General features: G+C 43.9%; 62 protein-coding genes, 1 riboswitch and 2 other annotated features (1 of these 65 cut by a window edge). Of the genes, 13 read left to right on the top strand and 49 right to left on the bottom strand.

The features are described 5' to 3' along the window. From rsmB to CALPO_RS0110025, 12 genes are all read right to left on the bottom strand, one after another. Window positions 1–581, bottom strand: the 5' end (the start) of a protein-coding gene (gene rsmB / locus CALPO_RS0110080; protein WP_026487206.1) for a 16S rRNA (cytosine(967)-C(5))-methyltransferase RsmB. The gene continues 700 nt to the left of window position 1, outside the view; 581 of the gene's 1,281 nt are visible here — the first part of the coding sequence; its start codon is at window positions 579–581; its stop codon lies off the left edge, out of view. Beyond that, window positions 581–1,273 carry a zinc metallopeptidase gene (locus tag CALPO_RS0110075; protein WP_026487205.1) on the bottom strand — a complete coding sequence of 231 codons (693 nt, stop codon included), beginning with the start codon at window positions 1,271–1,273 and terminating at the stop codon, window positions 581–583. The genes rsmB and CALPO_RS0110075 overlap by 1 nt, the downstream gene beginning before the upstream one ends. A 3-nt stretch (window positions 1,274–1,276) precedes the next feature. Continuing rightward, a complete protein-coding gene (locus CALPO_RS0110070) occupies window positions 1,277–2,026 on the bottom strand; it encodes a DUF116 domain-containing protein (RefSeq protein WP_026487204.1) in 750 nt (249 codons plus the stop codon). Continuing rightward, entirely contained in the window at window positions 2,016–2,957 is a 942-nt protein-coding gene (gene fmt, locus CALPO_RS0110065; protein ID WP_026487203.1) for a methionyl-tRNA formyltransferase, read from the bottom strand. The genes CALPO_RS0110070 and fmt overlap by 11 nt, the downstream gene beginning before the upstream one ends. Then, on the bottom strand, window positions 2,954–3,436 hold the full coding sequence (gene def / locus CALPO_RS0110060) for a peptide deformylase (RefSeq protein WP_026487202.1): 483 nt from the start codon (window positions 3,434–3,436) through the stop codon (window positions 2,954–2,956). Before def ends, fmt begins: the two co-directional genes overlap by 4 nt. Before the next feature lie 12 nt (window positions 3,437–3,448). Further along, complete coding sequence (gene priA / locus CALPO_RS0110055; RefSeq protein ID WP_026487201.1) at window positions 3,449–5,668, bottom strand: primosomal protein N'; 2,220 nt, start codon at window positions 5,666–5,668, stop codon at window positions 3,449–3,451. Between the two features lie 29 nt (window positions 5,669–5,697). Further along, window positions 5,698–6,891 (bottom strand): bifunctional phosphopantothenoylcysteine decarboxylase/phosphopantothenate--cysteine ligase CoaBC, encoded by a 1,194-nt coding sequence (gene coaBC, locus CALPO_RS0110050; protein ID WP_026487200.1) that lies wholly within the window; start codon window positions 6,889–6,891, stop codon window positions 5,698–5,700. Between the two features lie 21 nt (window positions 6,892–6,912). Continuing rightward, complete coding sequence (rpoZ, locus tag CALPO_RS0110045; protein WP_026487199.1) at window positions 6,913–7,119, bottom strand: DNA-directed RNA polymerase subunit omega; 207 nt, start codon at window positions 7,117–7,119, stop codon at window positions 6,913–6,915. Then, a complete protein-coding gene (gmk, locus tag CALPO_RS0110040; protein WP_026487198.1) occupies window positions 7,116–7,727 on the bottom strand; it encodes a guanylate kinase in 612 nt (203 codons plus the stop codon). Before gmk ends, rpoZ begins: the two co-directional genes overlap by 4 nt. Before the next feature lie 14 nt (window positions 7,728–7,741). Further along, window positions 7,742–8,041, bottom strand: coding sequence for an extracellular matrix/biofilm regulator RemA (gene remA / locus CALPO_RS0110035; RefSeq protein WP_035172549.1), 300 nt, complete (start codon window positions 8,039–8,041; stop codon window positions 7,742–7,744). 83 nt (window positions 8,042–8,124) lie between these two features. After that, window positions 8,125–8,931, bottom strand: a complete 807-nt coding sequence (gene dapF, locus CALPO_RS0110030) for a diaminopimelate epimerase (RefSeq protein WP_026487196.1) — start codon at window positions 8,929–8,931, stop codon at window positions 8,125–8,127. A 10-nt stretch (window positions 8,932–8,941) separates the two neighbouring features. Further along, window positions 8,942–9,472, bottom strand: a complete 531-nt coding sequence (locus CALPO_RS0110025; RefSeq protein WP_245589939.1) for a Chromate resistance protein ChrB — start codon at window positions 9,470–9,472, stop codon at window positions 8,942–8,944. A 96-nt stretch (window positions 9,473–9,568) separates the two neighbouring features. Between CALPO_RS0110025 and CALPO_RS0110020 the strand changes: the two genes are divergently transcribed. Next, window positions 9,569–11,281, top strand: a complete 1,713-nt coding sequence (locus tag CALPO_RS0110020) for an Rqc2 family fibronectin-binding protein (RefSeq protein ID WP_026487194.1) — start codon at window positions 9,569–9,571, stop codon at window positions 11,279–11,281. Here CALPO_RS0110020 and CALPO_RS13775 read toward each other — a convergent pair. The 9 genes from CALPO_RS13775 to CALPO_RS0109975 form a co-directional block, all read right to left on the bottom strand. Beyond that, window positions 11,278–11,934 carry a TMEM165/GDT1 family protein gene (locus tag CALPO_RS13775; protein ID WP_035172548.1) on the bottom strand — a complete coding sequence of 219 codons (657 nt, stop codon included), beginning with the start codon at window positions 11,932–11,934 and terminating at the stop codon, window positions 11,278–11,280. The genes CALPO_RS0110020 and CALPO_RS13775 overlap by 4 nt on opposite strands. Window positions 11,935–12,108: 174 nt before the next feature. Further along, on the bottom strand, window positions 12,109–12,789 hold the full coding sequence (gene queC / locus CALPO_RS0110010) for a 7-cyano-7-deazaguanine synthase QueC (RefSeq protein WP_026487193.1): 681 nt from the start codon (window positions 12,787–12,789) through the stop codon (window positions 12,109–12,111). A 1-nt stretch (window position 12,790) separates the two neighbouring features. Next, a complete protein-coding gene (locus CALPO_RS0110005) occupies window positions 12,791–13,426 on the bottom strand; it encodes a radical SAM protein (protein ID WP_218915183.1) in 636 nt (211 codons plus the stop codon). Beyond that, window positions 13,413–13,793 (bottom strand): 6-carboxytetrahydropterin synthase QueD, encoded by a 381-nt coding sequence (gene queD, locus CALPO_RS0110000; protein ID WP_026487191.1) that lies wholly within the window; start codon window positions 13,791–13,793, stop codon window positions 13,413–13,415. The genes CALPO_RS0110005 and queD overlap by 14 nt, the downstream gene beginning before the upstream one ends. Before the next feature lie 42 nt (window positions 13,794–13,835). After that, window positions 13,836–14,888, bottom strand: a complete 1,053-nt coding sequence (locus CALPO_RS0109995; protein WP_026487190.1) for a bis-aminopropyl spermidine synthase family protein — start codon at window positions 14,886–14,888, stop codon at window positions 13,836–13,838. Between the two features lie 80 nt (window positions 14,889–14,968). Continuing rightward, window positions 14,969–15,961: a UDP-glucose 4-epimerase GalE gene (gene galE / locus CALPO_RS0109990; RefSeq protein WP_026487189.1), complete on the bottom strand. Its 993-nt coding sequence runs from the start codon at window positions 15,959–15,961 to the stop codon at window positions 14,969–14,971. Window positions 15,962–15,977: 16 nt separating this feature from the next. Beyond that, a complete protein-coding gene (locus CALPO_RS0109985) occupies window positions 15,978–17,141 on the bottom strand; it encodes a galactokinase (protein ID WP_322786104.1) in 1,164 nt (387 codons plus the stop codon). Continuing rightward, window positions 17,138–18,127 carry a galactose-1-phosphate uridylyltransferase gene (gene galT, locus CALPO_RS0109980; RefSeq protein WP_026487187.1) on the bottom strand — a complete coding sequence of 330 codons (990 nt, stop codon included), beginning with the start codon at window positions 18,125–18,127 and terminating at the stop codon, window positions 17,138–17,140. Before galT ends, CALPO_RS0109985 begins: the two co-directional genes overlap by 4 nt. 139 nt (window positions 18,128–18,266) lie before the next feature. After that, entirely contained in the window at window positions 18,267–18,617 is a 351-nt protein-coding gene (locus CALPO_RS0109975; protein ID WP_026487186.1) for a hypothetical protein, read from the bottom strand. Window positions 18,618–18,744: 127 nt separating this feature from the next. On the opposite strand from CALPO_RS0109975, the gene CALPO_RS0109970 reads away from it, so the two are divergent. The 3 genes from CALPO_RS0109970 (at window position 18,745) to CALPO_RS13770 (ending at window position 19,995) form a co-directional block, all read left to right on the top strand. Then, window positions 18,745–18,930: a hypothetical protein gene (locus CALPO_RS0109970; protein WP_026487185.1), complete on the top strand. Its 186-nt coding sequence runs from the start codon at window positions 18,745–18,747 to the stop codon at window positions 18,928–18,930. A 23-nt stretch (window positions 18,931–18,953) separates the two neighbouring features. Beyond that, window positions 18,954–19,208, top strand: a complete 255-nt coding sequence (locus CALPO_RS0109965) for a spore coat protein (protein WP_035172772.1) — start codon at window positions 18,954–18,956, stop codon at window positions 19,206–19,208. Between the two features lie 79 nt (window positions 19,209–19,287). Then, the gene (locus tag CALPO_RS13770; protein WP_051585957.1) at window positions 19,288–19,995 is read left to right on the top strand and encodes an N-acetylmuramoyl-L-alanine amidase family protein; all 708 of its coding nucleotides are present in this window, start codon (window positions 19,288–19,290) and stop codon (window positions 19,993–19,995) included. On the opposite strand, the gene hisIE is transcribed toward CALPO_RS13770, so the two are convergent. The 10 genes from hisIE to CALPO_RS0109910 form a co-directional block, all read right to left on the bottom strand. Next, entirely contained in the window at window positions 19,976–20,602 is a 627-nt protein-coding gene (gene hisIE / locus CALPO_RS0109955) for a bifunctional phosphoribosyl-AMP cyclohydrolase/phosphoribosyl-ATP diphosphatase HisIE (protein WP_084295254.1), read from the bottom strand. The two genes, CALPO_RS13770 and hisIE, sit on opposite strands and share 20 nt — an antisense overlap. 33 nt (window positions 20,603–20,635) lie before the next feature. Continuing rightward, complete coding sequence (gene hisF / locus CALPO_RS0109950) at window positions 20,636–21,394, bottom strand: imidazole glycerol phosphate synthase subunit HisF (protein WP_026487182.1); 759 nt, start codon at window positions 21,392–21,394, stop codon at window positions 20,636–20,638. Beyond that, window positions 21,388–22,098, bottom strand: coding sequence for a 1-(5-phosphoribosyl)-5-[(5-phosphoribosylamino)methylideneamino]imidazole-4-carboxamide isomerase (gene hisA, locus CALPO_RS0109945; protein WP_026487181.1), 711 nt, complete (start codon window positions 22,096–22,098; stop codon window positions 21,388–21,390). Before hisA ends, hisF begins: the two co-directional genes overlap by 7 nt. Further along, window positions 22,095–22,700 (bottom strand): imidazole glycerol phosphate synthase subunit HisH, encoded by a 606-nt coding sequence (gene hisH / locus CALPO_RS0109940; protein WP_026487180.1) that lies wholly within the window; start codon window positions 22,698–22,700, stop codon window positions 22,095–22,097. Before hisH ends, hisA begins: the two co-directional genes overlap by 4 nt. A gap of 12 nt (window positions 22,701–22,712) precedes the next feature. Next, window positions 22,713–23,297 carry an imidazoleglycerol-phosphate dehydratase HisB gene (gene hisB, locus CALPO_RS0109935; RefSeq protein WP_026487179.1) on the bottom strand — a complete coding sequence of 195 codons (585 nt, stop codon included), beginning with the start codon at window positions 23,295–23,297 and terminating at the stop codon, window positions 22,713–22,715. A 12-nt stretch (window positions 23,298–23,309) separates the two neighbouring features. Beyond that, on the bottom strand, window positions 23,310–24,368 hold the full coding sequence (hisC, locus tag CALPO_RS0109930; RefSeq protein ID WP_026487178.1) for a histidinol-phosphate transaminase: 1,059 nt from the start codon (window positions 24,366–24,368) through the stop codon (window positions 23,310–23,312). A gap of 2 nt (window positions 24,369–24,370) precedes the next feature. After that, window positions 24,371–25,660, bottom strand: coding sequence for a histidinol dehydrogenase (hisD, locus tag CALPO_RS0109925; RefSeq protein ID WP_051585956.1), 1,290 nt, complete (start codon window positions 25,658–25,660; stop codon window positions 24,371–24,373). Further along, complete coding sequence (gene hisG / locus CALPO_RS0109920) at window positions 25,657–26,283, bottom strand: ATP phosphoribosyltransferase (protein WP_026487176.1); 627 nt, start codon at window positions 26,281–26,283, stop codon at window positions 25,657–25,659. The genes hisD and hisG overlap by 4 nt, the downstream gene beginning before the upstream one ends. 18 nt (window positions 26,284–26,301) lie before the next feature. Next, window positions 26,302–27,447 (bottom strand): ATP phosphoribosyltransferase regulatory subunit, encoded by a 1,146-nt coding sequence (hisZ, locus tag CALPO_RS13765; RefSeq protein WP_051585955.1) that lies wholly within the window; start codon window positions 27,445–27,447, stop codon window positions 26,302–26,304. Between the two features lie 118 nt (window positions 27,448–27,565). After that, complete coding sequence (locus tag CALPO_RS0109910) at window positions 27,566–28,372, bottom strand: alpha/beta hydrolase (protein ID WP_035172545.1); 807 nt, start codon at window positions 28,370–28,372, stop codon at window positions 27,566–27,568. A 173-nt stretch (window positions 28,373–28,545) separates the two neighbouring features. After that, window positions 28,546–28,676, top strand: a riboswitch (cyclic di-AMP (ydaO/yuaA leader). Between the two features lie 274 nt (window positions 28,677–28,950). Here CALPO_RS0109910 and dapB point away from each other — a divergent pair. Together dapB and sfsA are read left to right on the top strand one after the other, a co-directional pair. After that, window positions 28,951–29,799: a 4-hydroxy-tetrahydrodipicolinate reductase gene (dapB, locus tag CALPO_RS13760; protein WP_035172543.1), complete on the top strand. Its 849-nt coding sequence runs from the start codon at window positions 28,951–28,953 to the stop codon at window positions 29,797–29,799. An 82-nt stretch (window positions 29,800–29,881) separates the two neighbouring features. Next, window positions 29,882–30,571 carry a DNA/RNA nuclease SfsA gene (sfsA, locus tag CALPO_RS0109900; RefSeq protein ID WP_026487174.1) on the top strand — a complete coding sequence of 230 codons (690 nt, stop codon included), beginning with the start codon at window positions 29,882–29,884 and terminating at the stop codon, window positions 30,569–30,571. Window positions 30,572–30,599: 28 nt separating this feature from the next. Here the strand turns inward: sfsA and CALPO_RS0109895 are convergent, their stop codons facing one another. Then, window positions 30,600–31,760, bottom strand: coding sequence for a DUF6612 family protein (locus tag CALPO_RS0109895; RefSeq protein WP_026487173.1), 1,161 nt, complete (start codon window positions 31,758–31,760; stop codon window positions 30,600–30,602). Window positions 31,761–31,915: 155 nt separating this feature from the next. Here CALPO_RS0109895 and CALPO_RS0109890 point away from each other — a divergent pair, with 155 nt between their 5' ends. The 3 genes from CALPO_RS0109890 to ytaF all read left to right on the top strand — a co-directional run bounded on the left by CALPO_RS0109890 (window position 31,916) and on the right by ytaF (window position 34,661). Next, window positions 31,916–33,196: a putative DNA modification/repair radical SAM protein gene (locus CALPO_RS0109890; RefSeq protein WP_026487172.1), complete on the top strand. Its 1,281-nt coding sequence runs from the start codon at window positions 31,916–31,918 to the stop codon at window positions 33,194–33,196. 21 nt (window positions 33,197–33,217) lie between these two features. Then, window positions 33,218–33,955 carry a TIGR03915 family putative DNA repair protein gene (locus CALPO_RS0109885; RefSeq protein ID WP_026487171.1) on the top strand — a complete coding sequence of 246 codons (738 nt, stop codon included), beginning with the start codon at window positions 33,218–33,220 and terminating at the stop codon, window positions 33,953–33,955. A 94-nt stretch (window positions 33,956–34,049) separates the two neighbouring features. After that, window positions 34,050–34,661 carry a sporulation membrane protein YtaF gene (ytaF, locus tag CALPO_RS0109880; RefSeq protein WP_026487170.1) on the top strand — a complete coding sequence of 204 codons (612 nt, stop codon included), beginning with the start codon at window positions 34,050–34,052 and terminating at the stop codon, window positions 34,659–34,661. A gap of 3 nt (window positions 34,662–34,664) precedes the next feature. Here the strand turns inward: ytaF and CALPO_RS0109875 are convergent, their stop codons facing one another. The 5 genes from CALPO_RS0109875 to CALPO_RS14265 all read right to left on the bottom strand — a co-directional run bounded on the left by CALPO_RS0109875 (window position 34,665) and on the right by CALPO_RS14265 (window position 39,480). Further along, on the bottom strand, window positions 34,665–35,558 hold the full coding sequence (locus CALPO_RS0109875) for a DUF4340 domain-containing protein (protein ID WP_026487169.1): 894 nt from the start codon (window positions 35,556–35,558) through the stop codon (window positions 34,665–34,667). Further along, window positions 35,555–36,946, bottom strand: a complete 1,392-nt coding sequence (locus CALPO_RS0109870) for a GldG family protein (protein WP_026487168.1) — start codon at window positions 36,944–36,946, stop codon at window positions 35,555–35,557. The genes CALPO_RS0109875 and CALPO_RS0109870 overlap by 4 nt, the downstream gene beginning before the upstream one ends. 13 nt (window positions 36,947–36,959) lie before the next feature. Further along, window positions 36,960–37,667: an ABC transporter permease gene (locus CALPO_RS0109865; protein ID WP_026487167.1), complete on the bottom strand. Its 708-nt coding sequence runs from the start codon at window positions 37,665–37,667 to the stop codon at window positions 36,960–36,962. Next, a complete protein-coding gene (locus CALPO_RS0109860; protein WP_084295250.1) occupies window positions 37,633–38,613 on the bottom strand; it encodes an ABC transporter ATP-binding protein in 981 nt (326 codons plus the stop codon). Before CALPO_RS0109860 ends, CALPO_RS0109865 begins: the two co-directional genes overlap by 35 nt. 96 nt (window positions 38,614–38,709) lie before the next feature. Then, window positions 38,710–39,480: a sugar phosphate isomerase/epimerase family protein gene (locus CALPO_RS14265; RefSeq protein WP_051585954.1), complete on the bottom strand. Its 771-nt coding sequence runs from the start codon at window positions 39,478–39,480 to the stop codon at window positions 38,710–38,712. 129 nt (window positions 39,481–39,609) lie between these two features. Between CALPO_RS14265 and CALPO_RS0109850 the strand changes: the two genes are divergently transcribed. Both CALPO_RS0109850 and CALPO_RS0109845 read left to right on the top strand, forming a co-directional pair. Beyond that, entirely contained in the window at window positions 39,610–40,290 is a 681-nt protein-coding gene (locus tag CALPO_RS0109850) for an AzlC family ABC transporter permease (RefSeq protein ID WP_026487165.1), read from the top strand. Then, window positions 40,280–40,600 (top strand): AzlD domain-containing protein, encoded by a 321-nt coding sequence (locus CALPO_RS0109845; protein WP_026487164.1) that lies wholly within the window; start codon window positions 40,280–40,282, stop codon window positions 40,598–40,600. Before CALPO_RS0109850 ends, CALPO_RS0109845 begins: the two co-directional genes overlap by 11 nt. Here CALPO_RS0109845 and rnr read toward each other — a convergent pair. From rnr to CALPO_RS0109790, 11 genes are all read right to left on the bottom strand, one after another. Then, on the bottom strand, window positions 40,597–42,708 hold the full coding sequence (rnr, locus tag CALPO_RS13750) for a ribonuclease R (protein WP_035172540.1): 2,112 nt from the start codon (window positions 42,706–42,708) through the stop codon (window positions 40,597–40,599). The two genes, CALPO_RS0109845 and rnr, sit on opposite strands and share 4 nt — an antisense overlap. Window positions 42,709–42,720: 12 nt before the next feature. Continuing rightward, on the bottom strand, window positions 42,721–43,275 hold the full coding sequence (locus CALPO_RS0109835) for an HDIG domain-containing metalloprotein (protein WP_322786103.1): 555 nt from the start codon (window positions 43,273–43,275) through the stop codon (window positions 42,721–42,723). Window positions 43,276–43,349: 74 nt separating this feature from the next. Then, window positions 43,350–43,583 (bottom strand): preprotein translocase subunit SecG, encoded by a 234-nt coding sequence (gene secG, locus CALPO_RS0109830; RefSeq protein ID WP_026487162.1) that lies wholly within the window; start codon window positions 43,581–43,583, stop codon window positions 43,350–43,352. A gap of 142 nt (window positions 43,584–43,725) precedes the next feature. Continuing rightward, window positions 43,726–45,015 (bottom strand): phosphopyruvate hydratase, encoded by a 1,290-nt coding sequence (gene eno, locus CALPO_RS0109825; protein WP_026487161.1) that lies wholly within the window; start codon window positions 45,013–45,015, stop codon window positions 43,726–43,728. A gap of 28 nt (window positions 45,016–45,043) precedes the next feature. Continuing rightward, entirely contained in the window at window positions 45,044–46,588 is a 1,545-nt protein-coding gene (gene gpmI / locus CALPO_RS0109820) for a 2,3-bisphosphoglycerate-independent phosphoglycerate mutase (RefSeq protein WP_026487160.1), read from the bottom strand. Window position 46,589: 1 nt separating this feature from the next. Next, complete coding sequence (gene tpiA, locus CALPO_RS0109815) at window positions 46,590–47,336, bottom strand: triose-phosphate isomerase (RefSeq protein WP_026487159.1); 747 nt, start codon at window positions 47,334–47,336, stop codon at window positions 46,590–46,592. A gap of 11 nt (window positions 47,337–47,347) precedes the next feature. Then, window positions 47,348–48,532, bottom strand: coding sequence for a phosphoglycerate kinase (locus tag CALPO_RS0109810; RefSeq protein WP_026487158.1), 1,185 nt, complete (start codon window positions 48,530–48,532; stop codon window positions 47,348–47,350). A gap of 60 nt (window positions 48,533–48,592) precedes the next feature. Next, window positions 48,593–49,603, bottom strand: coding sequence for a type I glyceraldehyde-3-phosphate dehydrogenase (gene gap / locus CALPO_RS0109805; protein ID WP_026487157.1), 1,011 nt, complete (start codon window positions 49,601–49,603; stop codon window positions 48,593–48,595). A gap of 30 nt (window positions 49,604–49,633) precedes the next feature. Beyond that, complete coding sequence (locus CALPO_RS0109800) at window positions 49,634–50,680, bottom strand: sugar-binding transcriptional regulator (protein WP_026487156.1); 1,047 nt, start codon at window positions 50,678–50,680, stop codon at window positions 49,634–49,636. 116 nt (window positions 50,681–50,796) lie between these two features. Further along, window positions 50,797–51,177 carry a DUF4363 family protein gene (locus CALPO_RS0109795; protein WP_026487155.1) on the bottom strand — a complete coding sequence of 127 codons (381 nt, stop codon included), beginning with the start codon at window positions 51,175–51,177 and terminating at the stop codon, window positions 50,797–50,799. A 4-nt stretch (window positions 51,178–51,181) separates the two neighbouring features. Further along, window positions 51,182–51,859, bottom strand: a complete 678-nt coding sequence (locus CALPO_RS0109790; RefSeq protein WP_026487154.1) for a YetF domain-containing protein — start codon at window positions 51,857–51,859, stop codon at window positions 51,182–51,184. Window positions 51,860–51,995: 136 nt separating this feature from the next. On the opposite strand from CALPO_RS0109790, the gene pckA reads away from it, so the two are divergent. Together pckA and CALPO_RS14260 are read left to right on the top strand one after the other, a co-directional pair. Next, the gene (gene pckA / locus CALPO_RS0109785) at window positions 51,996–53,555 is read left to right on the top strand and encodes a phosphoenolpyruvate carboxykinase (ATP) (RefSeq protein ID WP_026487153.1); all 1,560 of its coding nucleotides are present in this window, start codon (window positions 51,996–51,998) and stop codon (window positions 53,553–53,555) included. A gap of 102 nt (window positions 53,556–53,657) precedes the next feature. Continuing rightward, window positions 53,658–55,616, top strand: a complete 1,959-nt coding sequence (locus CALPO_RS14260) for a serine hydrolase (protein ID WP_051585953.1) — start codon at window positions 53,658–53,660, stop codon at window positions 55,614–55,616. Between the two features lie 125 nt (window positions 55,617–55,741). On the opposite strand, the gene CALPO_RS0109775 is transcribed toward CALPO_RS14260, so the two are convergent. After that, entirely contained in the window at window positions 55,742–57,007 is a 1,266-nt protein-coding gene (locus tag CALPO_RS0109775; protein ID WP_245589938.1) for an MFS transporter, read from the bottom strand. 149 nt (window positions 57,008–57,156) lie between these two features. Next, window positions 57,157–57,419 (bottom strand) — a sequence feature (23S ribosomal RNA rRNA prediction is too short). Between the two features lie 19 nt (window positions 57,420–57,438). Next, window positions 57,439–57,599: a sequence feature (23S ribosomal RNA rRNA prediction is too short), on the bottom strand. Window positions 57,600–57,671: the final 72 nt, after the last annotated feature.

Below are 57,671 nucleotides of genomic sequence, written 5' to 3'. Positions count from 1 at the left end.
ATCGCCGTAAGCTCTTCATCCGAAGTCTTAAGCGTGTTTACCCTTATGCATGTCTCAGCCTTGCGATTGTTGGCATCCAAAAAATCTCGTACAAACTGATAATCATAATCCTTCAAGAATCTTTCAACCATCCACTCAGGGTGAGAGTATTTAAGCGCCAGATATTTCACAGGCTGAAGGCTCTCCTCAGGGAATTCAACTCCGTTTCTCAGATACGACCTTATAATGGCGTTTACAAATTTTGAAAGCCCTATACCGCAGTGCTTTTTAGCCAACTCCACGGCCTGATCACAGGCCGCCGATGGCGGGATTTTATCCAGGTACATAATCTGATACAACCCCATCCTGAGCACATTTAGCGCGCGGATGTCAGGTTTTGATCTCTTACTAGACAAAGATGAAATCACATAATCAAGGGTATTCCTGCGCTCTACTACCCCGTATACCAATTCTGTAGCCAGTGCCCTATCCCTAGGATCCAACGGCGTTTTATTGAGGTACTTTTTAAGGGCTATATCAGCGTAAGATCGATTTTTTTCTATATCCATTAAAACCTTAAAGGCCAACTCCCTGGCATCCATTAATCTTCTCTACCCCTGATAGCTAAAAGCCTTAAAAGCTGCGCTATAGCCATAATCGTAGCAGCAACATACGTCATAGCAGCTGCACCCAACACTGACCTTATTGGACTCAATTCGCTTTGCGCGACAAAGCCTTCGTTGCTCAACATCGCCAGCGCTCTTCTGCTGGCATTAAATTCTACAGGAAGTGTGACGATCTGGAACAAAACCGCGCCTATGAAAAACAGTATGCCTATATTTATCAAAGAAGGCAAACCCAAAATTATACCTGCTATGACAAAAATCCATGTAAGATTAGAACCCAGATTAGCCACAGGTACAAGGGAATTCCTTATAGCAAGAGGGGCATAACCCTCAGCGTGTTGAAGGGCATGACCTGTCTCGTGAGCAGCTACCCCTATAGCTGCAATCGAATTGCTGGCATAAACATCCTCGGATAACCTCAAGACCCTCTCCCTCGGATCATAGTGATCTGTCAAGCTGCCGGGTATCATCTGAACCGCCACATCGTATAGGCCATTTCTGTCCAATAGCCTTCTGGCTACTTCAGCGCCCGTAAAACCATAGCTGTTGGGTACATCAAGATACCTGGCAAAAGTGCTCTGGACTTTGGCCTGAGCGTAAAGGGCAAAAATGAGAGCCGGCAGAACGTATACAACGTAAGTGTAATCAAACCCATAGAAAAAAGGCATATCTCATTCCTCCTCTAAAAAGAATTTAACAGCATCTTCCACCGCCGCGAGGTCAACGGTGGTATCAAAGCACGGCCCATTGGGCCTGATGTTTAACACCCCTAACACGGGCACAGTGTTGACGTCCTGTATGCCGCTGGAAAGATCTCTCTCGCACGCTATAGCTACTATAGCTTTAGGTTTAAACTCTACGACTTTTTTTCTCGCAACAGTTCCCCCTGTAGCTATAGTCAAATTGACACCATACCTTCGGGAGATATCCAGTAAACCTGAAACCGTACACTTTCCGCATCGGGCGCAATTGTTTACATCGACGGTTATCCTCCTCCCACATCCTGACCACTGAAGGCAATGAGGTGCCAGAATGAGCACTTCCTCAGGTTTCACATTAACCCTGTGGGATCTTACAAGGCTGTTGTTTATCTCCGCATAAGACGCCTGAATCTTTTCTGTATTTAGTTTTAACAGCCTGCATACGGGAATAGCCATAGCAAATATCACACTTAAAAGCCTACTGGCAAAACTTGCTAACTGCAAACCAGGACTTTTTACCAGCGCCAGCGCTAGAAGTGACAGAACGATGAAAAAAGATAGCATAATGGCAAACAGCATTGCCACTATAACCTTCATCACTGTCCTGTAGACCTGAAGATCACCTACAAATAAGATGTACAGCAAAACTGCTCCTATCGCTCCAAATGCCAGCGCTATCCCCGCTGCAATGCCAAATAAAACCCTTTTTTTAGCTAACATCGCCCATTGACTTTCCTTCCTCTACGCGATGGCCCCGCAAATACTCCATATAAGACATTCTCCTCGAATTAGGTGCCTGCAATTCCTGTATGCTCACGCATCCTTCTCCACACCGCACGATAAAACCCTTTTTCTCATCAGCCATCATCACCTCTCCAGGCTTTCCCTCTTTAGAACATTGTACTACCTGAGCCCTCCATATTTTGAGCACCTGGCCACCATAGCGGGTGTAGGCTCCAGGCCACGGGTTTGTACCTCTTATCAGGTTTACGATGTCCACTGCTCTCTTGGTCCAGTCGATACGCCCCGTGTCTTTATCTAGCGCAGGTGCATAGGTACTACTGTTGTCATCTTGAGGAACCCTTACGGCCTTGCCTTGCTCTATCAATCGCAGCGTATCGCATAGCACCTTAGCACCTACATCTTTTAATCTATCGTGCAAAGAACCGGCTGTATCGTTCTCGCCTATATCTACAACCTCCTGAAGTATAATATCCCCTGTATCCAATCCCGTATCCATGTACATGGTGGTTATACCCGTATGTTTTTCGCCGTTTATTATAGCCCAATTTATGGGCGCAGCACCCCTGTATTTGGGAAGCAATGATGCATGGACGTTGATACAGCCGTAACGAGGTATATCCAGCACCTCTTTACGCAATATTTTACCATAGGCTACTACCACAATCAAATCTGGCTTTATATCTTTAAGAAGGCTTAAGAATTCCTCATTGCCTTTGAGCTTTTCTGGTTGAACCACTTTTACACCGTACCTTAACGCTTCTTCTTTTACCGGAGGGGGCTTAAGCTTATGTCCTCGGCCCTGGGGCCTATCGGGTTGAGTGACGACAAGGGCTAAGTCGGTATTCTCTGCTACCACTCTCAAGGAGGGTACCGCAAAATCCGGAGTTCCCATAAAAACCGTCTTCATGATCGCTTCACTTCTTTATCCTGCTCATTTTTGTCCACAAACCTTATCACCTTATCTATGAACAACACCCCATCCAGGTGATCCAGCTCATGGCATATAGCCCTCGCCAAAAGATCCTCTCCTGCCACATTTATATTATTGCCGAATCTGTCTTGAGCATTGACCTTTACCTTTTTGGGCCTTTTGACCTCCCCCAGGACATCGGGAATGCTCAAACACCCTTCCACTTCTATTTGCTCTCCTTCCTGTTCTACTATCACAGGGTTTATCAACTCAATAAGGCCATCTCCCGTATCTATAACCACCACTCTCTTTAACACCCCTACCTGAGGAGCCGCAAGGCCCACTCCATTGGCCTGGTACATCGTCTCTGCCATATCGCTTAAAAGCTGCATTAACCTCTCGTCAAATTTTTCCACTTTTTTTGATTTCTTCCTCAAGATCTCATCATTGTATTTCCTGATATTTCTTATAGCCAACCCGTATTCCTCCTATGCCAGTGTTACATAATTTATATCGTAAGAAACCAAGATATCCTTGCTGCCTATCTCTTTTATCCTGTCGTAACTAAGGCTTATAACGCGCCTTAATTTATCGCCATGCCTGCTTTTTAACACAATATTCCACCGGTATCTGTCTTTCAGCTTGTGAAGCAAAGCAGGCACCGGCGCAAATACTTCCACACTGCCATCGTTGCACACATTTATTATATCATATAACAGCTTAGAATTCTCCATCACAATTTCATCGTCAAGGCCTGAAAGGGTAAAGACCGCCAGCTCTGAAAAAGGAGGGTAGCCTGTTTTTTCTCGAAATGCTATCTCCTTTCTATAGAATCCTTCGTAGTCATGGTCTCTTGCGCATAGAATAGCGTAATGATCCGGGTAATAGGTTTGAACAATAACCCTTCCAACGCCATCACCTCTGCCCGCTCTTCCCGCTACCTGGGTGATCAGCTGAAACGTTCGCTCAGAGGCGTTATAATCCGGAAAATTCAATGCTGTATCCGCCGTTATAACGCCCACCAGCGAGACCCCTGGGAAATCCAACCCTTTGGATATCATCTGGGTTCCTATAAGGACATCTGCCTCTCTGTTTTTAAACGCGTTATAAATCCTCTCAAAAGAGCCTTTTCTTCTCGTGGTGTCTACATCCATTCTGAGAACCCTGATTTCAGGAAAAAGCCTTTTGATCTCTTTTTCCACCCTTTCTGTGCCTATGCCAAAATATCTAATGCTTTTCTGCCCACAGGAAGGGCATACAGAAGGCACATCCTCGCTGTAACCGCAGTAATGACAGCGAAGCTTTCCCTCCACGTGGTATGTCATGGATATGTTGCAATGAGGGCATTTCATCACAAAACCGCACATCCTGCAGGACACAAAGGTATAATAACCTCTTCTGTTCAAAAAAAGTATCATCTGCTCACGCTTCGCAAGAGCCCTTTTTATCTCCTGATAAAGCGCTCTGCTAAAAATAGAGCGATTGCCAGCCATCAGTTCCTGCCTCATATCCACGATTTGCACACAAGGCATATTATTACTATTGATCCTTTTTTTCAACTCAAGCAGCTTAAACTGCCCTTGCTGCGCCCTGTAATAACTTAAAACAGAAGGCGTTGCAGATGCCAGTACCAGCACGGCGCCTTCCATCTCACATCTCTTTTCTGCCACCTCACGGGCATCGTATTTGGGCCTCATATCCGACTGCTTATAAGTGTTTTCGTGTTCCTCGTCCACAATCACCAGGCCAAGGTTTTTAAAGGGGGCGAACACACCGCTTCTCACCCCTATAACTATTTTTACCTTTCCATCCCTTATTTTTTTCCACTGGTCGGCGCGCTCGCCCTCCGAAAGCCTGCTGTGTAAGACAGCTACGGCGTCATTAAACCTGCTTTTAAAGCGCTCTATGGTCTGAGGCGTCAGGGATATCTCAGGGACCAGGACTATGGCATCCTTGCCTTTTTCAATATTGTACTCTATCGCCTGCAGGAAAACCTCAGTCTTGCCACTGCCTGTCACCCCGTGCAAAAGATACTTACCGCTGCCGGCATCCAACCCCTTTTTGATCTCATCCAGCGCCATGCGCTGCTCAGCGGTCAGCTTTAACTTCCCGGATAAGCTGCAGCGATACGATGTGTACGGGTTTTTGTCTACGTCTCCATAAAAGATGTCTACAAGCCCCATTTCCTTTAAGCGCTTTAATACGGAATAGTCGGCACCCGTCGCCTTTATAACCTGCGAAGCCGCTAAAGGATGCAGCTTATTTTTTAAAAGTTCACTTAAAACGGCTACCTGCCTGGTATTTCTGCTATTTGAAGATATAAATCGCACCACCTCATCCTCGGACACCCTTAACGTAATCATCATGCGAGCTGTTTCCATGGACTTACTTGAGCCGACAGGCATTATACACTTTAAAGCCTCTACCAAATGGCAAAGATACCTTTCTTTCATCCAATGAGCCAAAACCAGCTGTTTGCCCGTCAACACCGGCTTGGAATCTATGAGCTTTACGACGCTTTTAAGCTTTGATATGTGGATTTCGCTGGTCTCTTTTATACCCACCACAAAACCCTCTATGAGCCTTCTATTAAAATCCACTACCACCCTCATACCTGGTTGCAATTCCATGTCCTCGGGGACAATGTAATCGTAGATTTTATCCACGCTGGATGAATTGATATCAATTATGACCTCAGCGAACCTCAAGTGATTTCCCCCTAATTAAAAATGGCCAGTTACCTGACCATTAAATCTACTGCCAAATCCAGTATCATATGGGATAGCTCTCCTTTATCCATTAAAGGAAAGCTCTTAACATCTCCATCCCTTGTCATCACATTGACTATGTTCGTATCTACCTCAAAACCCGCTCCAGGTTGGGTCACATCGTTGACCACGATCATGTCCAGATTTTTTTCCCTCAGCTTTTTGCCTGCGTTAAGCATCACATCATTGGTTTCCGCAGCGAACCCGATAAGCACCTGTTTGCCTTTCCTAAATCCCAGTTCTTTTAATATATCAGGGTTTTTACCCAGATGTACCACCATATCCTCATCGGACTTTTTTATCTTGACCTCACTGTACTCCATAGGTCTGTAATCAGCTACCGCTGCGGCCATTATTACGGCATCTACATTATCGAAGTGTTTCAACACGCTTCTCATCATTTCCTCAGCGGTATTTATCCTCTCCAACATCACTCCTGACGGCGGGCTTATAGATACAGGTCCTGACACTAACACCACTTCTGCCCCTCTATCCCTTGCAGCTTTCGCCAGCGCATAACCCATTTTGCCAGAGGAATAATTGGATATGTACCTTACAGGGTCAATGGGCTCCCTGGTAGGACCTGCGGTAACCAGTATCCTCTTACCTGCCAGGTCCTTTTTGATGAAGAGGGATCTCACGCAATCCACAATGTCCTTAATATCCGCCAGCCTCCCCTGACCTCTGTCGCCGCAGGCCAATTCCCCTGATTCAGGCTGGACAAAGTGATAACCGTTTTGCTTTAGCACATCTATATTGTGTTGAGTAATGGGATTGGTGTACATGTTGACGTTCATAGCCGGCGCCACGACCACAGGAGCCCTGGTGGCCATGACGGTCGTGGTCAGCATGTCGTCGGCAATACCCGCCGCCATCTTGCCTATGACATTAGCTGTGGCTGGCGCGATCAAAAACACATCAGCCCATTTAGCCAAAGATATATGTTCAATTTCCCAGGCCACAGGCTCTTCAAACATATCTACAGCTACAGGGTTATTTGAAAGGGTCTGAAATGTCAGCGGCGTTATAAAGCGGGTAGCAGATGCCGTCATGATGACCTTGACCAGTGCTCTTTCCTTGACTAGCGCTCTTGTGATCTCTGCAGCTTTATACGCCGCGATACTCCCTGTCACACCGAGGACGACTTTTTTGCCTTTTAACATAACATCATCCCTACAAAAAGATTATTTTATACCTACTTTAGTCCGTTCAAAAGATACCTTGCCCTGATCTATCTCGTTTATAGCTATGACCACAGGATTATCTGAGTCCGTATTCACCAATTTCTTATCTCCCATAACCAGCTGCCTTGCCCTTTTGGCCACCAATACAGCCAAGGTATACTTGTCCTCGGCTTTTTCCAAAAGGTCGTTTATCGGCGGATAAATCACAGTAACCCCTCCCTTATGCTCAGATAGTACTCTTTATTCCTATTCACTTTGCACTTCTCAGCTATTATTATTGCCTGAATTTTTTTTATCGCCTGCTCAACATCGTCGTTTATGACAGCGTAATCGTATTTAGATATATAATTCAGCTCTTCGTACGCCGATTTAAATCTCTTCATTATCTCCTCTTCTGATTCTGTCCCACGCTTGACTATCCTATTTTTCAGCTCTTCCATAGATGGCGGGAGTATAAAAATAAAAACACCTTCAGGGAATTTTTCTTTGACCTTTAACGCGCCTTGTATATCGATTTCCAGTATCACATCATACCCTTCTTTTAAACACCGCTCTACATAATCCCTGGGCGTTCCATAATAATTTCCGTATACCTTTGCCCATTCCAACAGCTCATCATCTTCCACCATTTTGTTAAACTGATCCTCATCTACAAAGAAGTAATTCTTCCCATTTACTTCTCCTTTTCTAGGCTTTCGAGTGGTCACAGATACGCTTAACCTGTAATTATCGCTTTTCTCGCAAAGTTCCCTGCACAGCGTTCCTTTACCTGCCCCTGAAGGACCTGATAACACGATCAACAGCCCATTTTCCATTAAACCCTCTCACCTCATTCTTCCTCATCGGGCTCATCCAGAATATTCTCGTCCAAGCCAAAATCCTTGGAATTCAAGCGATTGGCCACTGTCTCCGGCTGCACCGCTGCCAATATCACGTGGTCGCTATCAGTAATTATTACCGCCCTCGTCCTCCTCCCATAAGTAGCATCTATAAGCATACCCCTATCCCTGGCATCCTGAATTATCCTCTTAATAGGCGCGGACTCAGGACTCACTATGGCCACCAATTTATTGGCAGAAATGATGTTCCCGAAACCAATATTGATAAGCCTGATATTAGAACAATTCATAAACCAACCTCCCGCTCACCCAGCGCATGGCGAATTAATTTATATTCAATTTATATTAATTCTATACAAAAATCGAATAATTATCAAGCTAATTTTACTATACCATCAAAAATTATTTCCGCAGGCCCAGACATGTACACACACCCATCGTCCATCCACTCCACACCCAGATCTCCTCCCGCAAGATGAGCGGTCACGCGCCGCTCAACCTTTCCGCTCCTGCAAGCAGCCACAGCACTGGCGCAGGTACCAGTGCCGCATGCCAAGGTCAATCCCACTCCTCTCTCCCATGTCCTCACCCATAAACTGTCCCTAGACACCACCTTGACGAAATTCACATTGGTGCCCTGGGGAAACAATTTATGGCGCTCAATTAAAGGGCCGTATTCCACTATATCATCCACCAAGATGTCATCTACAAATATAACTACATGAGGTACGCCCATGTTCACATAGGTAATATAAAAAGACCTGTCTTTTACATCCAACTTAAAATCAATTAGCGTATCGTCAAATACAGGATTGCCCATATTGACAGTAACCGATTTCACCATACCGTTCTCCACTTCAAGCATGGGTACAACCACGCCAGCCAGCGTTTCCACCCTGAACTTATCTTTATTCAAAACATTCCTCTCGTATACGTACTTTGAAAAACACCTTATGCCATTGCCGCACATCTCAGCTTCACTGCCATCAGCATTGAATATGCGCATCTTTATGTCAGCAACCTCTGATCGGCATACGACAATGAGGCCATCCGCTCCTATTCCAAAATGCCTGTCGCACAGCCTTCGCGCCATAGCTGCATAATCTTTTGTGCCCTCTATTTCGGTTTCCTGCACTACGACAAAGTCGTTTCCAGTACCCTGCATTTTCGTAAATTTCATATCAATACACCTAACTTTCTTCAGTATTATATACTCGCTGCGCAAACTCTTCAAGCAATTTTTTACACTGCTCCAGCATTCCTTCTACCTGACCTTTCTTGCTGGCCCCAAATAGATCCCTCTTTACCACCTTACAAAACCAATTACACAGTTTTTCCAACTCATCTTCATTTTCTTCCAATTCAGCGTATGTAAAATTCTCGTTCTTTGTCTCTTTTTCAATCTCCGCGTAAAAATCATTGCACTTATCAGCAATCTCTTCGTATTCCCTGTCCCTCAGCTCATTGTATTGATTTATTAATTTGCTTTCGGTTTTTTCATCGAACTGCTCTACTATAAAATGCCAGAACTCGCCACCGTATTTTTGCATATCCTTTTCAATATCTAAAATCCCCTCTGAATTTTGTTGAGTATAAGGCAGAATACAAACCGATTGTTGAATATATAAACCCCCTAAGCCCTTTAACTTCCTCCAGGCATACACGCGGGCTGTAGAGGGCTCAGGAGGCACTTTATAAACTACCAGCAACCACTTCATCATAATTCACCGACCTACATTACTTATTTTATCTTTAAAAGCGCGTTGTTGTCAATGAAGTGATTTTAATATATAATCTGTCTTATGCGAGGTGATTTTATGGCTTTAGACGGCATTACCCTTTACTGCCTAAAAAGCGAACTAAATGAATTAATAGGAGGCAAGATCGAAAAGATATATCAGCCTGAAAGCGAAACAATATGGATCTCTGTAAGAAACAACAAAAAAAATTACAAGCTGGTGATATCGTCAAACGCTAGTAGCGCCAGAATTCACTTGACAGGACAAGAATTTGAAAATCCTGTAACACCTCCTCCCTTTTGCATGTCTCTGAGAAAACACCTCTTAGCAGGCATAATACACGGCATACGTCAGGAGGGTTTTGACAGGATCCTTTATATAGATGTAAAGACAAAGACAGAGCTGGAAGATCCCATCGTTTTAACGCTCACCGTAGAAATCATGGGCAAGCACAGCAACATAATACTGTGCGATCAGGATATGACCATCATATCCTGTATAAAAAATGTAACCCAGGACATGAGCAGAAGGGTGATATTGCCAGGGGTTAAATACCAGCTTCCCCCTACTCCTGAGAAAGTGCCACCTGACTCCGTGGAACTAAACCAATTGGAGGAGCTTATAAAACGATGTAAAGATGTTTCGACCTTTTTCACCGATAACATCCAGGGAATAAGCCCTCTGGTGTCCAGGGAAATCCTGTTCAGGGCCGGAATAGAAAACATAGGTACTGCTGACTTAAAACTTTTATACAGTGTATTTAAAGGTATAATTGAGGGAGTGAAGGCAAACAGATATAATCCATGCCTCGCCATTGACAGCAAAACAGGGATGTACAAAGATTTTTCTTGCATAGATTTGACCCATCTGGCAGGTAAATGTGAGCTTAAAAATTTTGACAGCGTAAACAGCCTTTTAGACGAGTACTACACGGTTTTTACAAAGCAGTCTAGATTAAAGCAGCTTTCATCAGACCTCAAAAAGATCATCGACACCAATCTGGACAGATGCTACAAGAAATTAAAAATCCAGCAAGAAGATCTTGCAGAGGCAGAAGACAGGGAGAAATACAGGCTATACGGTGAACTCATCACGGCCAACCTGTACAACCTGAAAAAAGGCCAGCAATGCGCTGACCTGTACAACTATTACGACGGAAATACCATTAGCATCCCCATGGATCCCTCACTGACCCCTGCCGAAAACGCCCAGAGGTACTACAAGCGATACAATAAACTAAAGAGCGCATACAATATGCTCTTAGATCAGATTGAAGAAAACAAAAAAGAGATAGACTACCTGGAAAGCCAGCTCACAAATATCCAACAGGCAGAGAATGAATCAGATCTCTTGGATATAAAAGCCGAGCTCATCAGAGAGGGGTATATAAAAAACAACACCGGAAAAAAAGAAATGACATACCGTTCAAAACCAAGGCATTACAGGCACAACGGCTTTGACATATACGTGGGCAAAAACAACATGCAAAACGACTATCTGACTTTGCGTTTTGCCAGAACAGAAGACCTTTGGTTGCACACTAGCAAGGTACACGGCTCTCACGTGATAATAAAGGCATATGGCAAAGAGGTGCCTCCTGAAACCCTGGAGGCCGCTGCGAGGCTAGCGGCCTATTACAGCAAGGCAAGGGAGTCCAGCAAAGTACCTGTAGACTACACCTTGAGAAAATATGTAAAAAAGCCTAACGGCGCCAAGCCAGGCATGGTTATATACGAAAACTATAAAACCATATTGGTAAACCCCGAGATTGAGGATTTAGAGGAGACCTAATGCTTTTCCAGGTCTTTTTCTCTTTTCATTACGTATATTATCGCGCCCATTAGCACCGCCAGAAATACCATTACACCGATGGTAATAGCGTTATATCCCATAGCCTCATAAAGGGTGGCAAATCCAAACAGTATAAAAATACCAGCAGAGACGATTTTTATTAAGCCCTCAGATACCTTCCTAGAAAGGTAATCGCCTATCACTATACCGATACCGTCCGCTATAAGCATACCCAGCGTCGTTCCAATCAGCACGTGTACAGGGCTATGGTATCTAGCTGCAAGGGCAACCGTGGCTAGCTGGGTCTTATCGCCCATCTCCGCTACAAAAAAAGCCAAAGCGACGGTAAAAACGGGCCCATACCTCGTCTTTACTTTGTCCTCTCCTTCCAGCTTATCACCCCTTAATGTCCACAGCCCGAAAAACATAAAAGACAGCGCCGCAACTATCTGAACTATCGAAACAGGTATTACTTCTGCAAGGTATGTGCCTACCACAACAGCCAGGGCGTGGTTTAGAACCGTAGCGATAAATACACCTGTTAATACGCTCAAAGCGCTGTACCTTGTAGCAAAAGCCATGGACAAAAGCTGCGTTTTATCTCCCATTTCCGCAACTACCACCATAAATAAAGCTGTTAAAAATGCATCCATCGTCCTTGTCCTCCTTTAGTTATTCTTAGCAAAATAATAAGACCTATGTATAGCACACCGCTATACATAGGTCTCGCTTTTTAAGACAAAGCCAGGTCTAAAACCAGCATGTTGACTTTGTCGCGTCTCCGCAAGCTACTCCCCTATGTTCTAGGTAACATTTTATCAAACACATCAAATACTGTCAACGTCAATTTCATATTCCAGAGGATCCTTTAACCCCGCTTCTTTAAATCCCTTCAGCCTGAGCCTGCAGCTGTCACATATCCCGCAAGCCTTTTCTCCTCCTTTATAACACGTGGTGGTCAGATGAAGGGGCGCACCGTTTTCATAGGCTAGCTTTATGGTTTGAGCTTTTGATAGATTTATCAACGGCGTGATTATTTTTATAGGTTTCCCTTCAACACCGGCTTTTGTCCCCACATCGATCACTTTTTGAAACGCTTCTATAAATTCGGGCCTGCAATCAGGGTATCCGCTGTAGTCTACTGAGCTAACCCCTATATATATGGCTTCAGCCCCTACGACCTCTGCATAACCTACAGCGTAGCTGAGAAAAATGATATTCCTGGCTGGAACATACGTCACAGGTATCTCAGAGCTGTCTCCTTTATAGTCCGGGACTTCTATAGAAAGGTCAGTAAGCGCACTCCCTCCTACATTGTCCATCTTCACTATCTGGTGGTGCTTTACCCCGTAATACTCCGCTACTTTTCTCGCCGACTGCAATTCCCGGGAATGCCTCTGGCCGTAATCAAAAGACAGGGGATATAGTTCATATCCATCGCGATGTGCTACTGACATACATGTGGTACTGTCCAATCCCCCCGACAACAATACTACTGCTTTTTTCATATTAAACACCTCTAATAGTAGGATTCCATATGTACTTGTGCAACTGAAGCTGGAACCTGACGCTGTCAAGCCTATCCTCTATAATCCAGCTCGCTATCTGGTCTGGCTCTATGGCTTTGTACACCGGCGAAAAAATTATGACACCTTTCTTGTAATACTTTTTTATAACCTCTTTAGACCAGATATAGTCTTCTCTATTGCCTATGACAAACTTTATCTCATCATGATTTCTCAAGCGATCAAAATTGCTGTAATCCATGGCGTCAGAAAAGCCTGAAGAGGGCACCTTTACGTCCATTACAAACCTGTGATTTATAGGCAATCTAAACCGCGACAGGTCTATAGAGCCATTGGTCTCAATGGAAACCTCATATTCCTCCAGCATATCTATGAGCTTCTGTACGTCACTTTGCAGCAAAGGCTCACCGCCTGTTATGCACACTCTCTTTACCCCTTTTTTCACCACTTCGCCGTAAACCTGCTCTGCTGTCATCAGCACGCCTTCATCGTAGGCGTATCTGGTGTCGCAGTAAGAGCACCTGAGATTGCACCCGGTAAGCCTTACAAAAACAGTAAGATAACCTGCAGATGAGCTTTCACCCTGTATACTGGTAAAGATCTCATTAACCCTCAACATCGTCCATGTCCTCTTTTGTCAATGTAGCATAACTGGTAGGGGTCTCCCATAATGTCAATTGATAGAGCTGAAACCTTTCTGACTTTAATCTTTTATATAACTGCTTCCACATCCAAAGTAGCATATTTTCACATGTAGTATTAAAATCAAAAAGCTCATTGAGGTACTGGTGATCCAGCTTTTCAATAATGCATTCGTTCACCGTAGACTTTAAAAGGTTAAAATCTACCACAATACCGTCATCGTCCGGTACGCCGCTTACCGTCACTTCCAGCCTATAAGTATGCCCGTGAAGCCTTTCGCACTTGCCGTGATAATTGAGGAGATTATGGGCGCTATCAAATTCAAACACTTTTGTAACCTTCACAGCACATCACCCCTTAAAACCCAGGGCGGACCGCCCGTAAATTTAAACTATAGACTCTCTGTCCACATACAACTGGCGGGTATCGCTGACATCGTCATTGGCGGTATCAGGAATCCCCACCGTTTCTACCCTGTACATACTTGAACAGTACCATATATTAGAAGGCCTTTGCTTCAAAAAAGGTAAACGGCCTTTAAAATTCTCAGGTAAATAATCCCAGTTCATATAATGATTAAAATTATGGATAATGTCGGTTATAACCACATGGCACTCAGCGAGCAATGCCGCCTGAAGCTCATACCATTTGTTAAAAGAAGCTTCTGCTGAAGTTACACCAAAATAACCGGCACACCTTACGCCCTTTAAAGAAGCAATACCTCGCTTAACAAAAAGCTTTAAAGCCTCCAACGTATCCGGAGGATCGGTAATAAAGGTATCAAATTTGCCCACGTATTCATCAGGTAATTTTTTGCTCAAATCGTATATTCTCGTCTCTATAGGGAGATTGTATTTTAAGGCCACATCGTCTATAAACCTTACTATCCTCTCATCCACTTCCAACACAGTAACGCGAGCCGGTAACCCGGACAGCGCAGCAGCTATGCTGACGAGGTCATCATCTCCTAAAATTATTATATCCTTGCCATCGAGGTCACCTCTATCGGCCATCAAGGCTATTCTCGCCACAGCGGTTTCTTCCGTAACATACCCCTGGTCGTACTCCGCCACCGGTACCGGCCTTCCGCAGGTTATCTCTTTAAACTTTAGAAGCAGCGACTTAAAATCGCCCAATTGTATTCCTCTGCCACCGCAATTAGAACATATATGATCACTTATCGGCTTTATGTTATGGTTTTTCACAAATTCCCTGCCTCGCTGGCTAATCGCCAAATAGCCCCTATCAGTTAACTCCACGAGCTTTTCATCTATAAGCACCTCTAACGTCTCCACAACCACAACAAAAGGTTCATTAGACAGGCGAATTAGCTCATAAAAATCACCTGTGCAACACAAGGCCGACATAATATTCTCAATGTCCCTGACCGTGGTATTTACACCTGTACGCTCTTTAACTTTTTGCGCTATATGCTGCATCGAACACCTCCTGAAAAGCAGTCCGCCCTGTGAAAACAATAAACCCTATAACCTATAATATTATAGTTAAAACCTCTGTGTCAAGGTTTATCAACATCGTATCCATCGGGATGAGCCGAGTGCCATTTCCACGCCGTGTCAATTATTGTCTCCAGTGAGCTGTACTTTGGCTCCCAATTCAAAACCTCTTTGGCTTTTTTATCAGAAGCGACGAGAATTGACGGATCTCCTGGACGCCTTTTACCTACCTCATAGCGAATATTCCTGCCCACAACCTTTTGGGCTTTATCTATCACTTCCTTTACAGAAAATCCCATACCGTTTCCGAGATTAAACACATCGCTTTTGCCTTTTTGTTGAATGTATTTCAAAGCCAGCAAGTGTGCTTCACACAGGTCCAGGACGTGGATGTAATCCCTTATACATGTGCCATCAGGGGTATCGTAGTCGTCACCGTAAATCACCACCTTATCCCTTTTGCCCAGCGCCACCTGAAGCACAATAGGTATAAGATGAGTCTCTGGCTGATGATCCTCGCCTATAACGCCATCGCAATGAGCGCCAGCCACATTAAAATAGCGAAGGGACACGTACTTCAACCCATAGGCCATATCAGCCCATTTCAACATTTTCTCTATGGCGAGCTTTGTCTCACCGTAAGGATTGGTAGGAACTGTGGGATCTTCCTCCATTATAGGGATATTCTTAGGCTCTCCGTATACCGCGGCTGTTGAAGAAAAGACCAATTTCTTTACACCATGCTTTATCATGGCCTCGACCAGGCACATGGTCCCATATACGTTGTTGAAATAGTATTTAAGGGGATTTTCCATGCTTTCCCCTACCAGGGAAGCAGCGGCAAAATGGATAACGGCTTCCACGTCATTTTCCGCAAAGATCCTATCCAAAAGTTCTTTGTCCCTCAAATCCCCTTGGTAAAATTTCGCTCCCATTACCGCCGCCCTGTGACCTTTCTCAAGATTATCCAATACGACGACGTCAAACCCTTTTTGCGAAAGCAGGTAGACCATATGGCTTCCTATGTAACCTGCTCCTCCTGTAACCAGTATCATTTGAATCCACCCCTTTTTATAAATTAATCTCCCGCACTCCATCCCCTACTTCAAACACGTAGAAATCGGCTTTAAGTCCCGTCTTCCTGGTATAGTTTTCTCCAACCTTTGTCTTAAATTCTTCGATATTAGCTCTATGTATTATCGTAACAGTGCACCCGCCAAAACCAGCGCCGGTCATCCTGGACCCCAGCACTCCCTCGATCTTCAAAGCTTCCTCCACCAAAGTATCCAGCTCAACGCCCGTAACCTCATACAAATCTCTAAGGGACTCATGGGACTGCGTCATCAGCCTGCCAAATGACTTAAGGTCGCCTTTCTCCAGCACATCAATAGAACTTAAGACCCTCTCATCTTCGTAAACCACGTGCTCAACCCTTTTTCTGACGATATCGTCCTCAATGAGATACTTATGCTTTTCAAATTCCTCTACGCTCACCTCACCCAGGCACTTTACGTCAAGCGCCTTTTTAAGAGCCTGCAATCCTTCTTCACACTGGCTTCTCCTTTCATTGTACTTTGAATCCGCAAGCCCTCTCTTTTTATTGGTGTTGGATATAAGTATCCTGTAGTCGCCGAGGTTTAAAGGCACATACTTATACTCCATTGTCATGGTATTGAGAAATAACCCATGGTCTTTCCTGGCCATACTTGATGCAAACTGATCCATGATACCGCAATTAACGCCTATGTACTTATTTTCAGCCCTTTGCCCTATAAAGGCCAGTTCCACCTTATCTATAGGTTTATCGTTAAACATACTGTATACTGCAATCCCCGTGGCGCACTCAATGGCCGCAGAAGAAGAAAGTCCCGCGCCATGGGGCACCGTATCGCAAAACAGCATTTCACAGCCGCCCACATTGTATCCGGCTTTTAAAAGCTCGTGGATTACTCCCAGCTGATAATTGCCCCACTCAATATCCTTATAACTCTCTAAGTCATCCAGGCTCGCCTCTACCACTTTTTTAATGTCGGTGGCATAAAGTAAAACCTTTTTATCATCCCTTTTTCTTATCAACACAGTAGTTCCCACGTTCAATCCCACAGGGAACACATATCCCCCGTTGTAATCGGTATGCTCGCCTATAAGGTTTACCCTCCCTGGCGAAAAAAACGCCCTGACTTCTCTGCCGTTGTCAGTGAAAACATCGTAAAACTCCTTTAAAAGAAAATTCATCGCGATACCCTCCCCATTTTCTCTTTAAACTTCTCGTAAGCCCTTCTAAGCTCCTCAGCTTTCTCCTCAGGTGATGTGGTATTACACGGCGCCCAGGCTCCTGTCTCACTGGAAGCGTTGAACTTTTGCTTATCTCTAGACCTCATGGGCGGATAAAACTCCACGTGAAAATGGTAACAATCCGAAAAATCCTCCTCACCGTTAACAGGAAGCTGATGCATGCACATCATGTATGGGAATTTATAATCAAATAGCGCATCCAATGTGCCCGTAGTATACTTTAAAATCTCTGCAAATGCTTGTCTCTCTTCAGGTGTAAACTCATCTATTGTCCCCACATGTCGCTTTGCCGATATAAACACGCCGTAGGGATATTCGGTAAAAAAGGGAAGATACGTTACAAAATGATCGTTCTCCATTATTATCCTCTTTTTAAAATCGTATTCTTCCTCGGTAATCCTGCATATCAGGCACTGGCCTGTATCCTCGTAATGCCTGCGAGATAACTCAAGTTCGCGCTTTATCTTGAGAGGTACCCAAGAATAGCCGTATATCTGGCCATGGGGATGGGGCATTGTCACGCCCACGACTTCACCTCGGTTCTCGAAAATAAATATATACTTAATGCGCTCGTCGCGCTTCAACGCGGTGAATCGCTCACTCCAGAGATCAACCAATTTTTTGATATGCTCCACTTCCAGCTCGGGAAGGGTTATGGTATGATTAGGTGAATAGAGGATCACCTCGCACTTGCCATACGCAGGCGATACTTTATACAGTGACGTTTCCACGTCGTCAGGCGCAGGGGGATTTTGCATAAGAGCAGGAAAATCATTGTCATACTCCAACACGTCGTAGCCATCAGGTACCCTGCCAGAGCCTGGACAAAAAGGACACCAATCTTTGGGCATCTGAGGCCTTTCCTGCCTGTGAGATGCGATCATCACCCAATCCCCCAGTAATGGGTTCCAGCGAAGTTCAGCCATTGCTAAAACACCTCTTTATTAAATTAATAAACAATCATTGCACTTCTAGTTTAACAAAAAAACCACTAATTAATCAATACATTTTTGCAAATTTATCGCTATAAATTAAAATATAAAATAAGCACACGGTATCGTGTGCTTACAGGCTTTTTAACTTCTCGCTTAATTTACTAAATCTTGCCAGGGCTTTTTTATAATTGGGATCTAACGCCGACATAAAGCTCATGACTTTTTCATAGCTTAACCCTTCGTTGCCCTGCGTTATTTTCTCAAAAGCGCCTTTGATATCATAAGGATTGACACCAGCAGGCAAATTTATCTTTGACAAGATATCTTTAAGCTTCAAAGCTAATTCGTCGATGCGCGCCTGAAATTCTCCATCAGACATCGCCATCAATTCATTGGTAAATTTTTTAAACTCTTCAGTACTGCTCGCATCCAACTGATTCTTTAAATTTTTAATTATCTCAAAAAGTTTGTCGTAGTCCACGCTATTGCCCCCTTAAAATTTCAAAATAAAATTACTATTACAGTATATGTGAAAGGGTCGTTTTTTTTCACCATTGAATATATTTATTTTTTTTACACAACATAAATACGTGAAAGGAGGAAAAGACATGGCAAATCTGACCCAGAAGGAACTTCAGTATATCCAAGACACCCTTTCTATGATGCAACAAAACGAAAAATGCTTTATGGACTGCGCCGACAGATTGAGCGATACTCACCTTAAGACATTGTGCCACCAGCTTGCTCAATCCCAGAAAAACGCATATCAGGCCATTATAAAACATCTAACGTAAAAGGAGGTGTATTGACATTGCAGATGACTGATAGAGATTACATGATGGGAGTCTTGAGCGATTTAAAGCTCGAAATTGATGGTCTATACCATGCCGTGGTAGAATCTTCTAACGATGACCTCAGAAGGGATTTCACCTCGGTGCTCAACACCTGCTTAGTGGACCATAAAAAAGTATTTGATGCTTTGTCCCAGAAAGGCTGGTATAAAGTAAAACAGGCATCTTCACAAGACATCACTGATGTAAAAAATACCTTTAAAACCGCTGCAATTATATAGTCAAATTCCCCCTTGCAAGTTAACAAGGGGGAATTTTTATATTGGCATCACAATATCCTATTGGTGGAGGTGTGTGCGGATGTTCATACGCTACCGAACCATAACCACAGCAGCGATAATTTTCTTCACGCTGTGCATCCTTCCTTTATCTCAATTGCTCCACGCGCAACACGTCTCGGCCTGGCTACAGCCTTTAGCGGGAAAGGTCATAGTAATAGACCCTGGCCACGGCGGAATAGATGGAGGGTGCAGCAGGGGAAGTGTCCTTGAAAAAAACATAAACCTATCTGTGGCACTGATTCTCCGAGATAAGCTCAAAAAAGAAGGTGCACAAGTGTACATGACAAGGGATAATGATACAGCCTTGGACCACTTAAATAACAAAAGCCCTTACAGGCACAAAAGGGATCTCATAGCAAGAACTGACATCATCAATCAGCGCAAGCCCGATATTTTCTTAAGCCTTCACGTAAATTCCGGCAGCGCCAGCAGCCGCGGCGCCATCGTCTTTTACTCCAGCAAAAACCCTGACAGCGCAAACCTCGCAAAATCCATACAGAATTACTTAAATGAGCTAACAGGATATATTCACACCCCTCAAGAGGGCGATTTTTTCCTCCTGCGAAACGCTGAAGTTCCCGGCGTACTGATTGAGATGGGCTTTATATCAAATCCCCAAGAAGTCACTATGTTACAGGACAAAACATATCAATCAAAGCTGGCAGAAAGTATTGATTCAGGGGTAGTTTACTATTTCCTTCGGTTAATCACTTTTTATACCTTCTAGCCAACTCGTCGTATATCCGATTTACGTCAACACCCCTCTCTGCCAGCATCACCAGCAGATGATACACCAGGTCGGATACCTCATAAGTTATTTCCTCAGGAGAATTGTTTTTTGCTGCTATAATGGTTTCTGCGCATTCTTCTCCTACCTTTTTCAGTATCTTGTCTATGCCCTTATCCAAAAGGTAATTGGTATATGAACCATCTACAGGGTGCTTTTTTCTATCTGCAATTCTCTCGGACAATTTTTTAATTATACCCACGCCTTCAGGGGCATCCTCCGATTTATACATAGTTCTGTAAAAGCAGCTCTTATTGCCTGTGTGACACACAGGCCCCTCGGGAATTACTTCTACAAGAAGCGCGTCAGCATCGCAATCGTACTCCAATCGCTTCAAATTGAGGTAATTCCCCGATGTCTCCCCTTTAAGCCACAAGGTCTTTCTGCTTCTGCTGTAAAAATTAACCTTTCCAGTTTTTATCGTCAATTCAATGCTCTCTTTATTCATATAAGCCAGCATCAATACCTCTTTGGTGTATACATCCTGTATCACAGCAGGTATAAGTCCGTTTTCATCAAACTTTAATTCATCCAAATTAATTCCCATACTCAAAACCCCTTTCAAATCTGCGTTCTGATACTATAGCCTGACCAAAACGCCCTGTGCCCTCAAATACTCCTTAAGCTCTTTTATAGACAACTGGCCGTAGTGAAATAGTGATGCCGCCAATGCTGCATCAGCTTTTCCTTGGGTTAGCACCTCATAAAAATGTTCTTTGTTGCCCGCACCCCCTGATGCTATAACGGGAATATCTACTTCCTCGGCTACAGCCCTTGTCAGCGACAAATCATATCCGCTTTTGGTGCCATCGGCATCCATGCTGGTCAGCAGTATTTCCCCAGCCCCCAGATCCTGCGCTTTTTTAGCCCACTGGGTTGCATCCAGTCCTGTATCTATCCTACCCCCTTCTATGTAAACATTCCACCTATCATTTCCAACCTTTTTTGCGTCTATAGCTACCACCACACATTGGCTGCCAAATTTCCTCGCAGCCTCTTTAATAAGGCTGGGATCTTTTACTGCCGCGGAGTTTATAGAAACCTTATCAGCGCCGCTTTTTAATATCTCCCTGAAGTCCTCCAAAGACTTTATGCCTCCGCCTACCGTCAGCGGAATAAAGACCTCCTCCGAAGTCCTCCTGACCACATCTATCATTATGCCCCTCTTCTCATAGGATGCAGTTATATCCAGAAAAACCAGCTCATCAGCCCCTTCTTGATTATAAGCCCTGGCTATTTCCACAGGATCTCCCGCGTCTTTAAGATTTACAAAGTTGACCCCCTTTACCACCCTTCCCCCTTTTATATCCAGACACGGTACTATGCGCTTTGTCAGCATAAAGTCACCTCCAGCGCCTGGCTCAAGTCAATATCACCTGTATAAAGCGCTTTGCCTATAATCGCCCCGTAAATTCCCATCTCTTTAAGCTTTATCACATCCTCTAGCGCAGATATCCCCCCTGAGGCTACAACGTCCAGGCCAATCCTTTTTATCTCCTCGATAGCTGAGAAATTAGGCCCTTTTAACGTTCCATCTTTTGATATATCCGTAAATACCACCGTCTTTACGCCCATCTCTTTTACTGTCCTAGCAAAATCCACATCTCTGACCTCTGTGGTCTCAAGCCACCCCTTAATGGACACTTGGCGATCCTTGGAGTCAATTCCCACAGCTACCCTATCGCCATACCTATTTACGGCGTACTCTAAAAGAGACCTATCCTCCAGTGCAGAAGTCCCCAGGACGACTCTAAAAACCCCCATATCCATAAATTCCTCTATATATTCTGCTCTTCTTATGCCGCCCCCCACTTGGACCTTTATCCCCTTGCTCACGATGTTTTGGACGATAGCCTTGTTAACAGGAAAGCCCTGTTTTGCTCCGTCCAAATCCACTACATGCAGGTATTGGGCCCCTTTGCTTTTCCACAGGTCTGACACTTGTTCAGGGCTATCATAATAGACCTCAGGGCTGGCATAGTCGCCACGAGTAAGCCTGACACATTTACCGCCCAGTATGTCTATCGCCGGAAAAATTATCATACCACCATCTCCCCGAAATTCTTTACGATCTTGAGTCCTACATCACCGCTTTTTTCTGGATGAAACTGGCAGGCATATACGTTATCCAGTGCCACCACTGCCGGGATTTCCACGCCGTATTCCACGCTGGCGCATACCTGTTGCTCCACATCGGTTTTAAGGTAATAGGAGTGCACAAAATACACGTAGTCGCCGCTATTTACGCCTTTTAAGAGGTTTGTCTGTCGCTTTATATTTAGCGAGTTCCACCCCATGTGCGGCACTTTGTGCTTTTTTGGTATTTCCACTATCTCACCTTTTAATATGCCCAATCCCTGGCAGGCCCCTCCTTCATAGCTTTTTTGGAATACCAGCTGCATACCCAGGCATATGCCCAGAAACGGCTTGCCCTTCTGTATGTTTTTTACTATAGCGTCCACCAAGTCCATGGCATGCAGCGCTCTCATGGCATCTCCAAAAGCTCCTACTCCTGGCAGCACCAGGCCAGCTGCATCGTCAATGGTGGACTTATTCTGGGTTATTATAGCATTGCAGCCTATATACTCAAACGCCTTCTGCACGCTCCTCAGATTGCCCATGCCGTAGTCTATAATCGCTATCATACCTTTCATTCATTACAGCACCCCTTTAGTCGACGGCAAACCCGTTTCCCTGGCATCCATGGATACAGCCTCTCTCAAAGCCCTGCCCAATCCCTTAAAGCACGCCTCTGCAATATGGTGGCTGTTGGTTCCCCGTATAAGGTCCATATGCAAGGTAATGGCCGAATTATAAGCAAATGCCCTCATGAACTCCTCTACCATCTCGGAATCCAAATCCCCTAACCTCTGCGAACCAAAAGGGACATTGAAGAACAAAAACGGCCTGCCGCTTATATCCAGTACCACCCTGACCAGGGTCTCATCCATAGGCAGGTAAAAGCTACCATATCTCACAATGCCCACTTTATCTCCCAGTGCCATGTTCAAAGCCTTTCCCATAGCTATCCCCACATCTTCCACTGTATGATGGCAGTCCACGTGAAGATCGCCTTTGGCAATTATTTTGAGGTCTATAAGGCCGTGTTTTGAAAGCAATGTAAGCATATGATCGAAAAAGCCAATCCCCGTAGATACATCAGCTATACCCTTTCCATCTAAATTCAACTCTACTTTCACTTCTGTCTCCAAAGTCTTTCTGGCAAATGTGGCTTTTCTCATGCAATCCTCTCCTTATCGCGACATAATCTCTTTTAAAGCCTCTATAAAGTAGTCGTTGGCTTCCGCTGTGTTCACGGTAACCCTCAGGCAATCATCAAGATACGGATCACCTTTAAAACTCCTTACCAATACGCCTTTTTCAATAAGTCGCCTGTGCACGCCCTCTGCATCAGCGACCTTTATGAGGATAAAATTAGCATGGCTGGGATACGATTTTACCCCTTTAATCTCCTTTAATCGCATATAAAGCCTATCTCTTTCTTTCACTATATAATCTACCCTCTCCTTATAGCTGCCGCTCTTTAAAACCTCACAGGCTATAGCCTGCGAAAGGGAATTAAGGTTATAGGGAGATTTGGTTTTATACATTTCACCAATAACCTCTTGGCTGGATATCATGTAGCCTACCCTAAGTCCTGCCAGTCCCATGGCTTTTGAGAACGTCCGCAATACCACCAGGTTAGGATACTTTTCCGTGAGTTCTACAACGCTGTTACCGCAGAATTCAAAATACGCCTCATCCACCACCAAAAGCCCCTTGACGCAGTCCAGCACCTTAACTATATCTTCCCGAGCAATTGTATTGCCTGTGGGATTATTAGGGGTGCACAAAAACACCACTTTAGGACTGTATCTGTATACGGCCCTCATAAACTCATCTGTATCATACTGAAACTCATCCCCCAAAGGTATGCCAACAGGCCTGGCTCCCGCTATCAGGGTATATATACGGTACATGCTGAAAGATGGCTCAGGGTATATCACACAGTCATCTTTTTCCACAAAAGAATTCATCAAACCGTGAATCAGATCATCAGAACCATTGCCCACCATGATCCTATCAGCAGGAACTCCAGCGTACTCTGATATAGCCTCTCTCAGCCGTGTGGCCATGGGATCAGGATATATGTTTGGCCTGCTTTTCTTTACAATATCTGCCATTTTTTCATACATGTCCTCAGAAAGATCAAAAGGGGACTCGTTAGCATCCATTTTGTACCTGCACTGTTGCATGTGAACCTGATAATTTTTTAAATTTACCACATCCCGCCTTACCAAATCCCTTATCATGTTTACGCCTCCTCATCAAACCTCACCTTTACAGCATTGGCGTGAGCTGTCAAGCCTTCCACCTGGGCCATCCTCACTATGTCATCTTTTACTTCCTCAAGCCGCTCCCTTGAATAGTACAGTACGCTCATCTTCTTCACGAAATCATCTACTGATAACGGCGAAAAAAACCTAGCAGTACCCGACGTAGGCAACACGTGATTGGGACCAGCTATGTAATCTCCCAGGGGCTCTGGGGCACTATGGCCTAAAAACACAGCTCCGGCATTTCTTACCAGCGGCAGCACCTCAAAGGGATTTTTCACCGCCAGCTCTAGGTGCTCCGGCGCTACCTCATTAGCTATGTACAACGCGTCATCTACGTCTTTGACCAGAATAATTGCTCCATAGTCTTCCAAAGACCTCGCTATAAGGGCGCGCCTTTCAAGCTTGTTCTGTTGAACCTTCAGCTCATCTACCACTTTATCTGCCAATTCCCTGCACGGTGTGACAAGGACAGAGGATGCCATTGCATCGTGTTCAGCTTGAGAAAGCATATCAGCTGCCACCCACCTGGGATTTGCCGTCTCATCCGCTACTACCAGCACTTCACTGGGACCAGCCACCATGTCGATGTCCACATAGCCGTATACCGCTCTTTTAGCCATAGCCACATATATATTGCCAGGTCCCACGATTTTATCCACACGAGGAATGGTCGACGTCCCAAAAGCCAGCGCCGCAACAGCCTGAGCTCCACCTACCCTGTATATCGCACTTACCCCTACCTCCCGAGCCGCCACCAGGACAGCGCTGTTTAATTTTTTCCCCGGCGGAGTGGTCATCACGATCTCCTTTACACCAGCTACCAAAGCAGGTATGGCGTTCATCAGCACCGACGAGGGATAAGCAGCACTGCCTCCTGGCACGTATATCCCCACTTTATCCAGCGGCCTTACTCTCTGGCCATAGATTACCCCATCCTTAAAGTCCATCCAGGAATTTTGCTTTTGCTTCTCATGATAAGCAGTGATGTTTTTAATGGCCTTGCGCATAGATCTTATAAGCTCACTGTCAATGGCGCTGTACGCAGCATCAATCTCTTCTTGGGTCACCTTTAAGGTATCCGGCGTAAGCTGTACTCCATCCAGCTTTGCGGTATATTCCAGTAGCGCCTCATCGCCTCTCTCCCTGACGTCGTTTATTATCCGATCTACCGTCTGCCTGACCTCACCAGTATCTTTTACAGTCCTTTGGGTAAATTCGGCAAGGCCATTTAAATCAATTCCTCGCGTAAAATCCAGTATCCTCACTCTACGACCTCCCTCAACCTTGAAATAATCTCTCTCATAGGCTGGCTTTTCACCTTAAGGCTGGCTTTATTGACGATAAGCCTGGCGCTTGATGAAAATATCTCGTCAAGGACCACCAGTCCATTTTCCTTTAGCGTCCTGCCCGTCTCCACAATGTCCACGATGACTTCAGACAAACCAAGTATAGGTGCCAGCTCAACCGATCCATTGAGCTTGATTATTTCCACGTTTTCGCCTTTTCCCTTAAAGTACCTCTCGGCAATCCTGGGGTATTTAGTTGCGACCCTTTTGTCCACAAAATACCTCCCTGTAATTTCTCTAGGGCCAGCTACCACCATCTTGCAGTGGCCAAATCCCAGATCCAACATCTCATAACAGTCCACTTCCTCTTCCATAAGCACATCCTTTCCCACAATGCCCATATCGGCAGCTCCGTACTCCACGTACGTGGGAACGTCAACAGGCTTTACCATCACAAACCTTATTCCCGACGAGTCGTCCTTTAATACGAGTCTGCGGGTTTGTAGCTTTAGCTGTGTACAGTCAATACCCGCTTCCTCCAGCATATCCATAGCCTTTTCCGCAAGGCGACCTTTTGCCATGGCAATTGTAATGTAATCCATCCTAATCACCTTAACCTTTTATACAAGAGATATAATCCGACTGTGCGCACGCTTGGTATAAGCAGGAAAATCTTCTTTTAAAGCTATCTCCACAATTTTCCCCGCTCTTCTCATTTCCTCGGCTCTGTAAAATGCCTCCTTGATCCTCTCCCTTGTGCACACAATCAGCACCTTATCAACGGGTTTTAGCACATCGCTGTGCTGTTTTGCCAGAGCCAGCATAGCCCTCTCTAACCCTACTGCAAATCCCACCGCAGGTTTATCCACGCCAAAATGGGAAACCAGATGGTCATAACGCCCCCCTGCCAAAACGCCATAACCTATGTCCTTCACAAACCCTTTAAATATTATTCCTGTATAGTAATTTAACTTCTGAGCAGTACCAAGATCAAAAATCAGGTATTTGTCCATACCCATATCCTTTAATACGCCGTAGACTCCGTGCAAATTCTCAACGGCTTGTATAGCCTTTTTACTGGATGTCATAGCTCTGGCCTTATCCAGTACCTCGCATCCCCCAAATAGCTCAGGAAGCTCCAAAATCACATTTTTTACCTCTGCACTGACATCCAGCGTATCCACATATCTGGCAAGCCACGACAGATTCTTTGTGGATATATAGGCTTTTAGTTTCTCCACTTCTTCGCCTTTCAGCCTGAATTCCTCAAAAAGGCCGTCCAGAAATTCCACCTGGCCCACGTCTATCTTGAAATCCCGTATACCTATGACGCTTAAAGAGCTTATAGCTAGCGCTATGACCTCTGCGTCCACTTCATCAGACCTTTTGCCTATGAACTCCACTCCCCCCTGGGTGAATTCCCTCAATCTTCCCGCCTGTGGTTCGTCATATCTGAACACATTAGCTACATAACAGAATTTTTTTATCGTTTCGGCACCATACCTGGCGGCCACTATCCTAGCGATCTGAGTGGTGACGTCAGGTCTCAATGCCAGTATATCTCCTTCTTTATCAAAAAAGCGGAATATGTCTTTTTCCTCTATAGACCGTAAGGCATTTTTAAAAGTATCGCAGTACTCAAAAGAGGGTGGTAAGACCTCTTCATATCCCCATGACGCAAAAAGCTTTCTGAGTTTCTCCTCTATTATCCTTTTAATCGCGAGCTCATCGCTAATGTAGTCCTTAACCCCATCAGGTAAATACAATCGCTTCACCTCTTTAATATGATAAAGCATTAAAGTGTTTTAATCATTTTACAACAAAAAATAAAGGGCGTCAAGCCCTAATCTCAACAAGCTAATCCCAGCAAACCTTGTTTTTGCGCTAACCCAGGTGTTTTTTTAACCACAAAGCGCACAGCTTTGTCCACGTGCCTACACAGGGGTCATTTTCAGCAAGCCCTATGCCGTGAGGCCCTTTTTCATAAATGTGCATTTCAAAAGGCACTTTATGGCGGCGCAAGGCCATAGCAAAAAGCACGCTGTTCTCCACCGGAACCCCTTGATCATCAGCCGTATGCCATATAAACGCAGGAGGAGTATCTTTCGTTACTTTTAGCTCGTTGGAAAAGCACCTCTTCAATTCCTCCGAAGGATTTTCCCCTAAAAATGCCTCCATAGAGCCCCTATGGGTGTGCTCTTCAAAAGTTATAACAGGGTAGCATAACACCATGGCATCTGGTCTGCAACTTATCCTCTCCACCGGATCGGCGGCATTTATATCTCCACAGTCGTAATGAGTTCCTACTGATGACGCCAGATGCCCTCCTGCGGAAAAGCCCAGCACGCATATCTTGTGGGGATCTATGTTCCACTCAGCTGAATGATACCTTACCTTTCTAACGGCCCTCTTGGCATCCATTAATATATATGGGTATTTATACGGGCTTACCCTGTAATTTAAAACAAATGAATGTAAGCCTATGGAGTTTATCCACTTGGCCACCGGCTCTCCTTCGTGTTCAGCCCTCTTTACATATCCTCCCCCTGGAAAAACGATGACAGCTCCTACTGGCCTATCAGTGTGGATCAAATAAGGAACCAGATGAGGACGATCTTCTAACTCAAACCCCATTGCCCCCGGTACGCCATTATCCCACAGCATTATCCTTTCCTTACCTTTGCAGTCCATAGCGTCTCTCCCCTTTCTATATTGACAAAAGTCCACTTAATAGAATTATAGAAAAACACAATATCAATAACAAGAGCGAAGCAAACGCTGTTAGACTTGACATTGTTGTCAAAAAGATATATACTATAAAGAGAGATTGACATCATTGTAGTCAGATGAGAGTTGAAATAAATAATAAATTTACGCTGAATTTCCGCAAGGGAAACGGGGGAACCATTGTTTGGGGCGTATTCCCGTAAAGGGATAGGGCAACCTTTCAGTCCGAGCCCGTCAGCTAACCTCGTAAGCGTTGAAAGGGAGATGATCTGATATTATATGGTGAATGAACCATGGATCACTCCATGGTTTTATTTATGCTATTCTAAAATATTTTCAAAGCACTTTAGAGGATAACACCTATTGGGGTTTTCTGTTCCTCGGTTTCTGCATAAGAGCAAAACAAAGATAACTATCTAAACTTGGTTTTCATAGGATTCCCTTTATAAAACCGAGCAAAAGCGAGGGGAAATCCTTTGAAAATATAACGATATAACGCGAAACCTTCGCGAAAATTAAGTAATTTTAAAGGGGGTATGATATTGATAAAGGTATGTATGGTTGGATTAGGAAAAACTGGGTCAGTTATTGCAAAAAATCTATTAAAATCCAAAGATTTAAAATTAGTAATGGCGCTATGCTCACCAGGCAGCGAAAAAGAAGGTAAAGACCTTGGTGAACTGTTAAATACAAGAGATACAGGAATACTCGTTATGGGATCAGATAAACTATCAGATAATCTGAAATTATATAAACCTGATGTGGCGGTGGATTTTTCCACTCCTGACGCGTGCGTTCACAATATGGAGGTATTTGCAAAACATAAAGTAAATATGGTTATAGGAACAACGGGTTTTACAAAATCGCAGGAACAAAGGATAGAATCAATAGTTAAGCAATATAAAATAGGAGTTGTAATGGCTCCAAATATTACATTGGGTGTAAATGTAGTAAAATTTGTAAGTGAATTGGTTTCCAGCCTGCTATTTGATTACGATGTGGAAATTTCAGAGGCCCACCATAGGAATAAGAAAGATTCACCATCAGGTACCGCAATTAAGATTGCCGATAGTATTTTAAAGGCTAGAAAAATCAAAGAAAGAAACTTTATATACGATAGAAGCATGGTACACAAACGCGAGGATAATGAAATAGGGATTTCTTCAATTAGAGCAGGCGGTATAGTAGGAGTGCATAAAGTGATATTTGCCGGAGAAAATGATATGGTGGAGTTAACGCATCAATCATTTAGTAGAGAGGCCTTTGCAGAAGGCGCTAAGAAAGCTATACGGTTTATCGCAGGTAAAAAAGGCATGTACGATATGGATGATGTCCTCAACTTAAAAACCGTACTTCAAAATTACCTAATGGAAGATTATGCTATAATTTAAAAAGGAATGCAGATAAGCATTCCTTTTTAAATTTTTTGTGGTAGTAGTATAATGGTTAATGAAAGGTTTTAGGAGGATTAAAATGGAGATACCAAATCCTATTATAAAAGCCACGTTTATAAAAAGATTAAATCGCTTTGAAGCCAATGTAGACGTAAATGGCAGCACAACCCTTGTCCACGTGCCCAACTCGGGAAGGTGCAAAGAGCTTTTTATCCCCGGCGCTGAAGTTTACATTGAAATAAGGCAAAGGCCGGGTAGGAAAACCCCTTACGAGCTCTGCTATGTAAAGAAAAGCCACAGGCTGATTTCGATAGATTCAAGCATACCCAATAAGCTGGTGTACGAGGCTCTCCTTCAAAAAAGGATGGACGCATTCGCCGTTTACGATGATATTCAGCGGGAGAAGGTGTACGGGGATAGCCGCCTTGACATCATGCTGAGAAAAGGTAAAGACATCTGCTACATGGAGGTCAAAGGGGTTACCCTCGAAGAAAACGGCGTAGCTATGTTCCCCGATGCGCCTACCCAAAGAGGGGTAAAGCACGTAAATGAACTCATCAAAATAAAGGAAAAAGGCATGAGAGCAGCTATAATCTTCGTAATTCAGATGGATGACATAAAACACTTTACGCCCAACGACAGGACCGACCCTGAATTCGGTGCCGCTCTAAGGCTGGCTACGTCCAAAGGGGTAGAAGCCTACGCCTATACCTGCAACGTGGACTTAGGCAGTATATCGATAAAGGACATGGTAGAAATTATGCTGTAATAAAAGCCCGGGCTGTATTTTGCCATTTTTAAGGCAAATCAGGTATAGTTAATTCTCTGGCATTTTTAGCCTCTTCAGGGAGAACCACTTTTATATCAGGATCATTGATATTGCTGCAGTTCATTGAACCACTGATCATTTCCCACTTTAAAGGCACAGGCTGACCATTCTCTGAAATACCGTCTTTTGTATAGATCTTAACCGCCATATTTACCCTGACCACATTATTTGTGGTCGTATCTATATAATACGTGTATTTACCATACATGCTTTCAAATACATCGTTATAATTCATGAGATTATTCATTCCCATCATTTTTATAACCTCATTTAACTTTTCCATGTCAGTTATTTTGGTATAAGCGTCAATTACATAAACCTCTTTCCCATCTATTACAGAATTATCAGCCATCCTGAACAACGTATCTTCATTCAGCACATCTGGCATCTGGATATTGTTCGCATCTTTTAAATTCGATAACCCTTGCACGGTCATGTACGCCCATTGATTGTCTTCAGATGATTTTAAATAGATTCTATCCCCTATTATGTATTCTTCCACTTGTTGATCACCTATCTGAGGTATGTTAAAGCCTATCTTTTCGTAAATGCCGGTGTTATCCATATCAGCATTAAAGGTCATGTCTATTGAATCAAAAGGTATAACACTTTCATCTTTCAAACCCATTATTATCTTAAAGCCTCCATTGATTCGCATGGTGCTTAATTGTATTCCGGAAGCCTTTTTTAATATTTCATAAGCCTCTTTAGACTTTGAAAATAGCGATTCAATAATCTTTTTGCCCTCAGAAGATGTTACCTTGCTGTCTAGCGAAACATATTTTGGTAACAAATCCTCTTCCAGCGCATATACATATTTTTCATTTTCACTAAGCTGATGTACGTCCATTTTGGACAAGCCATAAAATCTGCTCAGTATATAACCAATCTGCCTGTAGGTTATAGGCCGATCCAATCCTAAGTTGCCTTTGCCGTCGCCAAAAAGAATCCCTTTGTCTATAAGGTATTGCTGTACAGTTTTACCCCCCAAGTCAACTCCCGCCTGCTGTATCAACAGGTTGACAAACTCTCCCCTCGTCATGTAACTGTTGTCTGTTTGTGCAAGCCCAGATATGGGTAATGAGATTAAAAGTATACTGACAAGGGCCAGTAAAAAGATTTTTTTCATCGGATTCTCTCCTTCCCTTTATCAATTTTTATACTTATATTACAATATTATTCCTATTCCGTCAATCTTTTTATAATTAACAATTCGCATATATACAAACATATGTTTGATACTTTGTTTCAACTGTGGTAAAATAAACACAAGAGGTGTGGGATATGGACCTTTTAAAAAAAATCCAGATACTTTCAGCTTCCGCAAAATACGACGTTTCGTGCTCTTCCAGCGGCAGCATGAGAAAAAACACCTATGGCGGCATAGGCAACGCTTATTTCGGAGGCATTTGCCACAGCTGGTCTGATGACGGTAGATGTATCTCGCTTTTAAAAATCCTTTTTACCAACATATGCATATACAACTGCGCTTACTGCATCAACAGGTCCTCCAACGATATCCCCAGAGCCATATTCACCCCTGATGAGCTGGCTCAGCTGACCATCAGCTTTTACAGGAGGAATTACATAGAGGGCCTCTTTTTAAGCTCTGCGGTGTATAAAAGCCCTGATTACACCATGGAACTGTTGCTTACGACGGTGAAAAAATTGCGAGAACAATACCGCTTTAACGGGTACATACACCTTAAAGGAATACCGGGCGCTGATATAAGGCTTATAAAGGCCGCAGGATACTATGTGGACCGCATGAGCGTAAACATCGAGCTGCCTACCGAGAAATCCTTAAACCTTCTGGCACCCCAGAAGAAAAAAGAATCCATTTTAAAACCCATGGGCTTTTTAAAAGAGCAGATAGCAGCGCAAAAAGAAAGCAACAAGCTGATTGTAAGGTCAAGCCCAAAGCCCTTTGTACCAGCAGGACAAACCACCCAGCTGATAGTAGGCGCTACCCCTGAAAGCGACAGGGTTATATTGAAACTCTCCGAAAGCCTTTACAAAGTTTTTAACCTAAAACGGGTGTACTATTCCGCCTATGTGCCTGTAGCCCAGCACCCTTATTTACCGGCGCTATCCTCCCCTCCCCTATTAAGAGAACACCGACTGTATCAGGCCGACTGGCTTATGAGGTTTTACAGGTTTAGCGCTGACGAGATTCTCGACGATGCCCATCCTGACCTAGACCTGGATCTAGACCCCAAATCCCAGTGGGCCCTCAGAAATTTAAACTTATTCCCCGTAGAGGTTAACAAAGCCGATTATGAAATGCTGCTGAGGGTACCGGGTATTGGAGTGCGGTCCGCAAAGCGCATAATTTTTGCAAGAAAAGCCGCTCCCCTTGATTACGACACTCTCAAAAAAATCGGGGTGGTATTAAAGAGGGCTAAGTACTTTATAACATGCCAGGGCAAATACTACGGTGACTGCCGGTTTAGCAAAACACACATAAGGCAACGACTGCTGCCTGAAAAACAGATATCTATATTCTCGATGTACCCCGAGATGTTTTTGCAGGATGTAAGACCAGCCATTACAGGCGATATATAATACGTACGGAGATGGTGTAAGGTGCTTTGCTATGTTTACGATGGAAGCTTTGAAGGCCTGATGACAGCAGTATACCAATCATATAGTCGCAAAGAACAGCCGGACAAAATCGTAGAGAAAGGAGTATTGCAGCAAAGCCTGTTTGACACATATGTGTACATCGATGCCGATCCCGTAAAATCCGAGAAAGTATGCCAGGCTATAAAGGACAAAATATCAAAAGAGGCTCTAAAAAACGTATTATACGCCTACCTCTCGGAAATAGACGGCAGCTCTACCCTCATATATAACTACATACGAGCAGGGTTTAAAACAGGGTGCCGCATAGACAGATATCTGGGCGATGACACTGTTTTATCTATGCTCAGGGTCAGGCAAAAAGTCGCCGGTGAAGCCCACCGCATGTTGGGATTGGTGCGCTTTAGGTTGCTTAACAGCGGGGTTTACTACGCCCCCATAAGTCCTGATCACAACATCGTAGGCCTAATCGCGCCGCACTTCGTCCGCCGTTTTGCCGATCAGTATTTCATAATACACGATACAAAAAGGAATTTATCGGCTGTATACGATAAAAAGCAATGGCTCATAACAGATATACCGCTTAACTCAGATATGCTGGTAATGGCAAAAGAAGAGATAGAATTTCAGAAACTGTGGAAGGAGTACTTTAAAAATATAGCCGTAAAAGAACGCCTTAATCCCAGGCTACAGCGGCAATATATGCCCCGTCGTTACTGGAATTACCTGGTGGAAAAATAAGTGCGCATGGCAAACCTGCCTCCTGACTTTCCAATGACCATTTAGATTCTCACACATATAATGATACTGTTAGAACGATTCAGGAGGTAGGTTTATGCGTTATCTGGCCGTATTTCTCTTTGCCATATCTTCCAACGTAGACAACCTGATTGTAGGAGTTGCCATGGGAGTTAAAAAGTTAAAAATAAGCATACTAGGGAATTTAATCATAGCTTTTGTTTCTTTTGCAGGCACATACCTTTCCATGGCATTAGGTGGTATTCTGACATCTTCCCTATCTAGGGATTTATCCAGCTATATAGGAGGCATGTTTTTAATCGGCGCAGGAACCTGGAGCTTAATAAGCTGCAGCAGAAAAAATGGACAAAGCGCTAATTACAGCATAAGCCTGCCCTCCTATAACGACTACATGGAGAACCCGGAAAAAGCGGATATAAACCAATCGGGTTTTATAGACGCTAAAGAGTCTTTTATACTGGGATTAGCGCTGGCCTTAAACAACGTAGGCGTTGGCCTCGGCGCAGGCATGTCCCGCTTTGACGCATTTCTCACATCTGCATTCACTTTCGTCCTCAGCATAATCTCATTTTTAACAGGATTTCATATAGGCAAAAAGATTCTACCAAAATCTTTAAAAAAGCACGCACAATACATCTCCGGATGGATCATCGTAGCAATGGGTGTATTTCAATTTTTTTACAAGTGAATTCTACTTGATCGCCTTAGTTAAATCGTTAAGTAATTGCGTCAGGCTATCCGATGCCACATACATGCCCAGGCTTTTGCCGTCCTTTATTACATAAGAATTGTCCTTGTCCTTGGTCACAAAGAAAGCCTTCTCCACACTATTTCCACCATATACCGCTAAGCCAAAATCGTAATTGTTAGGCGAAGGCGATTTGCCCACGTCAATACCCGTTATCTGAAGCAACACTATATCGTCTAAAAGCTTATCCATACTATCTTTATTGAGTTTTTTGCCGTTTCTAACCCAGCTCCCGTCTTTATTTTTTTGCAATGTGTACTCATCGCCTGACTTAATATAAGCTATTTTTGTGATCTTGTCTTTAGCCGTCTGGTATATATACTTCTGGGCATACTGGTACACAAAATCCCCTGATAGCATAAACTTTTCCAGCGCTGTAGACTCCACTCTATAAACGTAAGGTTTATTTGATACTTTTACAAAATACGCATTACCTACAGGAGAGCTATTTCCTATCAAAAGCTTTACGCTTCTGTCATCCCCCAGCCCTATGCTCACAGTATACGAAGGATTATCAAGGCCGTATTTGCTTAAATCGCTGTCGCTGAGCTTTCTGTCGGCTTTTACCGACGAGGCGGCATTCAAAAGGTCATTTAAATTTATGCTGTCCACATCGTACTCAATAGGCTTTACTATCTTCCACTTACCACCAGTCCTAGCAAGGCTGATTAAATCCTGCTGACCTTGTCTTATATCTAAAGAGGTGATCTCGCTCTTCTTCAAGCTTAAAACCGCATTGGTTTCCGGAGGTTTTGCGGTCTTCTGGGTATAGTAGTAATAACCCAGAAGACCTGCTAGAATGATCAGAAGCACAAACGTGTTTCTAAACACCTTCATAGCGCTCTCCTCCTGAACCATATGAAACCGCCTAAAATCCACATAGCCAGCGGTATTACCACGACTGTAGAGTAGAAAATCAGCTTAGCCTGACTTCCCGTAAGGAATATCTGCGTCAATCCCAGCGACTTAGCTCTTATAGATATCTGATTGGTTTTGTCCACCATCCAGTTGGCGCTGTTCATCAAAAAGTCTTTGTTTGCTTCCAACCCTATAACATTGTCAGTGGCGATGAGGTCATTGCCCAGCACTACAACCTTCATACCTGTCTTATCATTAGATACAGCCACACCTAAAGTTAAGGGCCCTTTTATATCCTTGCTGTCGTAAGACGCCTGCTTTTGGGCAAAATTGGTCTCGCCCCAAGCTTTATCGCTGGTACTCAAAAGCGGTTCCACCGTTACATTGCCATTGGATTTTTCAGGATAAGTTATGCTCCTCGAACTGGGCATTACCATGGCGAAGTTAGCAAAATCCAACTTGTTGGTTATAGTATGAAACTTGTACTCCGGAACAGGCGATAAGGCATTCATAAAGTAATTCCTGCCGGGATCTACAACTACGTCGTTATCCACTTTCACGCCCCATTGAGACAAGAGCTCGTTGACCGATTTTTGGGTTAAGGCTCCGTTTTCCGCTCCCATCATAAATATGGCTTTACCGCCTTTGCTAAAGTAATCCTTTAAGGCTTTCATTTCCTGTTGATTAAATTCCCTTTTGGGATTGGCAATGACTATAAGGCCGGCGTCCTTAGGAATACCACCGGATTGTGCCATGTTGAGATCATTGACATCATATCCCTCTCCTGTCAACGCATTTTTAAACGCCAGCATATAGTCTATGCTGTTTAATTCATCGTGCCCCTGAAGGATGTAAGCTTTTATCTTTTTTTGCTGGGTTACATTTATGATGGCCTGAGTAAATTCCTGCTCACCATTAAACGTAGACTGACTTGGATCGCTCTGAGATATGCCGAAGATATCGTAACTGTTAACTACCTGGCGCTTTTCACTGGCGCCCGAACCAGCGATAAATACCGTAGTTCCATAATCCGTTATCCCGTATTTTTTGGCCGTAGCAGGATCCTTATCGGGGTCTACAAAGGTGACCTTAACGTGTTTTGAAAGATTGGAATACTCGTCCAGGAGGGTTTTCACTCTGTCTTTATTGCCATCCCCATCTCGAAAGAAGGCATAGACTTTGACATCTGTCTTTAGATCCTTAAGGACCTGCTTTGTTTGACTGGACAGTGAATACTGGCCTGTCTTAGTGAGATCCCATTTTATAGGTTTTTGAGCTAAAATCACATTTATCAATATTAATATAGCCAAAAGCACCACAGTTACCAGCAGAGCATTGCTTCCGTACTTTAATCTGACTTTATTCATAACCTAATACCTCCTAGCTCCAGCGCCTTTTATCCACTACCATTATGGAAACGAATACGAAAAACACTATAAAGCTGAGGAAAAATACTATATCGTTAACGCTTAAAATGCCCTTTTGAAAACTGTTCATCCTCTGTAACAGCGATATGCTCTCGAAAAATTTCTGGGCCTTGCCCTGAAATGCGTCGCTAAGCCAGTTTATAATCCAAAACATCAAAAGCAACGCAAAACTTATAACGCCAGCTATCATCTGGTTTTCTGTCAGGGATGAAGCAAATAGGCCTACTGATATAAAGGCTGCACCCATAAGAAGCATCCCTATATAACCTGTGAATATAGGTCCCATATCCGGTGATCCAAACGCTTTAAGGTATATAGGGTACAAAAGGGTTATGGCCAAACCCACCAGGTACACCGTCAACGCCGCCAGAAATTTACCCACCACGATATCCGTTGTAGTTATAGGCGATGTCATCAAAAGCTGATCAGTCCCCATCTTCATCTCTTCAGCCAACAGCCTCATTGTCAGTATAGGGCTTATAAACATGAAAGCCATAAGCATATTGCCCAATATGGGACTCATCATGGCGTATTGCGTGGACAATACAAATGTGGAGAAAAAATACCCTGAAAGAAGCAGGAAAAATCCCAGCAAAACATACGCCATCGGCGATAAAAAATACGCTTTAAGCTCGCGCTTGTATATCGTCAACATTTTCATGGACTTTATCCTCCTCCGTTGTAAGCTGTAAGAATACCTCTTCAAGGCTGTAGCCAACTGGTCTTAGTTCCATTATAGGATATCCGGCTTTGGCCAGAGAAAAAAACATCTCTTTTCTTATATCCCTGTCTACAGACGCCTCTATTTCTAGCTTAGCTATGCCGTTTTCTTTATCTTCCTCGCCGTGCACCCCTTTAACACCGTACAGCCCATTTATGATATCCACTACTTTGCCGTAGGGCCCCGCCACGTGTACAGAATACCTCTTGGAATTCTGCAACGCGTTGGACAGGTTTTCTGTTTTATCGATAGCTACGATTTTTCCCTTGTTTATAATTATCACCCTGTCACATATCATGCTGACCTCGGGAAGTATATGGGTGCTGAGTATAATGGTATGCCTTTCTCCCAACTTTTTTATAATATCCCTTATCTCCTTTATCTGCTTTGGATCTAGCCCTACTGTGGGCTCATCAAGCACCAACACATCAGGGTCACCGATTATGGCCTGTGCCAGGCCAACCCTTTGCTTATAACCTTTAGAAAGATTTTTTATTAGCCTTTTTTTTACCTCTTTTAAGCCTATTTCCTCCACTACTTTTTCCACCGTTGCCTTACGCTGATTCACAGGTACGCCCTTTAGCTCGCATATAAAATAGAGGTAAGCATCCACCGTCATATCCGTATAAAGAGGTGGAGTTTCAGGAAGATAACCTATATGCCTTTTGGCCTCCAGCGACTGTTCAAAAATATCGTATCCAGCGATCTTTATGCTGCCGCTGGTAGGGGGCATATAGCCTGTTATCATTTTCATAGTCGTGCTCTTGCCTGCGCCATTAGGACCTAAAAAACCCAATATCTCTCCCTTATCAACAGAAAAGCTTATATTATCAACCGCTTTCCTGTTGCCATATACCTTTGTCACGTTATTCAGCTCTATCATCATTGCCTGCCAACCCTCCTTCATCATTTACAATAAGATTATACCATGAAATTATCGATAAAACTGTAAACAAACTGTAAACAAAGCATAAAAAAAGGCTCAAAGGAACTTTTGAAGCCTCTCAAGACAAATCCTGGCGTGCACATCTGGCGCATCCTGAATGCCAGCCAAATCTACCACATAATAACCGCTATACCCTATTCGCTCAAGGGCGTTGAACACGCTTCTATAATCTATATCTCCGTCTAAAGGGTACAGGTGCTTATGTACTTTACCTTTTATGTCCTCGATGTGAACGTGGACGACTACATCCTTCAATTTCAATATGGCTTCGCTTAAATCCGGATCTGTTATATACGTATGCCCTACGTCTAAATTTACTTTCAGGTTTGGGCTGGCCACATCGTCAATCAACCTTAACGCCTCTTCCGCTGTCTCTACGACCAACAACGGTTCTGGTTCAACGGCGAGTGTTACATTTTTTTCTTCTGCATAGGAGGTAAAGTCCTTAATCCTCCTGACCAGATTATCGTACTGCGCCGCTTTTTCCCTGTTCTTTTTCTCACAGTTGATTATGAGCACGGATACTCCCATTTTATGGGCAATGTCAATGGCTTTATACGTATTTAATATCTTTTCATCTAAAGAATCATTATCCCCGTGGTAACTCAAAGAGGCGATCTTAAGCCCTATCTCCTCAGTGTAGCAGCGTATCCTGTTTATCACTTCATCGTTCATCTTCTGTGGAATCATATCAGGGTGCTCCAGACAGAGCTCCACTCCCTCATATCCCGTATCTTTTATCTTTTTTAGGGCATCAAATATATTCCACCTGCTAAAACCTACTGTCCTAAAACCCGTTTTTATCATGGCCTTATTCTTTTTACCCCCTTTGCCCTATTTTATCACAGCAATCATTTTCCCACAAGGTTGTATCCTTTTGCTCTGAGATGATATATGCTATAATTAAACTACAATTATCTGCTGGGAGGTTTTGAGTTGTCACCAAAAAAATTAGACCTATCAGGGCTCAAAAGCGCTTCACCGATAATCATAGGATATCTTCCATTGGGTTTTGCCTATGGCGTAGTGGGAATTAAAAGCGGCCTGTCTATAGCCGACGTGATTATATTTTCAATCCTGTGCTACGCAGGCTCTGCTCAGTTTATAGGGGTAAACTTATGGGCGTTAGGCGCTGATGCCCTTTCTATGATCGCGACTATATTTATCGTAAACCTAAGGCATCTTCTGTACAGCACGTCTTTATCTCAGTATTTTAAAAACATAAATACGGTCCATATACCTGTGCTTTCGTTTTTCATCACCGACGAGACGTACGCCGTTTCCATCACTGATTTTAACAACGGTGTCAAAGCAAAAAAATCCTATCTATATCAGTTGTTTATAGCATCCTACCTATCATGGGTATTTTCGTCGGCTCTAGGTGCTGTATTGGGCTCAAAAATAGGAAACAATCTGGATCTAGGGTTGGACTTTGCCCTCCCCGCTATGTACATAGCCCTTTTATTTATGCAGCTAAATAACTTCAAAAAAGCCGTCATTGGTTTGCTAGCAGGGCTTCTGTCGTTATGGCTTTACTTTTTGATGCCTGGCAATCTAAATGTGATATTAGCGGCAATAATAGGCTCGCTATTGGGGGTATTATTAAATGAATCATAAATTTTTGTACATAGTAATAGGTATGTCCGTAGTAACATATATACCCAGGGCGCTTCCAGCCCTGGGTCTTTCAAGGGTAAAGTTGCCCAAATGGTTTTTACTGTTTTTAGACTACATACCGGTATCGGTATTAAGCGCTTTGCTTATACCTTCTATTGCCGTTCAGGACAAAAAAATAGACTTTGTAAATCCATACTTTATGGCATCCATACCCACCGTAATCGCCGCATACAAATCTAAAAATATCTTTATAACCATAATTGTAGGCATTATAAGCTTCCTGGCCTTTAGAGCGATTATGCAACATTAAGGTTCAACCAACAAGAAATCTATTTCCCTCCTGGTCACATCGGCGCTGATGAGTTCCACCTTTACCACATCTCCCAGCCTGTACACCTTATTGGTATGTTCACCGATCAAGCAGTGGTTTTTTTCGTCAAAGTGATAATAATCGTCCACCATATTGGTTATGTGCACAAGACCTTCTACCAGGTTATCCAGCTCCACAAAAAGCCCAAAAGAGGTTACCCCTGATATTATGCCTTCGAATTCTTCCCCTATGTGTTGCATCATATACTGTACTTTTCTCATGTCCTCTACGTCCCTTTCAGCCTCTTCCGCCACTCGTTCTCGCTTTGAGGACTGCTCGGCGATATCAGCTAATATTCTGTTGTAATGGGCTATCTTGCTATCGTCCAAGCGGCCGTTTATGCTATCCTTTATAATCCTGTGTATGGTGAGATCAGGATAGCGCCTTATAGGGGAGGTAAAATGGGTGTAGTACTTTACCGACAGGCTAAAATGACCAAGGCACTGATCAGAATACCTAGCCCTTTTCATCGCCCTTAAAGCCAAATAGTTTACTAGTTTTTCTTCTTTTTTGCCTTTTACGCTGTCCAGGAGATCCTGTATAGCTCTGGGGTGCACCTTGCTCCCCGCACCTTTTATATGGTAGCCCAGGTTGTGGAGAAAGGAGTTTAACTCCATTATCTCGCTGCTGTCAGGCTCTTCGTGAACCCTGTAGACAAAAGGAGAATTGAGCCAGAACATATGCTCTGCTACCGTCTCATTGCATACCAGCATAAATTCTTCTATTATCCTGTGTGCTATATTCCTCTCCCTCACCCCTATGTCAACAATGTCTCCCATTTCACCTAATATTATCCTAGCCTCAGGTATGTCAAAGTCTATACTGCCTCGGTTTCTCCTTTTCTCCATAAGTATTAACGCCAATTCCTTCATGAGCAAAAAGTCGTCCACGAGATAATCATACCGCTTTTTAAGCTGTTGATCTCTTTCTTCTAAAATTTTGTACACATCGGTATAGGTCATTCTCTCATCGCTTTGTATGACGCTCTCGTATATGCTGTGGGACACCACATTGCCTTTTTTATCTATGACCATTTGTACCGTCAATGTCAGCCTGTCTTCTTTGGGGTTTAAGCTGCATATGCCGTTGGAAAGCTCCTTAGGCAACATCGGTATAACCCTGTCCACGAGGTACACACTGCAGCCCCTTTTATACGCTTCTTTATCAAGGGCAGAACCTTCTTTCACGTAATGGCTAACATCGGCGATATGGACAAACAGCTCGTATTTACCGTCCTCAAGCTTTCTGATGGATACGGCATCATCCAGATCCTTAGCGTCTTCTCCGTCTATGGTCACCGTTTTAAGTCCCCTTAAATCCTTTCTTCTGGCCAGTTCACCCTGACTTATCTCCTGCTTTATCTCTCCCGCCTCTCTTTTTACCTTATTAGGAAAATCCTGAGGCAGGTCATGCTGCTTTATTATGGCCAGCACATTTGCCTGAGGATCGTCCTTATCCCCCAGCACCTCCACAATGACGCCTTCCGGATTTCTCCTGGGTTCAGGCCACCTGGTAATCTTGACTACAACTTTCTGACCGTCATGGGCGCCGTTTAAACCTTCGGCCGGAATGTATATATCCTGGGTTAACCGCTGGTCGTCAGGTATTACAAAGCCAAAATTTTTGCACATATCCAGTGTACCCACGACGTGCTGATTGGCCCTCTTAAGCACTGTCACCACGGCGCCCTCTCTTTTATGGCCTTCTGTCGCCCGTCGCGTTATTTTGACAATGACCTTATCTCCGTTCATGGCGCCGTTCATGTCTTCAGCGGACACAAATACGTCTTGGCCGTTTTCAGCTATCAAAAAACCATATCCCTTTTTATTGCATTCCATTATCCCCACAGCCATATCCATGCGCTCAGGCACCGCGTATTTTCCTTTTTTAGTCCTTATCACGTCTCCGTCGTATTCCATTTGGTTTAGCAAACTCTGAAACTCCGTGTACTGGGAAAGATCTATGCCAAACGACTTCATGAGCTGCTCTGTAGTCATAGGACTATACGCTTTTTCCCGCATAAAATTCAATATCTCGTCTTTAATCATAGAATTCCTCCATCATAAGCCGATCTGATCAGCTATTTTTTTCATTTCTTGCAGGGATATTTCAAGGAATTGATCAACGGTCAGACCCAATTCCTCACAACTTTTAATCTGCTCCCTGTTAGCGCCTTTCGCAAAAGCCTTGTCTTTAAATTTTTTCTTCAGAGATTTAAGCTGTACCTCCTCCAGTTTTTTAGACGGCATGACATAGGCTACAGCGGCAATCAGCCCAGCCGTAGGATCTGCCGCGTACAACGCCTTGTCCAGCATTGTATTCCTCGGCAGTCCATGGATTTCGTTGTGCGCCTTTATCGCGTACACGATATCAGGCTCCAGCCCCTTTTCCTCCAAAATTTTGGCGCCAATCACGCTATGCTCTTGAGGATTATTTTCCGTCATCTCGTAATCGATATCGTGTAAAAGCCCTGTCAGCGCCCATTTTTCTTCATCCTGCCCCAACCTCTTTGCAAGACCCCTCATTATGGCTTCTACGCCTAGCATATGGTTTAAGAGATTATCCGACTTTACATAATCCCTTAAGTAAGACAGCGCTTGGTCCCTATTCATCATTATGCTCCTTCCCATTGACTTTTATCATAGGAAAATAAAAAAGTAGTATTATGACATACTACTTTTCACAATCACTACTTAATTAAAAGCGATAAAATAATGGATGTGACAATAAATATCGCCGCGCTCACTTCTGTTATCCTCGCAAATAAAGCGTCCATCGTCCTCCCCTTGTTTTTGCCAAAGAAGGTCTCCGCTCCGCCTCCTATGACACCGGACAATCCCGCGGTTTTGCTGGACTGCATAAGTATACTTCCTATCATGATCAGCGATACAATAACATGTATTATGATAACCAAAGTCCTCAAAGTCCTTCCCTCCTATCGAAGGTATTCTACCATATCGCCGTATTGTTTTCAAGCCCACTTTTTCTAAATATACGAAAGACATTCTCTAGAACGATATAAAAAGTGGAGCTTGCGCTCCACTTTCGCTTTTAAAGAAGTCAGATTACTTCAGCAGGTTGTAGAATACACCCATGCCTTTGAACTGAGCTGTATCGCCTAATAACTCCTCTATCCTGAGAAGTTGATTGTACTTTGCCACCCTCTCTGTCCTAGAAGGAGCCCCTGTCTTTATCTGACCTGCATTTACCGCCACCACCAAGTCGGCAATGGTGGTATCCTCGGTCTCCCCTGATCTATGGGATACCACAGCGGTATAGCCTGCCCTCTTGGCCATCTCGATGGCATCAAGGGTTTCTGTCAGCGTACCTATCTGATTGACCTTTATGAGTATGGAGTTGGCAACGCCCATCTTTATGCCTTTCTCCAGCCTCTCGGTATTGGTCACGAAGAGGTCGTCTCCCACCAGCTGCACTTTCTTGCCTAGCCTTTCGGTAAGGAGCTTCCATCCTTCCCAGTCTTCCTCAGAGCAACCATCTTCAATGGATATAATGGGGTACTTTGAAACCAGATCTTCGTAATACGATACCAGCTCAGAAGCCGATCTGGTCACACCTTCGCCTTCAAAGTGGTAAAGCCCATCGTCTTTGTACAGCTCCGAGGACGCTACGTCTATGGCCAGGCACACGTCTTTACCGGGAACGTAACCGGCCTTCTTTATAGCCTCTACTATCACTTCCAGGGCTTCCTCGTTAGACCTAAGGTTGGGTGCAAAACCACCTTCATCGCCTACAGCAGTATTCAAGCCTTTGGAGCTTAAAACCGCTTTAAGGCTATGGAATACCTCTGCGCTCATCTGCAAACACTGGCTAAAAGAACTGGCACCTACTGCCATGATCATAAATTCCTGGATGTCTACATTGTTGTCTGCGTGTTTGCCACCGTTTAATATGTTAAGCATAGGAACAGGCATAACCTTAGCGTTGACGCCGCCTAAGTACTGGAAGAGAGGCAACCCTGCTTCCTCTGCAGCAGCCCTAGCCACAGCAAGCGATACACCAAGGATAGCATTAGCGCCTAACTTTGCTTTATTTTTTGTCCCATCCAAGGCTAACATGGTCTTATCTATTCTCACCTGATCTGTAGCGTCAAGCCCGATGATCTCCGGTGCGATCACTTCGTTTACGTTCTTTACAGCAGTCAATACACCTTTGCCGTTGTAGCGCCCTTTATCGTTATCCCTCAACTCAATGGCCTCAAAGGCGCCTGTGGATGCACCTGATGGCACCGCTGCCCTTCCTACCACACCAGAATCTAATTCTACTTCAACTTCTACAGTGGGATTACCTCTGGAATCCAGGATTTCCCTTGCATGTACATCTACTATTGCCGACATTTAAAAACTCTCCTTTCCCCTGAAAATTTTATTTTATTATAAGGCTTTCGCCTGTCATCTCTTGAGGTTTCGGTAGCCCCATAATGTCCAGGACCGTAGGGGCAATATCCGCCAATTTGCCACCTTCCCTCAACTTTACATCTCCTGCTCCTATCACTATAAATGGAACCACATTGGTGGTATGAGCTGTCATAGGATCACCTGTATTGTAGTCAATCATCTGCTCCGCATTACCGTGATCCGCCGTAATGAGCACTACGCCGCCTTGCTCCATCACAGCATCTACCACACGGCCAAGGCACCTATCTACAGCTTCGATAGCTTTTACCGCCGCATCGTACACGCCGGTATGCCCCACCATATCGCAGTTGGCGTAATTAACCAGTATAAACTGGTAATCCTTTGATTTTATGCGCTTTACCAGCTCATCGGTTACCTCATATGCGCTCATCTCAGGTTTTAAATCATAAGTAGCTACTTTGGGAGAAGGTATAAGCACCCTGTCTTCGTTTTCGTTGGGCTCCTCTATACCTCCATTAAAGAAGAACGTCACATGGGCATATTTCTCAGTCTCAGCAATCCTGAGCTGTCTTATGCCGTTTTTGCTCAGGTATTCGCCAAGGGTATTTTCCAGCTTCTTTATAGGCTCAAAGGCTATGTGTACCAGATCTCCAAAGGTTTCGTCGTACTGGGTCATTGTCACAAAATGTACGGGAATATAACCCCTTTTTCGCTCAAAGCTGTCAAAGTCCTCATATATAAAACTGCGGGTAAGCTGCCTCGCTCTATCAGGGCGGAAGTTAAAGAATACTATCGAGTCGTGAGGGTTTACAGTCGCCACGGGCTTATCCCCATTCATGACTACAGAAGGCTTTACAAACTCATCGGTTTCCCCTCGCTCGTACGCTTTTTTCACGGCTTCTACAGCGCTACTCACTTTTATGCCTATGCCGTCAGCAATGGCATCATAAGCCAACTTCACCCGTTCCCATCGCTTGTCTCTGTCCATAGCGTAATATCTGCCTTCTACCGTAGCTATCCTGCCCACTCCCAGTTCTGACATTTTCTCTTCCAGGGCAACTATGTACTCAGTAGCACATGCGGGAGGCACATCCCTGCCATCCAAAAATGCATGTACGTAAACTTTGGTCAGCCCCTTGTCCTTCGCCAGCTTTAACAGGGCATAGAGGTGGGATATATGGCTGTGTACACCGCCATCTGATACAAGTCCCATGAGGTGCAGCGCGCTACCGTGTTCAATGGCGTTGTCCACAGCTTTTACCAGTACTTCGTTGGTGTAAAAATCCCCATCTTCGATGGCCTTGCTTATCCTGGCAAACTCCTGATACACAACCCTTCCAGCCCCTATATTGAGATGACCCACTTCAGAATTGCCCATCTGGCCTTCTGGCAAGCCCACAGCCATGCCGCTGCTTTTTAAAGTCGTATTGGGAAATTCCCTGTAGTATCGATCGAGATTAGGTGTATTGGCATTGGCTATAGCATTTCCCTCGAGGTTCTGGTTTTTCCCGTACCCATCCATTACTACCAACGTTACTAACATTTTATCCACCTCAGTATTTGACTATTTTCGCAAAGGAATCTGCCTCAAGGCTGGCTCCACCTACCAACGCCCCATCTATATCGTCCATCTCCATCAATTCCTTTATATTATCAGGCTTGACACTGCCGCCGTATTGAATTCTCACCTTGGAAGCTACGTCAGCCCCAAAAAGCTCCTTTAACGTATTTCGAATAACGCCGATGACTTCATTGGCATCTTGTGCTGTCGCATTTTTACCCGTGCCAATGGCCCATATAGGCTCATAAGCGATGACCACTTTTTCCATGTCAGTGGATTTAACTCCAGCAAAAGCTTTAGATGTCTGTGTTCTCACCAGGTCAAAGGTTATACCCTTTTCTCTCTGCTCTAAGGTCTCTCCCACACAGACAATGGGCTTGAGGCCGTGTTCTAAAGCCGAAATTATCTTTTTGTTTACCGTTTCATCGGTCTCCGCGAAATACTGCCTGCGCTCAGAGTGGCCTATTATCACGTATTCCACGCCCAGTGCTTTTAGCATCAGCGGCGATACCTCACCGGTATAAGCCCCTTTCTCTTCCCAATGTACATTTTGCGCTCCTAACTTTATATCGGTTCCCTTTATAGCCTCTGCCACCGCAGGTAAGCACACAAAAGGCGGGCATACCACCACTTCAGCATCTGCACCCTTTACCAGCGGCTTTAATTCTTCTACAAGCTTTACTGCTTCATCAGGTGTCTTATGCATTTTCCAGTTACCTGCTATGATCGGCTTTCGCATGCTATCACTCCTCATTTATCCTGTAGTACAGCAACACCGGGAAGTTCTTTTCCTTCCAGGAACTCTAACGATGCTCCACCTCCGGTGGATATATGGGTCATCTTATCAGCATATCCCAGCTGTTCTACCGCTGCCGCCGAATCTCCTCCGCCTATTATAGTGGTGCCTTTGCACTTGCCCATGGCCTCCGCAATAGCTTTGGTACCTACTGCAAAGGCAGGCATCTCAAACACGCCCATAGGTCCATTCCATACCACCGTTTTAGCGCTCTCAATTTCCTTGGAAAAGAGCTCAATGGTCTTGTGCCCTATGTCAAGCCCCATGACATCAGCGGGAATTTTATCGCTGTCCACTGTCCAGTGTTGGGCATCTGCCTTAAACTCTTTAGCGACTACCACGTCTACAGGGAGCAGGAACTTCACGCCTTTGCTTTCGGCTTTCTTTATCATGTCTTTAGCCAGCTCTACCTTATCCTCTTCTACCAGGGATTTTCCTACCTCATAGCCCTTTGCCTTAAAGAACGTAAAGCACATGGCCCCGCCTATTATAAGGGTGTCCACTTTTTCTAGCAGGTTTGTTATAACCCCGATCTTATCAGAAACCTTAGCACCGCCTAATATAGCCACAAAAGGCCTTTCCGGATCTTCCAGCGCTTTGCCCATCACATCCAGCTCTTTTTTTATAAGGTATCCAGCAACTGCCGGCAGATAACTGGCGACACCTGCTGTAGACGCGTGAGCTCTATGGGCTGTACCAAAGGCATCGTTTACGTACACTTCAGCCAGAGATGCCAGCTGTTTTGAAAAAGTCGGGTCATTTTTCTCTTCTTCCGCATGGAACCTTACGTTCTCCAGCAGCAGTACCTGACCTTGTTGTAATGACGCCGCCTTAGCTTTAGCGTCATCGCCTATAACATCATCGGCCATAATCACGTCCTTGCCCAAAAGCTGCGACAGCCTGGCTGCCACAGGTTTCAAACTGTACTTCTCATTGAATTGCCCTTTGGGCCTTCCCAGGTGGGAAACCAATATGACCTTTGCGCCTTTATCCACAAGGTATTTTATAGTAGGAAGTGCAGCTTTAATCCTGGTATCGTCGGTTATGTTCCTGTTTTCATCCATAGGAACATTAAAATCTACCCTCACCAAAACCTTTTTGCCGGCTACATCTATGTCCTCTATAGTCTTTTTGTTCATGACACAACCTCCTTCTTTAAATAATACAGCCCGGCCTACTAGACCGGGCCGCGACTTAAATCATAAGCCTTTGCTGGCGATGTATTCTACAAGGTCTATAACCCTGTTAGAGTAACCCCACTCGTTGTCGTACCATGCCACCACTTTTACCATATTGCCTTCGATGACCATTGTAGACAGAGCATCTACTATTGAAGAATGAGAATCTCCCCTGAAGTCCACAGATACTAGCGGCTCCTCGCAGTACGCCAGTATACCTTTCATCGGACCTTCTGCTGCAGCCTTTAATGCTCCATTTACCTCTTCCACTGTAACATCCTTTTTAAGTTCAGCTACGAAGTCCGTAATAGAAACTGTGGGAGTAGGAACCCTCATAGCCATGCCGTTTAATTTGCCTTTAAGATTGGGCATTACAAGGGCAACAGCTTTAGCCGCTCCTGTGGTAGTAGGTATTATAGACTGCGCTGCAGCGCGAGCTCTCCTCAGGTCTTTGTGAGGCAGATCCAATATCCTCTGGTCGTTGGTATAGGAGTGAACGGTGGTCATCATACCTCTTACAATACCAAAGTTATCATCGAGAACCTTAGCTACAGGGGCAAGGCAATTGGTTGTGCAAGAAGCATTGGAGATGATGTGGTGATTCTTGGGGTCGTATTTGTCCTCGTTGACACCCATGACAATGGTAATGTCCTCTTCTTTTGCAGGCGCAGAAATGATGACCTTCTTAGCACCGCCTTGCAGGTGCTTTGCCGCATCCTCTCTCTTTGTAAACCTTCCTGTGGATTCGATTACAATATCCACTCCCAGTTCGCCCCACGGCAATTTGCTGGGATCTGTCTCTTTTAATATCTTAATCTCCTTGCCATTTACTATCATGGAATTTTCCGTGGCCTCTACAGTGCCTTTGAATTTTCCAAAAAGAGAATCGTATTTCAAAAGGTGTGCCAGTGTAGCCGGATCCGTCAAGTCGTTTACCGCTACAAACTCTATATCACTGCCCTTTTCCAATGCCGCTTTAAAAGCATTTCTACCTATTCTACCAAAACCGTTAATACCTACCCTAACCGTCATAATATAACCTCCTATGTACAAAATTTTATATTAAACACCATCCCGGTGTTTAATCTCAAGCAACTCTATCATCCTGTGGGCTGCACCTTCATCGGTTATGAGCACGTCTAGATGGCCTGTCTTGCACGTTGCCAGTATAGCCTCTGCTTTTCTGCTGCCGCCAGCCATGGCGATGACGCATGGTATCCTCTCTATGTCCCTTATACTCAGACATATACTGGTAGTTACGTAGACAGTATTGCCTTCCTTATCAAAGTAATAGCCAAAGGCTTCGGCTACAGCGCCTTTATCCAGGATATCCTTCATCTCTTCTTCTGAAAGGTTTCTTCTCCTTACCATTTCATCGGCTCTTCCGATTCCGTATATGAGCACATCAGACTTTTTGATAATATCTATCACATTTTTGATATCAGGCTCATTGAGCATACTGTCTAAAGCAGGTTTACCTATGTTATCAGGGATATGAAGCAATTTGTAATTGCCGTGCAACTTCTTCGCCAGATTAGCGGCTATGGTGTTAGCCTGTTTTTCTACGTCTCGCCCAAATCCACCTCGCGCAGGGACTACCGTAATATTATTATACCGGTTTACGCTGTCCATGGCATTGGCCAGCTCTGCTACAGTGGAGCCTCCCGTTACAGCAATGACCAAATCATCCCTCAGGTTTTGCCTTAAAAAATCCGCCGCTGCCTTACCCAAATCCTTGATAAATATGTAATCTTCATCCACGTTGCCCGGTGTAACTATCACATATTTAAGGCCCAGCTCGCCCTTTAGCCTGTTTTCAATATCATCTAGGCCTTTGAGCTCATGAATAAAATCTTTGAGGTTTTCCAGTAACATCTCGCCTTCGCCGGTCACTGACATCCCTTGAGAATTTACCGTTATCAGCCCTTGTCCTTTTAGCAGCGAGACCTCCGTCCGAACCGTCCTTTCCCCTATCTTAAGAAGATCAGAAAGCATCCTTCTACCTACAGGCTGGTTGTAATATATGCATTTCAATATGGAATACCTTTTTTCCAGCAACTCCACCAGCTCTGGCACAATCTTTTTTTGAACTGATAAGATATCATTCATTCATTCATTATTCTCCTTTGGACTAATCTAGACCCGGCATAATAAAAATGATACCACACACTTTATATCCGACCATAGATATATTTTAACTTATTTTGCTTAAAAGTGCAACCCATTTACAGTATATTTTCTATACTAAATAACTGATTATCGGGGATATGCTCTATTATGCTAGACAGCGTCTTTGACTCTGCAAGTGACATAGATTTATTTTTTGTCTTAATGTAGTACTCCGCTCGTATTAAGCTCTGTTCTATCTCGTCAATCTCTTTATGGTCTACCAAGATACTCCACGCAGACTTTCTTTTGCCCCATTCCCTCCTTAAGGCATCTGCCGAGGCGGTGGCTTGCTCCCACTGGCCTTTACTTATATAATCCACCATAGATTTAACCTCAGAATTTAGCGACGCCGATGTCGTCTTAAGGTACCTGTATGCGCCTACATCTCCCGCTATTATCAAAGCCAGCACCAGGACTACAATCAAAATATGCCTCATAAGTTTACCTGTCTCCTTTTTTCGTCACGTAAAGCCTTTTCTGGTCATCCACACTGGCTAAAAGCACTTCATCGATCTCTTTTACGTCAAACAAAGCCAGCTGGGTTTTAAGCCAGTTAATATCTATATTAGCTTCTTTCATATTAGCCTCATCGATTTTCCCATCGATGATTACAGGCACAGGTACCCCTTCATATTGAGGTTTTAAATTTAAATCGGAAGGATTGACAGGCCTTTTGTCACTTTTGGGGATCACACTTAACGTACCATTGGTCTCCAATATAGCGAATTCCACATCCGCTATATTGTAATAACCCATAGACCGCAACTGCTCTAACAAGTCGTTGACATTATACCTCTCCTTGAATAACTCCTTTTCATTGATCTTTCCTCTGTTTATCAGTATGCTGGGGGTACCACATACCACCTTTCTAACCACCTCGCTTTTTAGCGAGAGGTATGATATCAGGACCTGTGCCATAAGAAGGGTCAAAATCGGAACTATACCTGTTACAAGAGGTATCCCTGTATTCTGCATGGGCACCGCTCCTAAATCCGCTATCATTAAAGCGACGGCAAGTTCATAAGGTTGTAACTGGGCTACTTGCTGCTTGCCCATTATCCTCATCACAGCAACCACCACTATGTACAAAATAAGAGCTCGCATAAAAACTACCAACAATATAAACACCTCCATCTACAATAATCTATATATGATTTTTTCTTGTTTCTAACTTTTTATGCAAAAAAGACGCTTACCTATTTAATTGTAAGAAAATTAGGAGTATAATTTATAGTGTGAAAAAGGAGGTTTTAAAATGGTAAAGATACCAGGTCTATTAAATACAGGTCGAATTTACAGGAACCTTCCAGTACCCGTCTTGGTGGAAATGTCTCTAAGCCGAAAAGAAGCCATTTTGACAAGTACTGGAGCACTAAACATACTGACAGGAAAATACACTGGCCGTTCACCCCACGACAAGTTCATCGTAGACTACCCCGAAATCCACCGCGAGATAAGCTGGGGCAACATCAACAGACCCATTTCTCATGAAAAATATCATCACCTGTACGAAAAGCTCATGGCTTATCTGCAAAACCGAGATTTATTCGTCTTTGACGGTTACGTAGGCGCAGATCCTGAATACCGGCTAAAAGTTCGAGTCGTCAACGAACTGGCAACGCAAAACCTTTTTTCCCATCAACTGTTTATAAACCCACCAGAGGAAGAACTTAAAGATTTTCAGCCTGATTACACTGTTATCGCGGCACCCGGTTTTAATGCTTGCCCTGAATTAGACGGAACTCATTCAGAAGCCTTTATTATAGTAAACTACGTAGAAAAAACAGTAATAATAGGTGGTACGTCGTATTGCGGCGAAATAAAAAAGTCCGTATTTTCCGTTATGAACTACATATTACCTCACAGAGGCGTTCTTCCTATGCACTGTTCCGCCAATGTGGGCAAAAACGGCGATGTAGCATTGTTTTTTGGGCTATCAGGAACGGGTAAGACTACTTTATCAGCTGATCCTGAAAGATACCTTATAGGTGACGATGAACACGGCTGGTCAGATAAGGGAATATTCAATTTTGAAGGAGGGTGTTATGCCAAATGCATAAACCTTTCCCAGGAAAATGAACCCCAGATATGGAATGCTATTAAGTTTGGTACACTTTTGGAAAACGTGGTGGTAGACGAGAATAGAAACTGTCGTTTTGACGATAGCACATATACTGAAAATACCAGGGCTGCATACCCGCTCTCTCACATGCCTAACGCTGTGGCCTCAGGTACAGGAGGTATTCCTAAAAATGTGGTATTTCTCACCGCTGATGCCTTTGGAATCCTCCCGCCTATATCAAAGCTTACAAAAGAACAGGCCATGTACTACTTTCTATCAGGTTACACCAGCAAATTAGCTGGAACTGAAAGAGGTATAACAGAGCCTCAAGCCACGTTTTCCAACTGCTTCGGAGCGCCTTTCCTACCCCTTGAACCCGTAAAATACGCTGAGCTTTTAGGCGAAAGGATAGAAAAGTACAATCCTAACGTGTGGCTGGTAAATACTGGCTGGACAGGCGGTCCCTACGGCGTTGGTAAGAGGATAAGACTAAAATACACTCGCGCTATGATATCCGCGGCTTTATCGGGAAATCTGGACTGCGTGGAGTACGCAAAATTACCGGTGTTTAACCTCATGATGCCAGTACAATGCCCGAGCGTACCTCCTGAAATACTAAATCCCAAAAACACCTGGGCTGACAAAAGTTCGTACGATAAACAGATTCGAAAGCTGGCGCTGAACTTTATAGAAAACTTTAAAAAATTTAAGGGCGTAAGTGATGAAGTAGTCACATCAGGACCAGCCCTTTGATCATCTGCCGTTTGTGGCAGATTTTTTTGTCATCAAAAAATCACTCCGTCATAAAATTATTCTAGATTTAGGCTCGTTGAAGATTTGAGGAGTGATCTTATCATGATGCTCAACCGCGCTATACTGAGCGCAGTTATAGTAATCATAAGCATACTGGTCGCATTCTTTGCCATAAGGTTACCTATCTATACTAGCGCGCTCCCATCGGCTAAATCGGTTAGAGTTGAAAAAAGCTCAGAAGAAGACAGAATGCTCCAACCTGATTATCAACCTCTAAAGCAAAAAATCGCAGAGTACATATCATCCAATAACCTGTCAGCAGGCGTGTACTTCAAAGACCTCACCACCAATACCGATTTTGGTATAAATGAAAACAAGGCCTTCACCGCTGCTAGCACAGTAAAAGTGCCCATAGTGCTATATCTTTATACCTTGGCCTCCGAGAAAAAAGTAGACCTTAACGCCAAAATAGCCTATGATAAAGACAAAGACTTTGAATCAGGAGCAGGGGTTTTAGAGTACATCGCTAAGCCAGGAGATAAGTACTCATTGAGGACTCTAGCTAATCAGGCCATTACCACCAGTGACAACATCGCCAATCGGATGATCATGCGCTACCTAGGAAAGGACAACATAATCAAGTTTATGAAAAACCTGGGCGGCAAAACAGTATACCCTGGCGGCAAAAACATGACTACAGCAAAAGATATGGTCACTTATATGGAAGCGGTGATATCCTTTACCAAAGCCAATTCAGAATTAGGAAAAATGCTGCTCGATGACCTGGCCCACACAGTTTATAATTCAGGCATTCCTGCTCTTCTCCCTGATGGACTGTATATACCCCATAAAGAAGGTGATTTACACGACGTAGCCAATGACGTAGGGATAGTTTATTGCCAAAGACCATATATTTTAGCAGTGCTCACTGACAAAAATAAAGATGTAGAAACAGGGTTTAAACACATAGCCCGCATATCAAAAATGATTTACGATTACCAAATAAACCCGGAACTGTTCACCATGAGCAACAACGAAGACATATCAGCTAGTATTAAATCGTCCCTTAAAAACATATTTGACGTAAAGACAAAAGCCCTTACAGGAATAACAGAAAAAAATCTAAAGGACTTTTTTGATTTAAGTTCCATATACGGCAAATACGCATACGAGCACGAGATCAGGCGCATAAATTATGTGACTTCATGGGCAAAAAAGCGAAATGTCCATTTCTCAAATATATACATAGATCTTAGGATAATATATACCGAGAGAAAAGGCGAATCCGTATGGATATACGCCGTTGAAACCATGAACGCCAATTACGAGTATGATGATAATAACAAAAACCTTTTCGGCATAGGTATAAGGCACGCCATAGAAATGGTACAAAAAGATGGAAAATGGCTGATAAAACGAGACTGGTACACGGACCCCTTAGATGAAGATACCACCATCCATGACGTTACACCTGCTTCAACCTTATACAGCCAAGCCCAAGCGGCATTTCAAAACCTAGCAATCCAACAAAAAGCAAACTCAAATACATACCGTTACGATAGGGAAAAAGCCGTAAAATACGCCGACATGTACAATGGAGGTGCTTATCGGACAGAAAAAAACCATAGATACAACCAGAAGTACCCCGACTACACAGCTTTAGGAGGTGACTGTACTAATTTCGTCTCCCAATGCTTAGGAGATCCTGAGGAAGGAGGTGGCCTGCCTCAGGATTACACGTGGTTTTTTAACGGAAAAGCTGGAAGCAAGGCGTGGGTACAGGCCGACTCTTTAGCCAGCTACCTCCTGTATTCTGGAAAAGGAAGCCTTATAGCCAAAGGAAATTATGAGGAAGTGGAAAAGCATCTTAGCAGTCTCTCAATCGGTGACCTTATCGCATACGAGGAAAAAAACGACATAGTGCATTTCGCTATAGTGACTGGATTAAACAGTAAGTCCATCCCTGTGGTCAACTCCCATACATCTGACCGTTATCATGTGCCATGGGACCTAGGCTGGGATAAAAAGACCGTTTTTTGGCTAATACACATTAACGGTTAATCTCCGTAAACTTTTTTCAAACCCATCGATGGATTTACTATAGCCATCAAGCTTTTCTATACCCTCGTAATGGCGTAAAATCAATAAATACAGCCCTATGGTACTGCTTTACATGACCATTTACGTCAAAGCTCAGAAGATGCTTTTTTCTCGCCACAATTTACTCTGTTATATTTTACTAACACCCCCATTAGAATTATACAAAGCAAAAACGTAACAGCCACCAGTACAAATGGTATCCTAGGCTGTATAGAATAAGTCCAGCCGCCGATAATCCCCGCAGGTGATATAAAAAGCAATATAAGAACAGTTAATATGGAAAAAGTTTTTGCCCTAGTTTCATCGGAAATGGCATTGGCCACCGCGCTTTCAAGATACGGAGTTATAATCATACCCCCTGCTGAAACCAGCAAAGTACTCACCATCGCCAGAGGTATGTTGGCAGGAGGAGCCAGAACCAGTATCAAATTGGCGACCAAAGATGCCGCAAAACCGTATTTCATATACTTATCAGCGTATTCATTTTTAAGCCTTGGCATAATAAAAAACAACAATATCAGCATAGCTAAAGAGGAAACAGAAGGAAATACAGATATCATCACATCACTTAATTTTAGCACATCGACAAGGTATAAATACTGATACGTTCCTCTTATAGTAATCTGGAAATTATTGAGTATATATACAGCGAATATGATCATAAGAGCTTTATTATTCCATATCTCTCTTACAGCACTCACGTATTCTTTAATGCTATCACTGAATTTTAATCCGCTGCTTTCTTTCATCTTTTTAATGCCTATATCGGTTTCATGGGTGGCATAATTTCTGCCTATAAACATCAACGTCATGCTCACAAAAGCTATGGCATACATTATCCTCATAGCAGGCACTAACGTAAAACGTTTTACAAGAAGCCCCCCCAAAGGAGCAAAGAATCCGGCTATAATACCTATAAACTGAAGCACAGCAAAAATCACAGGTCGATCCTGAGGATCCGTATCCTCTACCAACAGACAATTCCACGCTGTATTCGGCACCTTCTGGAAACCGTTTATTATAGCAGCTATAAAAAAATACCAGAAATTTTGGGATACTGCCCATATGAGCGTAGCTATACTCCAGCTCAACAAGTCAAACAGGATAAGGGCTTTTCTTCTGCCTAGCACGTCAGTGAGATACCCGCTTATAAATGAAGAATATATCTGTACCAACAACCCCAGCGATGTGATGAAGCCGATCTGGGTATCACTTAATCCTAATTCTTTCATATACAGAGATGAATACGTCGTAAACATGCTGTAGGGTATGACAAACATGGGTTCATATAAAAGGCACCCTCTGGCATTACCCCTTATATTGCCAAACATCATAGCACCCTTTCCACTCATTAATAATATAAGCTCACCTTAAATGCCCTCGCTTAATGAATATAACATATTTTACACTCTTATAACATAGAAAAATAAAAAAAGCACCTGCTTTCCAGATGCTCTTAACCTTGCCAGGATAAAGGGGGGGTGGGTATAAGGTCAAGGCCTCGACCTATTAGTACTTACCAGCTTAAAGCATTTCTGCTCTTACACCTTAAGCCTATCTACCTCGTCTTCTTCGAGGGGTCTTACTACCTTTCCGGTATGGGAAATCTTATCTTGAGGCGTGCTTCACGCTTAGATGCTTTCAGCGTTTATCACTCCCGGACTTGGCTTCCCAGCTGTGCGGTTGGCACCGCAACTGGTGCACCATCGGTCCGTCCTTTCCGGTCCTCTCGTACTAGGAAAGGCTCCTCTCAAATTTCCTACGCCCGCGACGGATAGGGACCGAACTGTCTCACGACGTTCTGAACCCAGCTCGCGTACCGCTTTAATGGGCGAACAGCCCAACCCTTGGAACCTACTTCAGCCCCAGGATGCGATGAGCCGACATCGAGGTGCCAAACCTCCCCGTCGATGTGGACTCTTCGGGGGAGATCAGCCTGTTATCCCCGGGGTAGCTTTTATCCGTTGCGCGATGGCTATCCCACTCTACACCACCGGATCACTAAGCCCTACTTTC

The sequence above is a fragment of the Caldanaerobius polysaccharolyticus DSM 13641 genome, from assembly GCF_000427425.1.
In the GTDB taxonomy this organism is placed as follows: Bacteria; Bacillota; Thermoanaerobacteria; order Thermoanaerobacterales; family Caldanaerobiaceae; genus Caldanaerobius; species Caldanaerobius polysaccharolyticus.
Note: the sequence above shows the minus strand (reverse complement) of the source record. Positions and strands in the feature narration are given on the sequence as shown.

Coding starts and splice junctions, on each gene's coding strand:
- CALPO_RS0109775 (WP_245589938.1), bottom strand. CDS start 57,007: ATGAGTGGAAAGGGTGCTATGATGTTTGGCAATATAAGGGGTAATGCC.
- CALPO_RS0109795 (WP_026487155.1), bottom strand. CDS start 51,177: ATGAGGCATATTTTGATTGTAGTCCTGGTGCTGGCTTTGATAATAGCG.
- fmt (WP_026487203.1), bottom strand. CDS start 2,957: ATGAAGACGGTTTTTATGGGAACTCCGGATTTTGCGGTACCCTCCTTG.
- hisG (WP_026487176.1), bottom strand. CDS start 26,283: ATGGATTACATTACAATTGCCATGGCAAAAGGTCGCCTTGCGGAAAAG.
- queC (WP_026487193.1), bottom strand. CDS start 12,789: ATGAAAAAAGCAGTAGTATTGTTGTCGGGGGGATTGGACAGTACCACA.
- hisF (WP_026487182.1), bottom strand. CDS start 21,394: ATGCTGACAAAGCGCATAGTACCGTGTCTGGATATAAAAGGGGGAAGG.
- coaBC (WP_026487200.1), bottom strand. CDS start 6,891: ATGTTAAAAGGCAAAAAAGTCGTCCTCGGTGTGACAGGGAGTATCGCG.
- CALPO_RS0109985 (WP_322786104.1), bottom strand. CDS start 17,141: ATGAATTTTCTTTTAAAGGAGTTTTACGATGTTTTCACTGACAACGGC.
- CALPO_RS0110020 (WP_026487194.1), top strand. CDS start 9,569: ATGGCTTTAGACGGCATTACCCTTTACTGCCTAAAAAGCGAACTAAAT.
- CALPO_RS0110005 (WP_218915183.1), bottom strand. CDS start 13,426: ATGTTGAGGGTTAATGAGATCTTTACCAGTATACAGGGTGAAAGCTCA.
- hisH (WP_026487180.1), bottom strand. CDS start 22,700: ATGATAGCGATTATAGACTACGGCATGGGCAATCTGAGGAGCGTGCAG.
- hisIE (WP_084295254.1), bottom strand. CDS start 20,602: ATGGGAATTAATTTGGATGAATTAAAGTTTGATGAAAACGGACTTATA.
- CALPO_RS0109970 (WP_026487185.1), top strand. CDS start 18,745: ATGGCAAATCTGACCCAGAAGGAACTTCAGTATATCCAAGACACCCTT.
- hisA (WP_026487181.1), bottom strand. CDS start 22,098: ATGATAATTTTTCCGGCGATAGACATACTGGGCGGTAAATGTGTCAGG.
- galT (WP_026487187.1), bottom strand. CDS start 18,127: ATGGCTGAACTTCGCTGGAACCCATTACTGGGGGATTGGGTGATGATC.
- CALPO_RS0109845 (WP_026487164.1), top strand. CDS start 40,280: ATGAATCATAAATTTTTGTACATAGTAATAGGTATGTCCGTAGTAACA.
- dapF (WP_026487196.1), bottom strand. CDS start 8,931: ATGAAATTTACGAAAATGCAGGGTACTGGAAACGACTTTGTCGTAGTG.
- CALPO_RS0109995 (WP_026487190.1), bottom strand. CDS start 14,888: ATGCAGCATATAGCGCAAAAAGTTAAAGAGCGTACAGGTGTAAATACC.
- CALPO_RS14260 (WP_051585953.1), top strand. CDS start 53,658: ATGATGCTCAACCGCGCTATACTGAGCGCAGTTATAGTAATCATAAGC.
- CALPO_RS14265 (WP_051585954.1), bottom strand. CDS start 39,480: ATGATAAAAACGGGTTTTAGGACAGTAGGTTTTAGCAGGTGGAATATA.
- CALPO_RS0109800 (WP_026487156.1), bottom strand. CDS start 50,680: ATGAATGATATCTTATCAGTTCAAAAAAAGATTGTGCCAGAGCTGGTG.
- CALPO_RS0110025 (WP_245589939.1), bottom strand. CDS start 9,472: ATGATGAAGTGGTTGCTGGTAGTTTATAAAGTGCCTCCTGAGCCCTCT.
- gmk (WP_026487198.1), bottom strand. CDS start 7,727: ATGGAAAATGGGCTGTTGATCGTGTTATCAGGTCCTTCAGGGGCAGGT.
- pckA (WP_026487153.1), top strand. CDS start 51,996: ATGGTAAAGATACCAGGTCTATTAAATACAGGTCGAATTTACAGGAAC.
- CALPO_RS13770 (WP_051585957.1), top strand. CDS start 19,288: ATGTTCATACGCTACCGAACCATAACCACAGCAGCGATAATTTTCTTC.
- CALPO_RS0109910 (WP_035172545.1), bottom strand. CDS start 28,372: ATGGACTGCAAAGGTAAGGAAAGGATAATGCTGTGGGATAATGGCGTA.
- rnr (WP_035172540.1), bottom strand. CDS start 42,708: ATGATTAAAGACGAGATATTGAATTTTATGCGGGAAAAAGCGTATAGT.
- hisB (WP_026487179.1), bottom strand. CDS start 23,297: ATGAGAAAAGCCACATTTGCCAGAAAGACTTTGGAGACAGAAGTGAAA.
- CALPO_RS0110070 (WP_026487204.1), bottom strand. CDS start 2,026: ATGTTAGCTAAAAAAAGGGTTTTATTTGGCATTGCAGCGGGGATAGCG.
- CALPO_RS0109810 (WP_026487158.1), bottom strand. CDS start 48,532: ATGAACAAAAAGACTATAGAGGACATAGATGTAGCCGGCAAAAAGGTT.
- tpiA (WP_026487159.1), bottom strand. CDS start 47,336: ATGCGAAAGCCGATCATAGCAGGTAACTGGAAAATGCATAAGACACCT.
- CALPO_RS0109870 (WP_026487168.1), bottom strand. CDS start 36,946: ATGAATAAAGTCAGATTAAAGTACGGAAGCAATGCTCTGCTGGTAACT.
- CALPO_RS0109835 (WP_322786103.1), bottom strand. CDS start 43,275: ATGATGAATAGGGACCAAGCGCTGTCTTACTTAAGGGATTATGTAAAG.
- ytaF (WP_026487170.1), top strand. CDS start 34,050: ATGCGTTATCTGGCCGTATTTCTCTTTGCCATATCTTCCAACGTAGAC.
- CALPO_RS0109865 (WP_026487167.1), bottom strand. CDS start 37,667: ATGAAAATGTTGACGATATACAAGCGCGAGCTTAAAGCGTATTTTTTA.
- CALPO_RS0109965 (WP_035172772.1), top strand. CDS start 18,954: ATGACTGATAGAGATTACATGATGGGAGTCTTGAGCGATTTAAAGCTC.
- CALPO_RS0109895 (WP_026487173.1), bottom strand. CDS start 31,760: ATGAAAAAAATCTTTTTACTGGCCCTTGTCAGTATACTTTTAATCTCA.
- galE (WP_026487189.1), bottom strand. CDS start 15,961: ATGATACTGGTTACAGGAGGAGCAGGTTACATAGGAAGCCATATGGTC.
- CALPO_RS0110075 (WP_026487205.1), bottom strand. CDS start 1,273: ATGCCTTTTTTCTATGGGTTTGATTACACTTACGTTGTATACGTTCTG.
- remA (WP_035172549.1), bottom strand. CDS start 8,041: ATGAATTGTTCTAATATCAGGCTTATCAATATTGGTTTCGGGAACATC.
- sfsA (WP_026487174.1), top strand. CDS start 29,882: ATGGAGATACCAAATCCTATTATAAAAGCCACGTTTATAAAAAGATTA.
- CALPO_RS0109890 (WP_026487172.1), top strand. CDS start 31,916: ATGGACCTTTTAAAAAAAATCCAGATACTTTCAGCTTCCGCAAAATAC.
- CALPO_RS0109860 (WP_084295250.1), bottom strand. CDS start 38,613: ATGATGATAGAGCTGAATAACGTGACAAAGGTATATGGCAACAGGAAA.
- CALPO_RS13775 (WP_035172548.1), bottom strand. CDS start 11,934: ATGGATGCATTTTTAACAGCTTTATTTATGGTGGTAGTTGCGGAAATG.
- eno (WP_026487161.1), bottom strand. CDS start 45,015: ATGTCGGCAATAGTAGATGTACATGCAAGGGAAATCCTGGATTCCAGA.
- hisC (WP_026487178.1), bottom strand. CDS start 24,368: ATGATAAGGGATTTGGTAAGGCGGGATGTGGTAAATTTAAAAAATTAT.
- CALPO_RS0109875 (WP_026487169.1), bottom strand. CDS start 35,558: ATGAAGGTGTTTAGAAACACGTTTGTGCTTCTGATCATTCTAGCAGGT.
- gap (WP_026487157.1), bottom strand. CDS start 49,603: ATGACGGTTAGGGTAGGTATTAACGGTTTTGGTAGAATAGGTAGAAAT.